Origin of the sequence: Streptomyces sp. NPDC056600, from assembly GCF_042792855.1 — a bacterium.
GTDB lineage: Bacteria > Actinomycetota > Actinomycetes > Streptomycetales > Streptomycetaceae > Streptomyces.
In genome coordinates this window covers 1-56659 of record NZ_JBHTVQ010000016.1, presented here as the reverse complement: position 1 = coordinate 56659, position 56659 = coordinate 1, and the positions used below count along the sequence as shown (strand labels likewise).

General features: G+C 74.0%; 50 protein-coding genes, 1 tRNA gene and 1 riboswitch (1 of these 52 cut by a window edge). Of the genes, 23 read left to right on the top strand and 28 right to left on the bottom strand.

Annotated elements, in window-relative coordinates:
• Positions 1-631, top strand: partial view of a DoxX family membrane protein gene (locus ACFRAV_RS11100; protein ID WP_382553766.1) — the end only. The gene continues 1487 nt to the left of window position 1, outside the view; the window shows 631 of its 2118 coding nt (coding positions 1488-2118); its start codon lies off the left edge, out of view; its stop codon occupies positions 629-631.
• Positions 632-1323: 692 nt separating this feature from the next.
• On the opposite strand, the gene ACFRAV_RS11095 is transcribed toward ACFRAV_RS11100, so the two are convergent.
• From ACFRAV_RS11095 to ACFRAV_RS11085, 3 genes are all read right to left on the bottom strand, one after another.
• The gene (locus ACFRAV_RS11095; protein ID WP_382553764.1) at positions 1324-2055 is read right to left on the bottom strand and encodes an NDP-sugar synthase; all 732 of its coding nucleotides are present in this window, start codon (positions 2053-2055) and stop codon (positions 1324-1326) included.
• 130 nt (positions 2056-2185) lie between these two features.
• Positions 2186-2641 carry a hypothetical protein gene (locus ACFRAV_RS11090; RefSeq protein WP_351112959.1) on the bottom strand — a complete coding sequence of 152 codons (456 nt, stop codon included), beginning with the start codon at positions 2639-2641 and terminating at the stop codon, positions 2186-2188.
• Positions 2642-2845: 204 nt separating this feature from the next.
• On the bottom strand, positions 2846-3958 hold the full coding sequence (locus tag ACFRAV_RS11085; RefSeq protein ID WP_382553762.1) for an ABC transporter ATP-binding protein: 1113 nt from the start codon (positions 3956-3958) through the stop codon (positions 2846-2848).
• A gap of 190 nt (positions 3959-4148) precedes the next feature.
• On the opposite strand from ACFRAV_RS11085, the gene ACFRAV_RS11080 reads away from it, so the two are divergent.
• From ACFRAV_RS11080 to ACFRAV_RS11070, 3 genes are all read left to right on the top strand, one after another.
• A tRNA-Thr gene (locus ACFRAV_RS11080) sits at positions 4149-4225 on the top strand.
• A 111-nt stretch (positions 4226-4336) separates the two neighbouring features.
• A complete protein-coding gene (locus ACFRAV_RS11075; protein ID WP_382553760.1) occupies positions 4337-4714 on the top strand; it encodes a hypothetical protein in 378 nt (125 codons plus the stop codon).
• A 288-nt stretch (positions 4715-5002) separates the two neighbouring features.
• Complete coding sequence (locus ACFRAV_RS11070; RefSeq protein ID WP_382553758.1) at positions 5003-5356, top strand: DUF1330 domain-containing protein; 354 nt, start codon at positions 5003-5005, stop codon at positions 5354-5356.
• A 145-nt stretch (positions 5357-5501) separates the two neighbouring features.
• On the opposite strand, the gene ACFRAV_RS11065 is transcribed toward ACFRAV_RS11070, so the two are convergent.
• Entirely contained in the window at positions 5502-5834 is a 333-nt protein-coding gene (locus tag ACFRAV_RS11065) for a DUF952 domain-containing protein (protein WP_382553757.1), read from the bottom strand.
• 454 nt (positions 5835-6288) lie between these two features.
• On the opposite strand from ACFRAV_RS11065, the gene ACFRAV_RS11060 reads away from it, so the two are divergent.
• Entirely contained in the window at positions 6289-7059 is a 771-nt protein-coding gene (locus tag ACFRAV_RS11060; RefSeq protein WP_382553754.1) for a hypothetical protein, read from the top strand.
• A 1375-nt stretch (positions 7060-8434) separates the two neighbouring features.
• On the opposite strand, the gene ACFRAV_RS11055 is transcribed toward ACFRAV_RS11060, so the two are convergent.
• Positions 8435-9772 (bottom strand): mucin-2, encoded by a 1338-nt coding sequence (locus ACFRAV_RS11055; RefSeq protein WP_382553752.1) that lies wholly within the window; start codon positions 9770-9772, stop codon positions 8435-8437.
• A 1011-nt stretch (positions 9773-10783) separates the two neighbouring features.
• Here ACFRAV_RS11055 and ACFRAV_RS11050 point away from each other — a divergent pair.
• On the top strand, positions 10784-11242 hold the full coding sequence (locus ACFRAV_RS11050; RefSeq protein ID WP_382553750.1) for a GNAT family N-acetyltransferase: 459 nt from the start codon (positions 10784-10786) through the stop codon (positions 11240-11242).
• 43 nt (positions 11243-11285) lie between these two features.
• Entirely contained in the window at positions 11286-11759 is a 474-nt protein-coding gene (locus tag ACFRAV_RS11045) for a GNAT family N-acetyltransferase (protein WP_382553748.1), read from the top strand.
• Here ACFRAV_RS11045 and ACFRAV_RS11040 read toward each other — a convergent pair.
• The 4 genes from ACFRAV_RS11040 to ACFRAV_RS11025 all read right to left on the bottom strand — a co-directional run bounded on the left by ACFRAV_RS11040 (position 11740) and on the right by ACFRAV_RS11025 (position 15907).
• Positions 11740-12954: an FAD-dependent oxidoreductase gene (locus tag ACFRAV_RS11040; protein ID WP_382553746.1), complete on the bottom strand. Its 1215-nt coding sequence runs from the start codon at positions 12952-12954 to the stop codon at positions 11740-11742. The two genes, ACFRAV_RS11045 and ACFRAV_RS11040, sit on opposite strands and share 20 nt — an antisense overlap.
• Positions 12955-13275: 321 nt before the next feature.
• Positions 13276-13776 (bottom strand): hypothetical protein, encoded by a 501-nt coding sequence (locus ACFRAV_RS11035; protein WP_351112983.1) that lies wholly within the window; start codon positions 13774-13776, stop codon positions 13276-13278.
• Between the two features lie 369 nt (positions 13777-14145).
• The gene (locus ACFRAV_RS11030; protein WP_382553742.1) at positions 14146-15135 is read right to left on the bottom strand and encodes a GNAT family N-acetyltransferase; all 990 of its coding nucleotides are present in this window, start codon (positions 15133-15135) and stop codon (positions 14146-14148) included.
• 196 nt (positions 15136-15331) lie between these two features.
• A complete protein-coding gene (locus ACFRAV_RS11025) occupies positions 15332-15907 on the bottom strand; it encodes a TerD family protein (protein ID WP_351112988.1) in 576 nt (191 codons plus the stop codon).
• Positions 15908-16094: 187 nt separating this feature from the next.
• On the opposite strand from ACFRAV_RS11025, the gene arfB reads away from it, so the two are divergent.
• The gene (gene arfB / locus ACFRAV_RS11020; RefSeq protein WP_382553740.1) at positions 16095-16529 is read left to right on the top strand and encodes an alternative ribosome rescue aminoacyl-tRNA hydrolase ArfB; all 435 of its coding nucleotides are present in this window, start codon (positions 16095-16097) and stop codon (positions 16527-16529) included.
• A 110-nt stretch (positions 16530-16639) separates the two neighbouring features.
• Here the strand turns inward: arfB and ACFRAV_RS11015 are convergent, their stop codons facing one another.
• Positions 16640-17149: a flavin reductase family protein gene (locus ACFRAV_RS11015; protein ID WP_382553737.1), complete on the bottom strand. Its 510-nt coding sequence runs from the start codon at positions 17147-17149 to the stop codon at positions 16640-16642.
• Between the two features lie 422 nt (positions 17150-17571).
• Here ACFRAV_RS11015 and cdgB point away from each other — a divergent pair, with 422 nt between their 5' ends.
• Both cdgB and ACFRAV_RS11005 read left to right on the top strand, forming a co-directional pair.
• Positions 17572-19386, top strand: a complete 1815-nt coding sequence (gene cdgB / locus ACFRAV_RS11010; protein WP_382553735.1) for a diguanylate cyclase CdgB — start codon at positions 17572-17574, stop codon at positions 19384-19386.
• Positions 19387-19514: 128 nt separating this feature from the next.
• The gene (locus ACFRAV_RS11005; protein WP_382553733.1) at positions 19515-20492 is read left to right on the top strand and encodes a carbohydrate-binding protein; all 978 of its coding nucleotides are present in this window, start codon (positions 19515-19517) and stop codon (positions 20490-20492) included.
• 22 nt (positions 20493-20514) lie between these two features.
• On the opposite strand, the gene ACFRAV_RS11000 is transcribed toward ACFRAV_RS11005, so the two are convergent.
• The 3 genes from ACFRAV_RS11000 to ACFRAV_RS10990 all read right to left on the bottom strand — a co-directional run bounded on the left by ACFRAV_RS11000 (position 20515) and on the right by ACFRAV_RS10990 (position 23868).
• On the bottom strand, positions 20515-21447 hold the full coding sequence (locus ACFRAV_RS11000) for a 1-phosphofructokinase family hexose kinase (protein ID WP_382553870.1): 933 nt from the start codon (positions 21445-21447) through the stop codon (positions 20515-20517).
• 169 nt (positions 21448-21616) lie between these two features.
• On the bottom strand, positions 21617-22891 hold the full coding sequence (nagA, locus tag ACFRAV_RS10995; RefSeq protein ID WP_382553730.1) for an N-acetylglucosamine-6-phosphate deacetylase: 1275 nt from the start codon (positions 22889-22891) through the stop codon (positions 21617-21619).
• Positions 22888-23868: an ROK family protein gene (locus ACFRAV_RS10990; protein ID WP_382553729.1), complete on the bottom strand. Its 981-nt coding sequence runs from the start codon at positions 23866-23868 to the stop codon at positions 22888-22890. Before ACFRAV_RS10990 ends, nagA begins: the two co-directional genes overlap by 4 nt.
• Before the next feature lie 141 nt (positions 23869-24009).
• Here ACFRAV_RS10990 and ACFRAV_RS10985 point away from each other — a divergent pair, with 141 nt between their 5' ends.
• On the top strand, positions 24010-24237 hold the full coding sequence (locus ACFRAV_RS10985) for a DUF3263 domain-containing protein (protein ID WP_382553726.1): 228 nt from the start codon (positions 24010-24012) through the stop codon (positions 24235-24237).
• A gap of 39 nt (positions 24238-24276) precedes the next feature.
• Positions 24277-25152: a trehalose-phosphatase gene (gene otsB / locus ACFRAV_RS10980; RefSeq protein ID WP_382553723.1), complete on the top strand. Its 876-nt coding sequence runs from the start codon at positions 24277-24279 to the stop codon at positions 25150-25152.
• Between the two features lie 431 nt (positions 25153-25583).
• Here the strand turns inward: otsB and ACFRAV_RS10975 are convergent, their stop codons facing one another.
• Positions 25584-26996, bottom strand: coding sequence for a trehalose-6-phosphate synthase (locus ACFRAV_RS10975; RefSeq protein WP_382553720.1), 1413 nt, complete (start codon positions 26994-26996; stop codon positions 25584-25586).
• Between the two features lie 105 nt (positions 26997-27101).
• Positions 27102-28046, bottom strand: a complete 945-nt coding sequence (locus ACFRAV_RS10970) for a glucosyl-3-phosphoglycerate synthase (RefSeq protein WP_382553717.1) — start codon at positions 28044-28046, stop codon at positions 27102-27104.
• Positions 28047-28267: 221 nt separating this feature from the next.
• Positions 28268-28405, top strand: a riboswitch (SAM riboswitch).
• Positions 28406-28423: 18 nt separating this feature from the next.
• Between ACFRAV_RS10970 and thrC the strand changes: the two genes are divergently transcribed.
• From thrC to groL, 4 genes are all read left to right on the top strand, one after another.
• Positions 28424-29725: a threonine synthase gene (thrC, locus tag ACFRAV_RS10965; RefSeq protein ID WP_382553716.1), complete on the top strand. Its 1302-nt coding sequence runs from the start codon at positions 28424-28426 to the stop codon at positions 29723-29725.
• 79 nt (positions 29726-29804) lie between these two features.
• A complete protein-coding gene (locus tag ACFRAV_RS10960) occupies positions 29805-30083 on the top strand; it encodes a MoaD/ThiS family protein (protein ID WP_351113016.1) in 279 nt (92 codons plus the stop codon).
• Between the two features lie 557 nt (positions 30084-30640).
• Complete coding sequence (locus ACFRAV_RS10955; RefSeq protein WP_005486335.1) at positions 30641-30847, top strand: cold-shock protein; 207 nt, start codon at positions 30641-30643, stop codon at positions 30845-30847.
• Between the two features lie 382 nt (positions 30848-31229).
• Positions 31230-32852 (top strand): chaperonin GroEL, encoded by a 1623-nt coding sequence (gene groL, locus ACFRAV_RS10950; protein WP_382553712.1) that lies wholly within the window; start codon positions 31230-31232, stop codon positions 32850-32852.
• Positions 32853-32948: 96 nt separating this feature from the next.
• On the opposite strand, the gene ACFRAV_RS10945 is transcribed toward groL, so the two are convergent.
• The 7 genes from ACFRAV_RS10945 to ACFRAV_RS10915 all read right to left on the bottom strand — a co-directional run bounded on the left by ACFRAV_RS10945 (position 32949) and on the right by ACFRAV_RS10915 (position 44499).
• Positions 32949-34691 (bottom strand): aKG-HExxH-type peptide beta-hydroxylase, encoded by a 1743-nt coding sequence (locus ACFRAV_RS10945; RefSeq protein ID WP_382553709.1) that lies wholly within the window; start codon positions 34689-34691, stop codon positions 32949-32951.
• Positions 34692-34901, bottom strand: a complete 210-nt coding sequence (locus tag ACFRAV_RS10940) for a hypothetical protein (protein ID WP_382553708.1) — start codon at positions 34899-34901, stop codon at positions 34692-34694. It lies immediately after the preceding gene.
• A gap of 120 nt (positions 34902-35021) precedes the next feature.
• Positions 35022-36152, bottom strand: coding sequence for a caspase family protein (locus ACFRAV_RS10935; RefSeq protein WP_382553705.1), 1131 nt, complete (start codon positions 36150-36152; stop codon positions 35022-35024).
• Positions 36149-37324, bottom strand: a complete 1176-nt coding sequence (locus tag ACFRAV_RS10930) for an alpha/beta fold hydrolase (protein WP_382553703.1) — start codon at positions 37322-37324, stop codon at positions 36149-36151. The genes ACFRAV_RS10935 and ACFRAV_RS10930 overlap by 4 nt, the downstream gene beginning before the upstream one ends.
• A 150-nt stretch (positions 37325-37474) precedes the next feature.
• Positions 37475-41797, bottom strand: a complete 4323-nt coding sequence (fxsT, locus tag ACFRAV_RS10925) for an FxSxx-COOH system tetratricopeptide repeat protein (RefSeq protein WP_382553702.1) — start codon at positions 41795-41797, stop codon at positions 37475-37477.
• Between the two features lie 2 nt (positions 41798-41799).
• A complete protein-coding gene (locus tag ACFRAV_RS10920) occupies positions 41800-42900 on the bottom strand; it encodes an AAA family ATPase (protein WP_382553700.1) in 1101 nt (366 codons plus the stop codon).
• Positions 42901-42915: 15 nt separating this feature from the next.
• Positions 42916-44499, bottom strand: a complete 1584-nt coding sequence (locus ACFRAV_RS10915; protein ID WP_382553867.1) for a hypothetical protein — start codon at positions 44497-44499, stop codon at positions 42916-42918.
• A 389-nt stretch (positions 44500-44888) separates the two neighbouring features.
• On the opposite strand from ACFRAV_RS10915, the gene ACFRAV_RS10910 reads away from it, so the two are divergent.
• Positions 44889-46025, top strand: coding sequence for an NADH:flavin oxidoreductase (locus ACFRAV_RS10910; RefSeq protein WP_382553699.1), 1137 nt, complete (start codon positions 44889-44891; stop codon positions 46023-46025).
• 138 nt (positions 46026-46163) lie between these two features.
• Here the strand turns inward: ACFRAV_RS10910 and ACFRAV_RS10905 are convergent, their stop codons facing one another.
• A complete protein-coding gene (locus tag ACFRAV_RS10905) occupies positions 46164-46727 on the bottom strand; it encodes a hypothetical protein (protein WP_382553697.1) in 564 nt (187 codons plus the stop codon).
• 215 nt (positions 46728-46942) lie between these two features.
• On the opposite strand from ACFRAV_RS10905, the gene ACFRAV_RS10900 reads away from it, so the two are divergent.
• Together ACFRAV_RS10900 and ACFRAV_RS10895 are read left to right on the top strand one after the other, a co-directional pair.
• Positions 46943-47608 carry a hypothetical protein gene (locus tag ACFRAV_RS10900; RefSeq protein ID WP_382553696.1) on the top strand — a complete coding sequence of 222 codons (666 nt, stop codon included), beginning with the start codon at positions 46943-46945 and terminating at the stop codon, positions 47606-47608.
• 20 nt (positions 47609-47628) lie between these two features.
• Positions 47629-48732, top strand: a complete 1104-nt coding sequence (locus tag ACFRAV_RS10895) for a GNAT family N-acetyltransferase (RefSeq protein ID WP_382553694.1) — start codon at positions 47629-47631, stop codon at positions 48730-48732.
• Between the two features lie 36 nt (positions 48733-48768).
• Here the strand turns inward: ACFRAV_RS10895 and ACFRAV_RS10890 are convergent, their stop codons facing one another.
• The 3 genes from ACFRAV_RS10890 to ACFRAV_RS10880 all read right to left on the bottom strand — a co-directional run bounded on the left by ACFRAV_RS10890 (position 48769) and on the right by ACFRAV_RS10880 (position 51474).
• Entirely contained in the window at positions 48769-50691 is a 1923-nt protein-coding gene (locus ACFRAV_RS10890; RefSeq protein ID WP_382553693.1) for a DUF4328 domain-containing protein, read from the bottom strand.
• Between the two features lie 119 nt (positions 50692-50810).
• Positions 50811-51092, bottom strand: coding sequence for a DUF4031 domain-containing protein (locus tag ACFRAV_RS10885; RefSeq protein ID WP_382553691.1), 282 nt, complete (start codon positions 51090-51092; stop codon positions 50811-50813).
• Positions 51093-51096: 4 nt separating this feature from the next.
• Entirely contained in the window at positions 51097-51474 is a 378-nt protein-coding gene (locus ACFRAV_RS10880) for a hypothetical protein (RefSeq protein ID WP_382553688.1), read from the bottom strand.
• A gap of 68 nt (positions 51475-51542) precedes the next feature.
• Here ACFRAV_RS10880 and ACFRAV_RS10875 point away from each other — a divergent pair, with 68 nt between their 5' ends.
• Together ACFRAV_RS10875 and murQ are read left to right on the top strand one after the other, a co-directional pair.
• Positions 51543-52508 (top strand): MurR/RpiR family transcriptional regulator, encoded by a 966-nt coding sequence (locus ACFRAV_RS10875; RefSeq protein WP_382553685.1) that lies wholly within the window; start codon positions 51543-51545, stop codon positions 52506-52508.
• Positions 52509-52742: 234 nt separating this feature from the next.
• Positions 52743-53666 (top strand): N-acetylmuramic acid 6-phosphate etherase, encoded by a 924-nt coding sequence (gene murQ, locus ACFRAV_RS10870; protein WP_382553864.1) that lies wholly within the window; start codon positions 52743-52745, stop codon positions 53664-53666.
• Between the two features lie 9 nt (positions 53667-53675).
• Here murQ and ACFRAV_RS10865 read toward each other — a convergent pair whose 3' ends face one another.
• On the bottom strand, positions 53676-54239 hold the full coding sequence (locus ACFRAV_RS10865; protein ID WP_382553682.1) for a GNAT family N-acetyltransferase: 564 nt from the start codon (positions 54237-54239) through the stop codon (positions 53676-53678).
• 2 nt (positions 54240-54241) lie between these two features.
• The gene (locus ACFRAV_RS10860; RefSeq protein WP_382553681.1) at positions 54242-54730 is read right to left on the bottom strand and encodes a GNAT family N-acetyltransferase; all 489 of its coding nucleotides are present in this window, start codon (positions 54728-54730) and stop codon (positions 54242-54244) included.
• A gap of 117 nt (positions 54731-54847) precedes the next feature.
• Between ACFRAV_RS10860 and ACFRAV_RS10855 the strand changes: the two genes are divergently transcribed.
• Both ACFRAV_RS10855 and ACFRAV_RS10850 read left to right on the top strand, forming a co-directional pair.
• The gene (locus ACFRAV_RS10855; protein ID WP_382553679.1) at positions 54848-55525 is read left to right on the top strand and encodes a maleylpyruvate isomerase family mycothiol-dependent enzyme; all 678 of its coding nucleotides are present in this window, start codon (positions 54848-54850) and stop codon (positions 55523-55525) included.
• Positions 55526-55588: 63 nt separating this feature from the next.
• Positions 55589-56308 carry a copper homeostasis protein CutC gene (locus ACFRAV_RS10850; protein WP_382553677.1) on the top strand — a complete coding sequence of 240 codons (720 nt, stop codon included), beginning with the start codon at positions 55589-55591 and terminating at the stop codon, positions 56306-56308.
• The last annotated feature ends 351 nt before the right edge of the window (positions 56309-56659 follow it).

The window sequence follows — 56659 nt, the reverse complement described above, 5'->3', positions numbered from 1 at the left end:
GACGCCGCTGCTGGTCGCGGGCGCGCCGGTCTACTCGGCGGACGGGGCGCTGGCCGGGCGGGCCTGGCGGCGGCTGGGTCCGCGGGCCGCGATCTGGGACCTGCGGCGCTACGTGCTCAAGCGGGGCGCGCTGGCGACGGGCGTCGTCGCCGGCCTCACCCTGCTGGTCGGCTCCCTGCTGGGCGCGGCGGTGCGGGACGCGGACCGGGTGGTCGTGCCGCGCCCCGGCGAGGCCCCGCGCAACGCGCTGCCGGGCACGCCGCTGCCGGGCGACACGGCGCCGGGGAGCGAGTCCCCGTCCGAGTCGGCCTCGGACGGCCCCACGGCGGGCTCCGAGGGCACCGCGGGCGCGGAGGAGACGGCCGGCACGGCCGGGTCCGAGGAGCGGAACGCGGGCGCGGAGCCCGAGGCGGACGTCGCCGGGACGGACACCGGGACGACCGGTGACCTCACGGGCGGGCGGCCGAGCGAGTCCGGGCAGGCTCCGCCGGTCGAGCCGGCCCCCGAGGAGGCGCCGGGCGGCTCCGGCTCCTCCGTCGACGCCCCCTCCGGCGGCTCCCCCTCCACCGGCGGCGGCTCCCCCGCCGAAACCCCCCGCAAGCCGGGCCTCGTCGGCGGCCTCCTGGGCTGACCGCCCCGGCCGCCCGGCCCCTGGCCCCCGCCGCGCCCCGGTGCGGCGGGGGCCTTCGCGGTGCCCCGGGCCTTCGCGGTGACCCGGGACGGGGGAGTGCCGTGCAGTTGCTGGTGCTGCACGTGCTGCACCCCTGCGGGCAATCGTGCCGCTGGGGCGGTGGGGGTCCCCCCGGACGAAGTCTGGGGGAGGGTGGACGCAGGACCTCACGTCCTCGCGGGACGGGCTCGCACCGCGCCGCGTAAGCCCTCCGGGAAGGGGGCGGGGCGGGGGATCAAACGGTCCTGCCAGCGAGGGCTCGACCCTATTGCCGCGCTGCTGTGCGGGTCACGTGCTCGCGGTGCAGTCGGCTTGGGCAGGGCGGGAAAGCCGCTCGCCGGGGAGGCCAGGGGCGGCGCCGCCCACGCCGCACTCCCGGCGGCACTCAGCCGTCCGCAGACGGTGCAGGAGACCGCACGACGGCGGCCATGGGCCGAGCGGCAGGCACGGCAGAGGAGCGGCGGGGGCACGGCAGCCAGGGCAGGCACGGCAGGCACGGCAGGCACGGCTGTGCGCCGGAGAGAGCGAAGGCGGCGTGGCCGGCCCGAGGAGCCCGGGCCCTGCCGAGGGCCCGAGGAGCCCGGGCCCTCGGCAGGGCGGCGGCCGGGGCCGGGGCCGGGAAGAGACACACGCCGCGCCCCCGACGAACCCCGTCAGCCGTTGAGCGCGGCCAGCTCCTTCGCCGCCTCCGTGAGGTCCTTCGCCGTGTCGATGGCCCGCCAGTACGCCCCCTGCGGAATGGAGTACCCCGCCAGCCGCCGCTCCCGCGCGAGCTGCGGGAACGTGCTCCGCTCGTGGTCCCCCCGCTCCGGGAGCTGCTCGGCGAACTCCGGCGAGAACACGTACACACCCGCGTTGATCTCGAACGTCGACGGCGGCGCCTCGATGAAGTCGCTGATGTACCCGAACCCGTCGGTCCGCACCGCCCCCCACGGCAGCCGCGGCCGCGCCAGCGCCAGCGTCGCCGTGGCGCCGCGCCCGGTGTGGAAGTCCGCCATGTCCCGCAGCGAGAACCGCGTCCAGATGTCGCCGTTGGTGGCGTACCAGGACCGGTCGGGGTGCGGCAGGTGCGCCGCCGCGTACTTGAGACCGCCGCCCCGCCCCAGCGGCTCCGGCTCCACGACGGTGGTGACCCGCGCCGGCAGGTCGGCGCCCTCCAGCCACTTCTCCAGCACCTCGGCGAGGTGCCCGCAGCTGACGACCACGTCGGTCACGCCCTCCGCGGCGAGCCAGGCGATCTGGTGGCCGATGATCGGCGTACCGGTGCCGGGGATCTCCACCATCGGCTTGGGCCGGTCGTCGGTGTACGGGCGCAGGCGGGAGCCCTGGCCACCGGCCAGGATGACGGCCTGGACGGGGCGCGCGGCGGCGTTCGGATCGGTCATGGACCGCACTGTACGTGCGCCCCGCGCGCCACAGGACGAGGAGGGTGGAAAAGGGAGCGGGCCCCAGACCCCGCCCGGCCCTCCGACGGGCCGCGGCAAGGCGTGGCGGCGGTCATGGCCCGGCCGGCGGTCAGAGCCCCGCCGCGGCCACCCCCGTGGCGAACGCGGTGTCGCACACCGGCCGTGAGAAGGACTGCGCCTTCACCGGCCCGTAGGTGCGGACCGCCGCCTTCCCGAGCGCACGGGCGATCGAGGCGCAGTGACGGGCCAGCGACGGCCGCTCGTCGACCGCCTTCTGGAGGTGGGTGAGGGCGACGCCCGGGTCCTTCTCCCGCATCTCGGTCAGGAGCCGGTCGCGCAGCACGTCCTGCGGGGCGGGACGGTGGCGGCCGGACACGCCCGCCGGGGCCTCGGCGTTCGCAGCGGCCAGCACCGGGTCGGCGGGCTCGCCCGACCAGTTCACCCGGGTGACCGCGAGCGTGCCGGAGAGGACCAGGACGACGGGGAGGACGAGGGCGAGCGTGCGGCCGATCCCGCGGGCGGGACCACGGCCGGTGCGCGTCTGCTGGTTCGTGGTGTGCTTCACGCGAGTGAGGGTAGCGGGCGGTAGTCGTCCGGCGACATTTGGTAACCCTGATGGGTGACGTTTCGGTGGAGCATTCGAGTCACCGTGTTGACGCCGCGCCCGGCAGCCCGGCATGCCCTCTTCCTCTCCGGCGCACACGGCATGGAACACGCGAGGGCCCCGCGGCGCGAACGCCGCGGGGCCCTGCGTACCGCTCTGCCGAGATCAGTCGGAGAGACGCTCGCCCGTGGAGGTCGAGAACACGTGGGTCTCGCCGGCCTTCGGGACGATGCTCAGCTTGGAGCCCTTCTCCGGGACCTGACGGCCGTTGACGCGGACGACCAGGTCCTTGTCCTCGCCGCCGACCCGCGCGGTGCCGTAGACGTAACCGTCGGCGCCGAGCTCCTCGACCACGTTGACCGAGACCTCGAGGCCGCTCTCCTTGGAGAGACCGCCGGCGCCGACCGGCACCACGTCGAAGTGCTCGGGGCGGACGCCCACGGTCACCGTGGAGTCGCCGCGGCTGGTGGCGGCGGTGATGGCCTCACGGCTGACCGGCACGACGGTGTTGCCGAACATCACGCCGCCGTCGGTGATCGGGACCTCGACCAGGTTCATCGCGGGCGAGCCGATGAAGCCGGCCACGAAGAGGTTGGCGGGACGGTCGTACATGTTGCGCGGGGTGTCGATCTGCTGCAGCAGACCGTCCTTCAGCACGGCCACCCGGTCACCCATCGTCATGGCCTCGACCTGGTCGTGGGTGACGTAGACGGTGGTGATGCCGAGACGGCGCTGGAGCGACGCGATCTGCGTACGGGTGGAGACACGGAGCTTGGCGTCCAGGTTGGACAGCGGCTCGTCCATGAGGAACACCTGCGGCTCACGCACGATGGCGCGGCCCATCGCCACACGCTGACGCTGACCACCGGAGAGCGCCTTGGGCTTGCGGTCCAGGTACTCGGTGAGGTCGAGGATGCGCGCGGCCTCCTCCACCTTCTGGCGGATGACGTCCTTCGGCACACCGGCGATCTTGAGCGCGAAGCCCATGTTCGCGGCGACCGTCATGTGCGGGTACAGCGCGTAGTTCTGGAACACCATGGCGATGTCCCGGTCCTTCGGCGGCAGGTGCGTGACGTCGCGGTCACCGATGCGGATCGCGCCGCCGTTGACGTCCTCGAGACCCGCGAGCATGCGCAGGGAGGTGGACTTGCCACAGCCGGACGGGCCGACCAGAACCAGGAACTCGCCGTCCTGGATCTCGATGTCGAGCGCGTCGACGGCGGGCTTGGTGCCGCCCGGGTAGATCCGGGTCGCCTTGTCGAACGTAACAGTGGCCATGGTGAGGGCCCCCTTCACCGGCAGGAACGTGCCGGACGATCCGTAGTGGAAGGTGGATGTCGAGTCCGGCGGACCGGACTGCAGGGACGTTAACCCGCGGGACCGCCGAAAGTCAGCAGTTGCCGGAGGAGAACTTCGCAACAATTGCCGACGGGGCCACCCGGCCCGGTGGGTACACTGCTCGGGCAGCGCCTCCTTAGCTCAGCTGGCCAGAGCACCGCTCTTGTAAAGCGGGGGTCGTCGGTTCGAACCCGACAGGGGGCTCCAGGCAGGACACGGCGAAGGCCCCGGACCGATCATGGTCCGGGGCCTTCGACATCCACGTCCGACATCAACGAAGGCGTTCACTACAGCTCCTCACCTGGTAGGAACGCTGAGGTGCCGGCACTTGGTGCGTCCGGACGTGCTCCGAAGCACGCGAGCGAGCTGCACGACGTCCACGAACTGCTCGACGAAATGCGCCTGCGCCCAGGGACGTGGGTGCGTGGCGGCTCCCTGCCACACCTCGAATCGGTGCTGATGGGCTACCGCATCGCCCTGACCCGCACGGGGTCGACGAAGACTGGCCCTTCTGGAGCCCCCGGCAACCCGGGCCCGTTCACCGACTGGCTGTGGGAACGGCTTGGACAGCACAGTTCGCTGGGCTGGGCCGCAGAGATCGAGCGTGCGGCCGAGGCCGCCGATCAGTCAGCCCTGGAGCCGTTCTTCAGCCTGTTCGACGAGTACCGAGCCGAGCAGAGCCGGACAGCGCGGTAAGAGTTTCCCTGCTTCGTTCAAGCCCGGCTGCGCTCCGCTCCGCGAGGAGAGTCGAGCACCGCACGACCGCGGGCCGCGGTGAAAGACATGCCTCCGGCGGGGCGCTCGGGCTCCAGGATGGCGAGGGCGCCGCGGGCGGGTGCCGGCCGAAGGTGGCTGAGGCGGGGAGCTGGGGAGGGCGGTGGCGGAGGACCCGACCCAAGCGCGCTTACCACAGCGGTAATTGTGGTGTGCGATGCCCTTGGCTACGTTTGCACCGTCCTAGCGGAACGAACGAAGGAGCCGGGCGTGCCCGCATACGGTTTCGCGCACTTACGTGATCGTCGACCCCACGCAGATGTCCTCGAGTACCTCAGACGCATCCAGGGCACACTCGACCCATTTCATGGCCGCTTCCTGATCCACGGCCCGCCAACGGCAGTGGTGGAAGGCAGCTGGCCCGGCAGCATGGTGCTGATTGAGTTCCCTGGCATGGCCGAGGCCCGCGCTTGGTATGGGTCCCCCGAGTATCAGAAGATCCTGCGGCTGCGGGCCGACCACATCGACGGAGACCTCGTGCTGGTAGAGGGCGTCGGGCCCGGGTATGACCCGCGTGAACGTGCGGAGAAACTCCAGGCAGAGGCGTCTGGAGAGCACGCCTAGCACGCGGCAGGCCCCGTGCACCGTGCCTGCTTCAGGCATACCCTGCCGGTGGTGAGGTCGTCCGCACGGTAAAGGCCGCGACCCGGGGTGCGACAAGGGTCGGCTGCCTCACCACCCACCGCAGAACCAGGGCACCATTAATCGCTCATTGCCAAGGCTCGACCGCCACCACGGCCGCGACCGGCACCGCCCCGTACACGTGCGGGAATTCCTCGCCGTGCGGTGGCATGGCCTCGTATCTCAGCGGGACGTCGAGCTGTTCCGGGTCGACGACCAGCACCACCAACTCGTCGGGGCCCTCGTGGTCGCCGTAGAGGAGAGCGGCGATACGCGGGAGCTGGTCGCGGGTGGAGAAGTGGACGAAGCCCTCCTGCTGGAGCGTGCGGCCACGGGTGGACACCTCGAAGGAGCCGGACTCACGGGCCGTCTCCCAGAGAGAGCGCTCGGTGATGTGCACGATGTGCTGGGGTTTCGGCATGCGGTCACGCTACGGGTCCGGCTCCGCCGAGCGCACCTGCGGACCTGCGGACCTGGCGCACCCGAGGGGAGCGGACCTCGATTCTGCTGTGGTTCGATCCCCCGTCCGGCCTGCTGACAGGTGGCAGCGATCACCCTGACTGGCAGCAGATGCTGATTCGGGCACTGCTGTTCAGGCTCGTCGCGCACAGCGAGAGCGTGGGTCCGTCGGGGCGGGCCCAGTGTGGTGAGCGGGAGCGGTATGTCAGGGCGACCGACACCGTGGCGAAGAGGTTGGCGGCGCGTCAGAAGGACGCGGTCGAGGCTCGTTCGACCTCACCGCCTCGCGGGAGGCGGGACGGGCTGGTGCCCGTTTGTGAGGCGTGGGCGTACAACCTTGGCGGGGTGCCGGCTGTCTGTAGGGCGCTGGAGGGACGCGCCTTCGGGAGCGGTTCCGTACGGAGATTGGGGATCAGGTGGGGAAGCAGGTCTGGAGAGTCGCCGTGGCCGGTGGCGCGGCGGTGGCTTTCACGGCGTTGGCCGCGGTGCCGGCCGGGGCGGCCGAGGGTGGGGTCTCGTTCACCCGGGTCCAGGTGAACGGCGGGAAGCCGATCGTGATCGGGGTGTCGAAGGAGGTCGCGGTGCCCGCCTCCTTCCGGATGGCGACCACGGAGGCGTGGGAGTACCCCAGGGTGTTCCTGTACCGCGGTGCCGTGAACGGCGGTGACCAGCTGTGGCACGTCATCGACGGGAGCGACTGCGTCAAGGTGAGCGCGGGCGTCTGCGACTTCAACGAGACGATCTACTTCGACCCGAGCGAATACGACATGCGCAACAGCGAGGCCGGGGCCTGGAAGGTCGGTGCCCAGGTGTTCTTCAAGGGCGACGGCGGCGACGCCGACGACGAGGGGCAGACGGCGTACGTCAAGCGCAACTCCCGCCTGACCGTCAACGCCGCGCCCGAACCGGTGGCCAAGGACAAGACCATTACCGTGACCGGAAAGGTCACGCGGGCCAACTGGGAGACCAGGAAGTACGCCTCCTACGGAGGACGTCTCGTGAGCCTGCAGTTCAAGCCTGCCGGCACCAGCTCCTACACCACGGTGAAGAAGGTGTACGCGAACAGCTCGGGCGATCTCCGGACGACCGTGAAGGCGTCCACGACCGGTACCTGGCGCTGGGTGTACTACGGCAACACCACCACCGGGCCGTCCACGTCGTCCGGGGACAGCGTCGTGGTGCAGTGACGTCCGCGGCGCCGGCGGCCCGGTGGGGGCCGGGCCGTCGGCGCCGGGCACGGGACCCGGCGCGCCGCGGACCGTGCGCGTCGAGTGCGCGGACCTCACGGCGGACTGGGCGCCGGTCGTGGACTGGCGAGGGGTGCCGAGCGAGCCCTCGGGGGCGGTGGAGGGCCGACGGGTCAGGAGCGCGCCGGCAAAGGCCAGGACGACGGCGAGACCTGCCAGCAGGTGGACGAGCACATTGACCGACGGGGAGACGTGCTCCACCGTCGCACCGTCGGAGTAGACGCAGGCGCTGCGAAGAGGCCAGTACTCCTGCACCACGCCCCCGAGTGCGGCGCCGGAGGCGTTCCGGTCCTCGCACAGCTCGGGGAACGGCCCTCCCAGGGCGACGGCCATCGAGGCGCAGCAGTACACAGCCGTCCCGGAAGAGGCGAAGAGCAGGGCGAGAAGTGCGGAGAACCTGGATGGGGAGACGGGTGGGTTCTTCAGCATCAGGACAGCGGTCACGATGCTTGCCGCCGCAGTGGCGAGGCCGACGAGCAGCAACACGCCCACCAAGGGCAAGGGCAGCAGCACGGTGTTCTCTTCTCGTACCTCGACCGGTGTGACAGCGGGCGGGCATCATGGACGCCATGGACACGTCCAGTGTGGAGTGGATCCGCGTCGCGGGCTACGAGAACCTGCCGGGCAGCCCCCGGCCGGTGGCTGCCGTCCGCGCTTGACTGCGTGAGCGGGGGATCGACTGGATGCCGTTCGGGCCGGAGGAGATCCGGTTCGACCTTGCCTGTGGACCTGGCCCTGACGGGCGGTGGCGTGGTTTCTTCCAGGTCTACGTCCAGGGGGAAGGCCTGCGGAGGCTGGGGCTGCATCCGGGTCAGCCCAGCTCCGTCGTCACCGGTGCGTCGCCGCCCGGGTGGTGGCACGCCGCTGCGGAGCGCGCTGCTCACCAGCGCCGCCTCTGCGTGACTGGCTGAAGGCGGAGGGCCTTTCGGTGCGGGTGCGGGTGCCCGGGGTCCGGAGGGACACCTTTTCGCCTAGTTGCATGTTGCTTGCAGGAGCGAGTGTGTTGCATCAGCATGGTTGGTGGCGGCGAGGTCGGCCCGTCGGCTTTCGGTGGGGCGGCACCTGAACGCGGGTGCGGTTCTGCGGGAAGGTGATCGTCTTCTCTTCCGGCGTCCGCCGGATCCGGTCGGCCTCGCTCCCCGCCTCGGTGGGGAGCGCCCGGTGCGGTGGTGATGACAGCGGTGAGCGTCCCGGGGGACGCTCACCGCTGTGAGCCGGATGCCCCACCGGGGCGCGCGGCTGCGGACCGGAGGGGGAGCGTGCCACGTGGGCCGTCCTTCGCCCGGCGGGAGCGGCTGGGCCCTTCCCGGTCCGGTCAGACGTTGCCGAGGGTGAACGACTCGGAGACGCCGATGGTGGAGCGGCTTGCGACCAGCGGGCTCGTTCCGCCGTTCCCGGCGGTGACGTACAGGTTGTTGACCTGCGCCCGCAGACTGATGGAGCCGTCGGAGTTGTTCACGCGCTGGAAGGTTTCCCAGGGCCCGACGCTGGTGCGGTTGGCGACGAGCGATCCGCTGCCGGCGTTCTCCGCGCAGACGTACCGGCTGTTGACGCGGGCGCGCAGGGCGACGGCTCCCCCGCCGAGGTCGACCAGGTCGAAGCGTTCCCAGTCGCCGACGGTGGCGCGGTTGGCGACGAGTGGGTTGGCTCCCGCGTTCTCCGCGCAGACGTACTGGTTGTTGGCCCGGGAGCGGAGGCTGACCACCGACCCCGTGGGGGGTGACGACGGAGTGAGGACGGCTTCCCAGCTCGTGGTGGTGGTGCCGGAGGTGGCGTCGGTGGAGAGGCGGTCGCGGGCGGCGGTGTCGGCGTAGAGACTCCAGCGCATCCAGTCCACGTAGGTGGCCACGGTCTGGGTGTGGTTGTAGCCGCTCCAGATGTACTCGTCGTGGCGCGCGCCGCGGTGGGTGAGGAACGCCTTGGGCGCGGGCAGTTCCGCGTACGCCTGGCGGGCGGAGGAGTACTGGCAGGTGGGGTCCTGGTCGCCGTGGACGAACAGGACCTTGGCGGCGACCGTGCTGCCGGGGTTGCCCATGTCGACGCAGGCGAAGGGGACGGCGGCGGCTATCCGACTGTCCGGCCAGGCGGTCAGCAGGCCGTGGGTGGTCATGCCGCCCAGCGAGTGGCCCGCGACACCGACGCCGGACCGGGTGTCGAGGTGCCCGGCGAGCGGATCGCCGGCCGTGGTGTTCAGGGCGAGCGTGTTGGTGATCACCTGGGAGACGTCCATGGACTGGTTCCCGTTGTAGACGTCCTGGATGTTGCCCGAGGTGCCGCTGGACGTGGTCGGGAAGACGGGGGCCGGGACGACGAACCCGGCCTCGGCCAGGGGGCGGATCAGCGGTGCGTAGCTCTCGGGGTTGCCGCCGAGGCCGTGGCTGAACTCGACGATCGGGAAGACGCCGTCGGCTACGGGGGCGTTGACGACCGGGTCCCCGCCCGGCGTTCCCGTCGCGGGGTAGAAGATCCGAGTGGTCAGCCGGCGGCTTCCGCGTGACCAGGCGTACTCCCGCACCCCGATGGCGAAGCGCTGGGTCGGCGCGGCTGCCGAGGCGGACGGGGAGGCGGTGGCGGTGGTGGCGCCGTGCAGGTGGGCGGCGGCCACGGCTCCGGCCGCGCCCAGTCGTAAGAGGGTGCGTCTCTTCATGGCCATGGTGTGCTCCTTGTCGGGGGCGGGGGTGAGGCGACGGGGGGAGTAAAGGGGAAGACGGGCGGGGGCGTCGGCGGCCTCCACCCGGCGGAGCGCGGGCTGCCGGACCGGACCCGCACCGGACACGGAGCTTCCAGGGCCGGCCCGGCAGCGCAGGGGGCCCGCGCCTGCCGGGGTGGACAGTCGGGGTGGGCCCGGGTGGCGAGGGCCGGAAGACGGTTCCGCCGCCCGCGACTCGGACGTCGGCCGGGAAGCAGACGACGGCCGGGAAGCGGACGACGGCCGGCAGGCAGGGGCCGGCGACCGGCGGCCGTCGTCAGAGGGACGAGGACGGCGCGGAACCGGACTCAGGTGCCGACGGCCGACGCGGTGGGGGCGCCATGGCATGCCGTGACGGCTGCGTGCCCGGCGTGGGTGGCGGCGACGTCGTAGGCGGGCAGGTGGGGCTGCGCATGGGATGGCCTCTTCGGTGTCCGTTGTGGGGGTGGACGACGGTCTGAGGTGCGGCGGTGCCGGGGACGACTCGCGTCGGCACGGGGCCCGAGGCGGGCGACCGGCTTGCGGGAGGTTCCGTCGGCCCTCCGTGGGAGGGCGCCGAGCAGTCCCGAACCGCTCCGAGCAGTACCGATCGGTGCCGGTGGGTGCCGATTGCTCGCCGCGTCGTCCGGTGTTCGCCCGGATGAAGGGACACTAATTTTTCGCTGATGGAGTGTCAATCAAGGGATGCGGTCGGTTGAGGACACCTTTGCGCGGTCCCGAGCAGGCATATGAAGAGGGTGCCTTTCAGGTGAGCGGAGGGCGCTGCGAAATATCGACGAAATGCGAAGCGGTACTCGCGACGTGAGGGACAGTCACCGGTTTTTCTGCGTTTCCGCGGGAGAAGCGCTTCCGAAACTCAACGAAACCGAACCGTGCGCGCGTTGGCCGAAACGGCACGTCGGCGTCGGGCACCGCGCGGGGCGGACAGGGGGAAAGGCGTTGACGTCCACGCGCGGGATCCGGTGTGCTGCCGTCATGAGCGACCTACGTATGGAGCGGCCGGAGGACGAGGCGTCCCTGGCGGACTGGCGGTTCGTCCACAACGCGATCATCCCGACGCACCAGTTGTCCCTGGAGGACGTGCGGGAGCGGGCCAAGCGGAACCACCTGGAGGTCGCGTACCTCGGGGACACGCTGGTCGGGTGCTCGACGGTGCGGCCGCCGACGGAAGGGACGGCGACCGCCACGGTGATCGCGCGGGTGCTGCCCGCGCACCGGAGGCGGGGGCTGGGCGCGGAGCTGTACGCGCGGGGGCTGCGGCGGGCGCGGGAGCTGGGGGCCGAGGTGATCGAGACGGTGGTGCTGTCGTCCAACAAGAACGGCCTGCGGTTCGCCTACCGGAACGGGTTCCAGGAGATCGAGCGGTACCTGCTGGACGGGGACACGATTCCGTGGGTCGACCTGCGCCTGGCGCGGCCGGCGGCCGAGGGCTGAGACGGGACCGTCCGCGCTCGGGGCGGCGTGTGAGGATGGCGGCATGATCCGACCCGCCGCACCCGCCGACGTTCCCGTCATCCACGGTCTGATCCGTGAGCTCGCCGAGTACGAGAAGGCGCCCGACGAGGCCGTGGCCACGGAGGAGCAGTTGCGGGAGGCGCTGTTCGGCGAGCGGCCCGCCGTGTACGCGCACATGGCGGTGGACGAGACGACCGGGGAGCCGGTCGGCTTCGCGATGTGGTTCCTGAACTTCTCCACCTGGCGTGGGGTGCACGGGATCTACCTGGAGGACCTGTACGTGCGGCCCGAGGCGCGCGGCGGCGGGCACGGGCGGGCGCTGCTCACCGAGCTGGCGCGCATCTGCGTGGAGCGCGGCTACCAGCGCCTGGAGTGGTCGGTGCTGGACTGGAACGAGCCCGCCATCGGCTTCTACCGGGCGCTGGGCGCCCGCCCGCAGGACGAGTGGACGGTGTTCCGGCTGACGGACGAGGCGCTCACCGCGCTCGGGAGCTGACGGCCGCGCGCGGGGCCGGGGGCCTGAAGCCGGGGACCGCCCGGTAGGGGCCCAGGGCCAGGCCCACCGCGGTGAGGGCGCTGCTGAAGGCGACGGCGGAGAGCACGCCCGGTGCGGCGACCTGGTCGCCGGCCAGGAACACGCCGTCGCCGCGGTCCACCGCGGGACGGTCGCGCCAGGTCGTGCCGGGCGGGTCGACCGCGCCGGTGCGTCCCTCGGCCAGTGCCTCGCGACGGTAGGTGATCCGCTCCCGCCAGTCAGGCAGCCCGAGGTCGAGCAGGGTCCCGCCGCGGGCGAGCGCGTCCTCGCGGGGCGCGCCGGGGGCCAGGGGGAACTGGGCCTGCAGCAGCTGCTCGCCCTCCGGGGCGAGGGTGGGGTCCGTCCCCGAGAAGCGCTCCATGTATCCGGGGCCGTCCAGGTCGATGAGGGCGAAGGCGTCGCGCGGGTCCTCGCGCAGCGCCAGGTCCACCAGGACGGTGCGGCCGCTCGGCCAGGTCAGCGACGGGTCGTCGAGGAGCGCGCGGGCGGCGGGCAGCGCGGTCGCGACGATCACGGGACCTCCGTCCGGCCGGGCGTCGGCGAGGTCGGTGATCCGCGAGCCGCTCTCCACGCGCACGCCGAGGTTGCGGACGCGGGCGGCCATCCGGGCGATGAAGGACTGCCAGCCGCCGCGGGGGTAGCGGACCTCCGGCGGGACGTGGGTCATCCGCCGCAGCCGCTCCTGGACGAAGCGGGCGGACAGCGAGCCCGGGTCGTGGTGGAAGAGGATCGTGACGGTGGCGTAGGCGGTGGCGCGGGCGGCCTCCTCGCCGACCTGCCAGGACGCCCAGCTGAGGAAGTCGACGTCGGCGGGCACGTCCTCGGGGTCGAAGCGCAGCAGCCGGGCCGTGCCGAACGGCGGCGTGCGGCGCAGGACGCCGTCCCGGCGGAAGCGGAGCCGGGTCAGCTCGCGCAGCGGAGTCGGTGCGACGGGTCCGATCAGGCCGCGGTCGTTCAGCCACCGCCACTGGGGGCTGAGGCTCAGGAAGGCGTGGGGGCCGTCGTTGGTGCGGTAGGGGCCGGCGGTGGTGCGGGCTCGGCCGCCGAGGTCGTGGTGGGCCTCGTGCAGGGTGACGTCGGCGCCGCGTTCCGCGGCGGCGATGGCGGCGGTGAGTCCGGCGAGGCCGCCACCGACGACGGTGACGGTGCGGGGCATGGTTGCCTCCCGGTTCTCTCCCTCGGACGCGGGCGGGGCGATCCGCCGCCGTGTGCGGTGCCGTCGGCCGGTGCGTCGGATGCGTCGGATGCGTCCGGTGCGCCTGTGCGTCGGGTGCGGCAGGTGCCCTCGGGGCGCCTGCGCGGCGCGACGGTGCCGTGCGGTGCGGTGCGGTGCGCTGCGGTGCGCTGCGGTTCGCTTCCGCCGGTACGTGGTACGAGTCCCCGTTCGCGGGACATCGACGCGGTGGCGCGGGCCCGGGTCTTCGAGGCGGCCAGGAGGAGACGGTCGGGCCTCGGCCCCGGGGTGGGGGAGGGAGGGCTAGGGGAGGCGGGGGAAGCGGGCCTGGAGGGTCCAGAGGGCCGGGTTCTCGCCGAGGTCCTCGTGCATGTCGACCAGGTCGGCGATCACGTCGTGCAGGAAGTCCCGCGCCTCGCGTCGCAGCTCGGCGTGGGAGAACCGCAGGGGCGGCTCGTCGGTGGTCATCCAGTCGGCGTCGATCTCGACCCAGCCGAAGCGCCGCTCGAAGTAGAGCCGGTCGGTGGACTCGGTGAAGTCCAGTTCCGCGCGCTGCGGGCGGGAGGCGCGGGAGCCGGCCGGGTCGCGGTCGATCTGCTCGGCGATGTCGCACAGCGCCCAGGCGAAGTCGAGCACCGGCACCCATCCCCAGGCTGTGGAGATCTCCTCGTCCTTCTCGGTGTCGGCGAGGTAGACGTCACCGCAGAAGAGATCGTGGCGCAGGGCGCGGACGTCCGCGCGCCGGTAGTCCGTCTGCGGCGGGTCCGGGAAGCGGTTGGAGAGGGCGTAGCCGATGTCGAGCACACGCCGATGGTGTCATGCCGCGGAGGTGCGGCCGGGCGCGTGCGACCGGGGCCGTGGGCGGTCCCTGGAGTGAGCCCCAGGGCCTGGTTCCCGGCCTGCGCCCAGGACCGGGTCCAGGACAGGGTCCAGGATCAGAGCGCCAGGACCAGGGCGCCAGGATCAGGGCGCCAGGATCAGAACGCCAGAGCCAGAGCGCCTGGGGCAGAGCGCTTGGTGGCCTGGGACAGAGCGCCAGGACCGGTGCGACGCCACGGTGCCGGGACGAGGGGTTCGGAGCGGGTGCCCCGCTGGGCCGTCCGTGCGGACCGGCGGGAGACGGCGCGACCCGCCCGCGCGGGCAGCCGGACGCGCGGGCGCCCGGACGGGCGGTCACGCCATCTCCGCGTCCGCGGCGGTCGCCGCTGCCACGAGATGGGCCAGGCGGGGCGGCCAGATCGTCTCCCCGGTGGCGGCGAGCTCCTCCAGGGTCCACCAGCGCCAGGCGAGGATCCCGTCCGCGCCGTGGGCGTCCCGCAGGTCGCCGGACAGGTCGCGGCGCGCGCCCCGTGCCAGGTACACGTGCTCGTGCTGGCGGACCGGGACGCCGTGGTAGGTGAAGTCGTGCTCCCAGACGCACAGCAGCGGCCCGGGGGTGACGTCGCTCCAGCCGGTCTCCTCGCGGACCTCGCGGGTGGCGCCCTGGAGGGGATGCTCACCGGGCTCGAGACCGCCTCCCGGCAGCGCCCAGTACACGCCGTCGTCGGGGTTCTCGTAGCGCAGCAGGAGGACGGGACGGTCGGGGCCGGGGCCGACCACGGCGACCCGGGCCGCGGCGCGGGGCATGCGCGGCGTGGCCGGGTCCTGCAGCGGCTTGCGCAGCACGGAGCAGGGGCGCTGGTACCGGCGGTCCGGCCGGTGGCCGATCACCTGGTAGCCGAGTGAGGTCCAGAAGGCGAGCGAGCCGGGGGTGCTGTCCAGGACGGCGAGCCGGACGGCGGTGCGGCCGGCGGCGAAGAGACGGGCCTCCACGGCGGCGGCGAGCCGGCGGCCGAAGCCCTGGCGGTGGACGGTCGCGTCGATCATCAGCAGGCCGATCCACGGGTCCGGGTCCACCGGGTCCGGGTGGTGGGCCAGGGTGACGGCCAGGCCGATCAGGCGGCCCGCGCTGCGGGCGAGGAGGATCTCGATGTCCGGGTCGGCGATCTCCTCCGCGAGGGCGGCGGCGACCTGCTCGGGCCGGATGTCGTCCGGGTCGGGGAACTCGTCGTCCCCGGCGAGCGCGTGGAACTCGCGGTTCGACGCGTAGAGGGCGGTGAGCTCGGTGAGCACGGGGCCCGGGATGTCGCGGTCCGGGGTGAGGGGGAGCGGCTCCAGGATCATGGGCGCACGCTAATCGACCGAGCGGCGCGGGGAATCCCCCTTACCGGTCGGACAGCGATCCGTGGCCGCGGCCGGACGGTGTTCCGCGGCTTCCGGCCGGATGGTCCCCGCGTCGGGCCGGGGCGGGGCGTCGGGCCGGGGCGACCGGGCCCGGCCCGCCCCGACCGGGGGCGGGCCGGGACATGGCCGGGAGGACTCAGACGTTGACGCCGAAGTCCTGGGCGATGCCGGTGAGGCCGGAGGCGTAGCCCTGGCCGACCGCGCGGAACTTCCACTCGGCGCCGTGGCGGTAGAGCTCGCCGAAGACCATGGCGGTCTCGGTCGCGGCGTCCTCGGAGAGGTCGTAGCGGGCGATCTCCGCGCCACCGGCCTGGTTGACCACGCGGATGTACGCGTTGCGGACCTGGCCGAAGTTCTGCGAGCGGTTCTCCGCGTCGTAGATCGAGACCGGGAAGACGACCTTGTCGACCTCGGCGGGCAGACCGGCCAGGTTGACGTTGATGGCCTCGTCGTCGCCGGCGCCCTCACCCGTGCGGTTGTCACCGGTGTGGACGATGGACTGGTCCGGCGTCGCCTTGTTGTTGAAGAAGACGAAGAACGCGTCCGAGTGCACCCGGCCGGCGGCCGTGACGGCGATGGCGGACGCGTCGAGGTCGAAGTCCGTTCCCGTGGTGGTGCGGACGTCCCAGCCGAGGCCCACGGTGACGGCGGTCAGGCCCGGGGCCTCCTTGGAAAGCGAGACGTTGCCGCCCTTGGACAGGCTTACAGCCATGGTGGGAGTCCTTCCTTCGGTGTGTGACTGACGGGCTTCGCACTGGGGGCGAACCTACCGTCGCTTCGTTGAACGCCGGGAGAGGTCCGAGAGGTTCCGCCGGGCTTTACCTTTTTTACCCCTTCACCCGGACGGCCTGACGAAAACCGGGATGACTGCGGCGCCCCGGGCGGGGGACCATGGGGGCATGTCCGGTCGCCCTCTTCTCATCCGCGGCTCCGTGCCTCTGCCCGAGGCGGAGCTCAGCTGGCGTTTCTCCCGTTCCGGCGGGCCGGGCGGACAGCACGTCAACACCAGCGACACGCAGGTCGAGTTGCGGTTCGACCTGGCGGCGACCGAGGCGCTGCCGCCGGTCTGGAAGGCCCGCGCGCTCGAGCGGCTGGGGTCGCGGCTGGTGGACGGGGGCGTCGTGGTGGTGCGGGCCTCCGAGTACCGCTCGCAGTGGCGCAACCGCGAGGCGGCGATGGAGCGGCTGACGGCCCTGCTGGGCGAGGCGGTCGCGCCGCCGCCGAAGGTCCGGCGGCCCACCCGCATCCCGCGGGGCATCAACGAGCGCCGCCTGGAGAACAAGAAGAAGCGGGCGGACACCAAACGGGGACGCAGCCCGCGCAACTGGGACTGACCGGCCGGGACGGGACCGCGCCCCGGGGGAGATCCCGGGGATCCAGGAGACCCTGGCGGACCCAGGAGACCCCGGGAGACCCGCGCCGCCGGCGGGCGGAGGCGGACGGATCAGCCCAGGTGCCGGTACCGGCTGCGGAAGTGCAGCAGCGGCCCCGCGTCGCCCGGCGCCGTCGACGCGGTCAGCACGCGGCCGACGAGGAGCGTGTGGTCGCCCGCCTCGACGCGCTGCTCGGTGCGGCACTCCACGGTGGCGAGCGCACCGGTGACCAGCGGGGCGCCGCTGGCCTCGCCGCGGGTGTGCGGAACGTCGGCGAACAGGAGCCGGTCGCTGATCCGCCCCTTCATGGCGAACCGCCCCGCGATGTGCCGCTGGTCCTCCGCGAGCACCGAGACCGCCCACAGCGGCTGCTCGGCGAGCAGGTCGTCCATTCGGGAACCGGTGCGCAGGCTGATCATCGCCAGCGGCGGGTCGAGCGAGACCGACATGAAGGCCGTCGCCGTCATCCCCGCGTCCTCGCCGGCCGGGCCGTCGGGGTCGGGCTGGGGCTCGTGCGCGGTCACCAGGACCACACCCGATGCCAGCCGGGACATGGCTGCGCGGAATTCTTCGTCGTTCACCCCTTCAGCATGCCCCGGGGCATGGTCGCCAAGGGCGGCAGGTGCCGGGGAGGCCGCCGAGGTGTGAGATGCGGGAGGGAAGGAAAGGGTCGCCACATGAACGACGCTAGGCGCCGCCACGCCTGCCCCGCCTCGGCCCCGGGCCGCATCCCGGGTGCGCTGGGAGACCTAGGTCCCCCGCCCGGCGCCCGGGCCCGCCCCCTCCGCGGGCCCCGTGGCACGGGGTTCTCGACGGTCTCCGCTGCAAAGTCCCCACGTTGTCCCTGTTTCCCGTGATACATGTGACTTGACTCACAGCGACAGAAATTTGCTGACCCTGCGTACCGGTGAAGCAGCGCGCTGTGATTCAGTGACGTTGAAGCTGCACGAGTACGCCGAACACAACCCTTGATTCGCTACGAGGTCTCGGGGGGAGGGCGAGCATGGAGACCGAGTCGGAACCGTATGTCCGCCTTGCGACTCTGCGGCAGTTGCACCAGCTGATGGCGCGGATGAACACCGCCCGCAGCCTGGCCGACACCCTGCAGACGGTCGCCGACGGCCTGGTCGAAGGGCTGGGCTGGGAGCTCGCCGCCGTCAATCTGGTCCGCCCCGAGAAGAACGATCTGGTCGTCGCCGCCATGGCGGGCAACACGGCCGCCGAGGCACTGCTCACCGGCCGGTCCGGCTCCCGCGAGTCCTGGGACCGCCGGCTCACCATGGGGGAGACCTGGGGGTCGCTGCGGTTCATCCCGCACACCGAGGCGTGGATGCTCAACGAGGACGACGTCCCGACCTGGCTCACCGGCGGCCCGCTGCCCCGCTTCGAGGACGAGTGGCACCCCGACGACCGGCTGTTCGCGCCGATGTACGCCCCCGGCACGCTGGACCGCAACGTCGAGCCGGAGCTGATCGGCGTCATATCGGTGGACCGCCCGCGCAACGGCCGCCGGCCCGGGGCGTGGGGGCGCGAAGCGCTGGAGACGTACGCCTTCCACGCCTCGATCGCCATAGCCAACGCCCGGCTGCGCTCCAACATGCAGCGCGCCCTGGTCCGCCTGGAGCGGGAGCAGCAGGCGCTGCGGGCCAGCGAGGAGAGCTTCCGGCAGGCCTTCGAGTACGCCCCGTCCGGCATGGCCATCGCGGACATGGGCGGCGGCGACCAGCACGGCCGGATACTCCGCACGAACGACGCCCTGTGCCGGCTGCTGGGCCGCCCGGCCACCATGCTGTGCAAGCAGTCCTTCGAGGCGCTGGTCCACCCCGAGGACGCCGCCACGCTGCGCCGGACCTCCGCGGAGGGCGGCCGGGCCGAGCTGCGCCTGGCGCGCCGGGACGGCAGCTACGTCTGGGTGTCGCTGCGCAACTCGGTGGTGGCGGACACCGCCGACGGGCCGCGGTTCCTGCTCACCCACGTCGAGGACATCGAGGAGCGCAAGCGGCATGAACTGGCGCTCGCCCACCGCGCCTCGCACGACTCGCTGACCGGCCTGCCGAACTCCGCGGAACTGCGGGCCCGGCTGAGCGCCCGGCTCTGCGACCGGCCGTACGCGCCGGACACCACCGACAACCGCCTGGCCGGGGTCGTCGAGTCGCTCGACGCGGCCTACGGGGACGAGCCCGCCGAGCTGGGCCTGTACGAGCCGGGCGCCTACGACACCGGGGTGTACCACGACCTGGCCGTCGAGCCCTTCCGCGGCGAGGGCGGGGGGTACGAGACGGACCCGTTCGAAGGGCTGGGCCACAGCCGCGCGCCGGTGCCGGTGGACGGCTACGACGGGTTCGACGGGTACGGCGGCATCGTCCGCGAGCCCCGGCACGTGCACACCGTGGCCCCGCGCGAGCGGCGTGACGACGGCGGCAAGGGGCTCGCGGTCCTCTTCTGCGACCTGGACGGATTCAAGGGCATCAACGACCGCTTCGGTCACAACGCCGGCGACGCGGTGCTGATCGAGGTGGCCCGCCGCCTCAGCGAGTGCGTCCGCGACGGCGACACGGTGGCCCGGCTGGGCGGCGACGAGTTCGTGGTGCTCGCCGACGGCCTCTGCCGCTCCGACGCCGAGGACCTGGCCGCGCGGCTGCGCAGCCGAATCGTTCAGCCGATCGCGGTGGAGGGCCGGGACGTGAAGGTCGGCGCGAGCTTCGGCATCGGCTGGGCGCACTGCGGGATGACCGCGGAGGAAGTGCTCAAGTCCGCCGACGAGCGTATGTACGTTCAGAAACGATCACGTCCGAAAACTCACAGACGCGCGGGTTAGACCGCAGGTCAGAGCGCCGTCACCGGCCCGTGGGATCTGTGTCACCCACTCGGGCTACAAACAACGGGTACGCTCGCAAGACATCACCTGTCGCACCTGACCCCGCATCTGTTGAGGAGTACCAAGGGATGACGTCCGGTAACAACGGCGCCAGCACGCCCGAGGACGACGACCCGTTCGGCTACCTCTACGCCGACGGGCAGGCCAACGGCGCCCAGCCGCCCAGTGGCGGCGGTTACGGCTACCCGAACTCCGTCAACCGTGTGCGGGCCGTCGGCGAGCGCCGGTACGGCGCGCAGCAGACGGCGCAGCAGCCCGCGCCGCCCGCCGGTGCGGGCTACGGCCGTCCGAACCCCCACTACCAGGCCCCCGAGGTCGCCATGGGCTCCGTCGGGGTTCCCGGCGGTCCCGCGGACGGCGGCCACCGCTCCCACGGGGGCGGCGGCCGTGGCCGTGGCCCCAACACCAAGGGCCTGCTGATCGGCGCGGTGGCCGTGGTGGCCGCCGTGGTCATCGGCATCGGCGTCGCCATGGCCGGTGGCGACGACGACCCGGGCAAGGAAGCCGGAAGCTCCCCGACGCCCTCGCTGACCGCCATGGACAAGCCGGCCGGTTCGGACGACAAGGGCAAGAACGAGAAGCCGGCGACCTTCGACCCGAGCAAGGTCGACGCGGCCTCGCTCACCGGAGGCCTGGCCGGCGGCGCGGTCGTCCGCAGCGATGTGCCGGGTTCCCGGGCCGAGGGCGGCGCCTACGTGGCCGGACTCGACACCCCCAACTCCTCGGTGACCTGGCAGGTCGACGGCGTGCCGAAGGACGGGGAGTACACCCTGTTCACCTACTACTCCGTCCCGGGCGAGGACACCAAGGCGACGCTGACCGTCAACGGCGGGACGTCGACCGAGGTCGGGCTGAAGAACCACGGAAACGCCGGCAAGGGCGAGTGGGACAAGGGCTGGACCTACACGTACAACTATGTGCAGCTGAAGAAGGGCACCAACAAGGTCACCCTGAGCTGCCCCGGCGGCTGCAACGCCGCGGTGGACCAGTTCGGCCTGGTGCAGGGCGAGGTGGGCACGGAGCCCGCGGAGTTCAAGAACTCGTGAACCACGGGCGCCCCGGGCCCGGTCAGGCCGTGGGCGCCGCCTCGGTGACCCGGACGCGGCCGAGCAGCTCCTCGTAGCGCGCCCGGTCGAACTCCCCGGCGACGGGCGAGAGCACGGTGGCCGCCGAGAGGGCGGCCGCCCGGGCCAGCCGCTGGGGCCAGGGCAGGTTCTCCACCAGCCCGGACAGCAGCCCGGCGACCACAGAGTCGCCGGCCCCGGCCGGGTTGCCCCGCAGCGGACGGGGCGGCGCGGCCCGCCAGTGCCCCTCCGGTCCGGCGGCCAGCAGGCCCTCGGCGCCCAGCGATGCCACCACGGTCCGCGCCCCGCGCCGCCGGGCGTCGCGCGCCGCCTGCAGCGGGTCGTGCGAGCCGGTCAGCTCGGCGAGCTCCTCCGCGTTCGGCTTGAGCAGGTCGGGACGGGCGGCGACGCCGCGGCGCAGCGGCTCGCCGGAGGTGTCGAGCAGCACGGTGACCCCCGCCGCCCGGGCCTCGCGGACCAGCAGCGCGTACGCGCCGACCGGCACGCCCGGCGGCAGGCTGCCGCACAGGGCGACCGCCCGGGCGGAGGGCAGCAGGTCCCGGTAGGCGTCGCGCAGCGCGTCCCACTCCGCGGCCGAGACCGTGGGACCGGGCTCGTTGAAGAGGGTGGCGTCCTCGGCGGCCGGGTCGACCACCGAGACGGTGCGGCGGGTGGAGCCCGCCACGGGTATCAGCGCGTCGGCAACCGGCACCGGCCCGCACGCCAGCAGCTCCCGCACGGTGCGCCCGGTCGCGCCCCCGGCGAAGCCGGTCACCGTGACCCGGTGCCCGAGGGCCGCCAGCACCCGGGCGACGTTGATGCCCTTGCCGCCCGGTCGTTCCACGACCTCCGACACCCGGTGGCCGGTCTGCGGACGCAGGGCCCGCACCCGGTAGGTGATGTCGAGTGCGGCGTTCAGCGTGACCGTCAGGATCACCCGGTCCGCCTCCCCCCGATGATGCGCCAGATCCGGAAGCGGCCGGTTCACGGCCGCCAGTTTATGGCTCGATCATGCCAAACGCGGGCCCGGTGGCCCAGAGGCCGGACGAGCCGGGGGACGGCGGAGGGAGGAGGGGGAAAAGAGGCGGCGGGTCGGTCGCGACGGGTCAGTCGCCTCGGGGGTCGACCACCCAGTCACCCTTGCGCATCACCCCGCGCAGGGTGAACTCCTCGTCCAGCACCACCAGATCGGCGTCCTTGCCGGGTTCCAGCGAGCCGATCCGGTCGTCCAGGCCGAGCAGCCGGGCGGGCGTCGCCGAGATGGCCGCGACCACGTCCTCCACCGGCAGGCCGTCGAGGGTGACGGCCCGTCGGAAGGCGCGGTCCAGAGTCAGCGTGGAACCGGCGATGGTGCCGTCCCCGGCCAGCCGGGCCACGCCGTCGACCACGTCGACCTCCAGCGGCCCCAGGTGGTAGCGGCCGTCGCCGAATCCGGCGGCGTCCATGGCGTCGGTGATCAACGCGACCCGCGCGCCCCCCGCGTGACGGAACGCCAGCCCCAGGGCGCCCGGGTGCAGGTGGACGCCGTCGTCGATGAGTTCGACGGTGACCCGCTCGTCCTCCAGCAGCGCGGTGACCGGACCGGGGGCGCGGTGGGCCAGCGGCGGCATGGCGTTGAACAGGTGGGTGGCCACGGTGGCGCCCGCCTCGATCGCCTCGACGGTCTGCTCGTAGGTGGCGTCGGTGTGCCCGACCGCGGCGATGACGCCCATCTCCTTCAGCATCCGCACCGACTCGACGCCGCCGGGCAGTTCGGCGGCGAGGGTGACCATCCGGGCCTGCCCGCGCGCCGCCTCCACCAGCTTGCGGACCTCCGCCGGGTCCGGCTCCCGCAGCAGCTCCTCGGAGTGCGCGCCCTTGCGGCAGGGGGAGATGAACGGGCCCTCGAAGTGGACGCCGGCGATCTCGCCGTCCTCGGCCAGCTCGGAGAGCATCCCGGCGCGTACGGCCAGGGTGGCCAGGTCGCCGGTGACGGTGGAGGCGACCAGGGTGGTGGTGCCGTGGAGACGGTGGGTGCGCACCCCGCGCAGGACGTCCTCGACGGTCCCGGAGCTGAACGAGGCGCCGCCGCCGCCGTGGTTGTGGAGGTCCACGAAGCCGGGGACGACCCAGCAGCCGGACAGGTCGACGACGGTGGCGGGGGCGTCCGCGGGGACGGCGGCCGGGTCGGCGAGGCGGGCGCCCTCGACGACCACCCGGCCGTCGGGGACGACGCCGCCCGGCAGGACCACCCGGGCGCCGGTGAGCACGGTGCGTGCGGCGTCGGCGGCGCGTGCGGGAGACGGGGCGGCAGCGGCGGGGGACGCGGCGGTGGGGGAGCCGGCGGCGGGGGATGCGGCGGCGGAGGCTGCCGGAGCGCTGCCGGGGTCGGTGGCCGTCATGGAGCGGGGACCTCCAGGGTGGGGGCGTCGGGGGAGGGGCCGGCGGCGGCGCCGGCCGGTGCGTCGAGCAGGTCCCAGGCGAGGAGGCCGGCGCCCAGGCAGCCCGCCGTGTCGCCGAGGGCGGCGGGGACGATCTCGGGCGGCCGCTGGAAGGTGATCCGGGCGGCCACCGCCTCACGCAGCGGGGTGAACAGCGTCTCGCCGGCCTCGGCGAGACCGCCGCCGACGATCAGGCGCTGCGGATCCAGCAGGGTCAGGCCGGTGATCAGGCCGTCGGCCAGGGCGTCCACCGCCTCCTGCCAGACCTCCCGCGCCCGCGCGTCGCCGCGGTCCGCCGCCGCGGCGCAGTCCGCGGCGTCCGCGTCCGGGTCGCCGCAGGCGCGGGCCCAGGCGTCGCCGACCGCGGAGGCGGAGGCGTACCGCTCCAGGCAGCCGTGCTGCCCGCAGGGGCAGGGCCGGCCGCCGGGCCGCACGACGACGTGGCCGATCTCGCCCGCGTTGCCGTGCGCGCCCTCCTCGACCCGGCCGGCGATGCCGATGGCGCCCGCGATGCCGGTGCCCAGGGCCACGAAGAGGAACCGGTCCGCGCCGCGGCCCGCCCCGGCGCGGCCCTCGGCGAGGCCGCCGGAGCGCACGTCGTGGCCCACCGCGACCGGGACGCCGCCCAGCCGCTCCCCGATCAGGGTGCGCAGCGGGACGTCCTTCCAGCCGAGGTTCGCCGCGTAGACGGCGACCCCGTGCTCGGCGTCGACCAGGCCGGGGACGGCGATGCCGACCGCGGCGGCGCCCCGGCCGAGACGGGTCACGCCCTCGGCGTGCAGGTCGGCGGCGAAGTCGAGGATGCCGTCCACGACGGCCTCGGGGCCCCGGTGCCGGCCGGTGGCCCGGCGGTCCTGGTGCAGCAGGGTGCCGTCGGGGCCGACCAGGGCGGCCTTCATGCCCGTGCCGCCGACATCGAGGGCGATGACGTGATTCACGTCGATCAGTCTGGCGGGTGCGTCGCGAAAGGTCTAGTCCACTTGCGGGGGCTTGGTCATGCCTTGACGGTCCGCAGATGCGGGCGGCACGGCCCGGGCCCGGTCCGGCGGGGTGTCCGCGGCAGCGGTTACCGTGCAGGGATGGAGGAGCTCACTGGCAGGGAACGGGACGTGCTCGAGCTGGAGCGGCGGGGGTTCGCGGGGCCCGGCGCCAAGGAGCGGGCCATCCGCGAGGAGCTCGGCCTCGCCCCCGTGCGGTACTACCAGCTGCTCAACGCTCTGCTGGATGACCCACGGGCGCTGGCCCACGACCCGGTGACGGTGAACCGGCTGCGCCGCGTCCGGGACAGCCGCCGCGCGGAACGCTGATCGGGGGTTGGCGGCGCTCTGCGCGGTTATGGTCCCGATATGGGCAGCGACCAGAACCAGACCTCTGCGAACTCTTCCTCCGGCGGCGGCCTTCCGGAGCCGGTGACGGCGGCCGGACGGGACGGGCTCGACGCGATCCTCGCGGCGCCGGAGCGGGCCGTGATCGCGTTGGACTTCGACGGCACGCTGGCGCCGATCGTGCCGGACCCGGACCGGGCCCGCGCGCACCCCGACGCGGTGCCCGCGCTGGCCGCGCTGGCGCCCAAGGTGGCGGCGGTGGCCGTGGTCACCGGGCGGCCGGCCGAGGTCGCGGTGCGCAACGGCGGTTTCGCCGGGGTGGCCGGCCTCGACCACCTCGTGGTGCTCGGGCACTACGGGGCCGAGCGGTGGGAGGCCGCCACCGGCAAGGTCACCGCGCCGGACCCGCACCCGGGGGTGGAAGCGGTGCGGCGGGAGTTCCCCGAGGTGCTGGCGTCGGTGCCGCGGTCGCGCGGCACCTGGATCGAGGACAAGGGCCGCGCGCTGGCCGCGCACACCCGGCGGGCCGAGGACCCCGAGGCGGCCTTCGAGGCCCTGCGGGAGCCGCTGGACGCGCTGGCGGAGCGGCACGGGCTGATCGTCGAGCCGGGCCGGATGGTGCTGGAGCTGCGGCCGCCGGGCATGGACAAGGGGGTCGCGCTGCGCGCCTACCTGCGGGACGTGGGCGCCGGGGCGGTGCTGTACGCCGGGGACGACCTCGGGGACATCCCCGCCTTCGACGCGGTGGAGGCGCTGCGCGGCGAGGGGCTGCCGGGGGTGCTGGTCTGCAGCGCGAACGAGGAGGTCCGCGAGCTCGCCTCCCGCGCCGACGTCGTGGTCCCCGACCCCGAGGGTGTCGTCCGCCTCCTCTCGGCCCTCGCCGCCCGCCTGAGCTGACCCCGGCCCGCACGCGGGCACGGGTCCGAGGCGGCACCGGCCCCGGCTCCGCCGGCGACCGCCCCCTCCCCCTCCGCCGCCTGTGCCGGCGGGCCGCCCCCGCCGCCCCCGCAACCCCTGCCGCTCGCGCCGCCCCGGTGGGCGGCCGCGGCCCGGGGGCGCCAGGGAGGCGCGCGGGCCGGAGAGGTCCGCCGCGGCGGGCGGTTACGTCCGAGACCTGGTGCTCCACACCGTCCCCGCCTGCCGCCTGCCGCCTGCCGCCTGCCGCCTGCCGCCCGCCGTCTGCCGCCCGCCGCCCCCGGCCACCGCGCCGCCAGGCGCCCCCGGCCCCCGCCCGCCTGGGCCGAGCGCGCGGCAAGGGCCCCGCCCTCCTGGGAGAGCGGGGCCCCGGTGCAGGCGGCGCGGCGCGGCGGCCGGCGCGGCGTGGGTCGTCAGTGCGCCGTGGCGGTCAGCGCGTCGAGCTGGTCGAGGAACCACTTGGCCGGCGGCGTGGCGGTGGCCGCCGCGACGAGCCGCTTGGTGCGGTCGGCGCGCTCGCCCGGGGGCATCGTCAGGCCCTCGTGCAGCGCCCGCGCGGTGGCGTTCACGTCGTAGGGGTGGACGGTGATCGCGTCGTCGCCCATCTCCTCGTGCGCCCCGGCCTCGCGGGAGAGCACCAGCGCGCAGCCGTTCTCGGCGAGCACCGGCACCTCCTTGGCGACCAGGTTCATGCCGTCGCGGATGGGGTTGACCAGCGCCACGTCGGCCAGCCGGTACGCGGCCAGCGAGCGGGCGAAGTCGTCCTTGAGGTTGAGCACCACCGGCGTCCAGTACGGCGTGCCGTACTCCGCGTTGATCTCCTCGGCGACCCGCGCGACCTCCGCGGTGTAGTCCCGGTAGACGGCGAGGTCCTGCCGCGAGGGGTAGGCGAAGGCCACGTGCACGACGCGGTCGCACCACTCGGGGTGGTCGTCGAGCAGCTGCCGGAAGGCGTGCAGGCCGCGGACGATGTTCTTGGAGAGCTCGGTGCGGTCCACCCGCACGATCGTCTTCCGCGGGTTCCCGTCGGTGTCCTGGCCGATCTCGGTGCGCAGCTCCGCCACGCGCTGGTCGACGTCGGCCTGACCGGCCCGCTCGCGCAGGAAGTCGGCGTCGGCGCCGAGGCCGTGCACACCGATCCTGGTGTCGCCGAGGCCGCCGACGAGGGTGTCGCAGCAGGCGGTGAAGGCGTCGGCCCAGCGCTGGGTGAGGAAGCCCAGGCGGTCGGCGCCCAGCATGCCGCGCAGCACGGACTCCGCGACGTCGTCGGGCAGCAGCCGGAAGTACTCCGGCGGGGCCCAGGGCGTGTGCGAGAAGTGCCCGATGCGCAGGTCGGGGCGGAGCTCGCGGAGCATGCCGGGGGCCAGCGTCAGGTGGTAGTCCTGGATCAGCACCGCCGCGCCCTCGGCGGCCTCCTCGGCCAGCGCCTCGGCGAACGCCCGGTTGTACTCCTGGTAGGCGGCCCACTGCACCCGGAACTCGGTGTCGAACACGGGTTCGAGAGGGGTCTGGTAGAGCATGTGGTGCACGAACCAGAGCACCGAGTTGGCGATGCCGTTGTACGCCGCGTGATGGGTCTCGGCGGAGATGTCGAGCATCTTCACGCCCGGCTCGCCCACCCCGCGCCGGACGGCCTCGCGGTCCCCTTCGCCCAGCGCCGAGCAGACCCACAGGGCGCCGGCGTCCGGGCCGATCGCGGAGAGTCCGGAGACCATCCCGCCACCGCCCCGCCGGGAGACCAGCGAGCCGTCCCCGGCGACCGAGTAGGAGACCGGGCCGCGGTTGGAGGCGACCAATACCTGTGCAGATCTTTCGGCGGAACCCATACGCGTCACCTAGCCCGGAGGAGAAAAATCCAAACGTGCGCCGGTCACCCCGCGACGACGGCAGCGCCCCGCGCGAGGGCGGGACGCTGCGCCGAACGAGTGGGATCAGGCCACTTCGCGTGAGCGGTACTCGACGATCTCCGCCATCGGGGGCCGCTCCAGGGTGTCCACCGCGTGGGTCCGCGGCGTGAAGCCCCTGTCGGTCCGGTCGAACTGCGTGATCAGCGGCCGGACCATCTGCCCGCGGGCCAGCCGCAGCTGGGCGGTGCGGTAGATCGTGGCGGCCATCCGGCCCAGGGCCTGGCTGTCCTGGTTGCGGTGCTTGCGGACGCCCACGTCGACCTGGGCGAGCGCGTCCAGGCCCACCGTGTGCAGCGAGTCGATGAGCATGGCCAGCTCGATCCCGTAGCCCACGGGGAACGGCAGCCGCTCGAGCAGGGACCGGCGGGCCGCGTACTCGCCGCCCAGCGGCTGCACGAATCCGGCCAGCTGCGGCCAGTGCAGGTTGATCAGCGGGCGGGCCATGAGCTCGGTGACCCGGCCGCCCTGGCCGGGCTCGGCGCCCAGCGGGCGGTCGTACATGGCCTTGACCAGCGAGATGCCCGGATCGGTGAGCAGCGGGCCCACCGTGCCCGTGACGAAGTCGGAGGAGAAGTCGCGCAGGTCGGCGTCGACGAAGCAGACGATGTCGCCGCTGGTGGCCAGCAGCGAGCGCCACAGCACCTCGCCCTTGCCGCGGACGGCGGGGACCCGGGGCAGGATGCTGTCGCGGTGGACCACCTTGGCGCCCGCCGCGGCGGCCACCTCGGAGGTGCGGTCGGTGGAGGCGGAGTCGACGACCACCAGCTCGTCGACGAGCGGGACCTCCTCGACCAGCTCCCTGCGGATGGTGGAGACGATGTCACCGACGGTCGCCTCCTCGTTGAGCGCCGGCAGGACGACGGAGACGGACGAGCCGCTCTGACGCTTGGCGGCGAGTATCTGGTGCAGCGGGCGATCGGTCACATGCCAGGAGCGTGTGCCCAGCCAGCCTTCGACTTCTTCCAGCACAGTCACCGGCTCCTTCACTGTCCCCGCCTGCCTTGCGGCGGGCGGTCCGTCTCGCGTTCCGGACGATCCTCTCAACTGTCCTGGCCTTCGGTTACAGTCTTGAACATCACCAGTGACCACCGCATGTCGGGGTCGGCGTCACTCGACTGGTAGATGCGAGTCCCCCTTGCGGGAGTGGCTCAAAACGCGTGACGCGAAACAACCGAACAACAACAGAAGAACGCTCATCCAGAGGGGCAGAGGGATACGGCCCGATGAAGCCCCGGCAACCCTCCAGCCGCGCCCGCTCACGCGAGGCCCCGGCTAGGGAAGGTGCCAAATCCGTCTCACGGCGAAGACGCCGCTGAGGAAGATGAGGAGAAAGGGCCTCGCCTCTCATGGCTGTACAGACTGTCACGACCGATTCCGCGTCCGCGACGACCTCCGCCGCCTCCGTCGATCTCGGTCCGGCCACCGCGCTCTCCTGTCGCGAATGCGGCCACCGCGTCCCGCTCGGCCCCGTCTTCGCCTGCGAAGAGTGTTTCGGGCCCCTCGAGATCGCCTACGACTTCTCCTCCTACGAGGCCGGGGAACTGCGCCGTCGCATCGAGGCCGGTCCCGCCAACATCTGGCGCTACGCCCCGCTGCTGCCCGTCCCGGCCGACGTCGCCGACAAGCCCAACCTGAACCCGGGCTGGACCAAGCTGGTCAAGGCCGACAACCTGGCCCGCGAGCTCGGCGTCACCGGCGGCCTGTACGTCAAGGACGACTCCGGCAACCCGACGCACTCCTTCAAGGACCGCGTGGTCGCCCAGGCCCTCGAGGCCGCCCGTGCCTTCGGCTTCACCACCCTCTCCTGCTCCTCCACCGGCAACCTGGCGGGCGCGGTCGGCGCCGCCGCCGCCCGGGCCGGCTTCCGCTCGTGCGTGTTCATCCCGCACGACCTGGAGCAGGGCAAGGTCGTCATGGCCGCGGTCTACGGCGGCGAGCTGGTCGGCATCGACGGCAACTACGACGACGTGAACCGCTTCTGCTCCGAGCTGATCGGCGACCCGGCCGGCGAGGGCTGGGGCTTCGTCAACGTCAACCTGCGCCCGTACTACGGCGAGGGCTCCAAGACGCTGGCGTACGAGATCTGCGAGCAGCTCGGCTGGCGGCTGCCGGACCAGCTGGTGATCCCGATCGCCTCCGGCTCGCAGTTCACCAAGATCGACAAGGGCCTCAAGGAGCTCATCGCGCTCGGCCTGGTCGAGGACAAGCCGTACCGGCTCTTCGGCGCCCAGGCGAACGGCTGCTCGCCGGTCTCCGTCGCCTACAAGGCCGGCCACGACGTGGTCCGCCCGCAGAAGCCGGACACCATCGCCAAGTCGCTGGCCATCGGCAACCCGGCCGACGGCCCGTACGTCCTGGACATCGCCCGCCGCACCGGCGGCGCGGTGGAGGACGTCACGGACGAGGAGGTCGTGGCGGGCATCCGGCTGCTGGCCCGCACCGAGGGCATCTTCGCCGAGACGGCGGGCGGCGTGACGGTCGGCGTCACCCGCAAGCTGATCGAGAACGGTCTGCTGGACCCCACGCTCACCACGGTCGTCCTCAACACCGGCGACGGCCTCAAGACGCTGGACGCGGTGGCCGACCAGGGCCTCACCGCGACCATCCGCCCGAGCCTGGAGTCCTTCCGCGAGGCCGGCCTCGCCTGACGGCCGCCGCCGTCGCCACCCCGGGCCGCGCGGTCCGTCCGTCCCGTCACCCGCTCACCGTCATCGGAGGTCACCCCGCATGAGCGTCACCGTCCGCATCCCCACCATCCTCCGCACCTACACCGGCGGACAGGCCGAGGTGGACGCCGAGGGCGCCACCCTGGGCGAGGTCATCGCCGACCTGGAGAAGAACCACACGGGCATCGCCGCGCGCGTGCTCGACGACCAGGGCAAGCTGCGGCGCTTCGTCAACGTCTACGTGAACGACGACGACGTGCGGTTCGAGCAGGGTCTGGAGACCGCGACGCCCGCGGGCGGCAACGTCTCGATCATTCCCGCGGTGGCCGGCGGCGCCTGACGGCCGCGTATTTCCCGCCCGCCTTTCCGGTGCCGCGTTTCCGGTGCCGCTGACTGGTGCCACCCCCGTGTGCCGCCTTTCCGATACCGGAAAGGCGGCACCGGCGTTTCCACGCACCGCCGCTTTCGCGCGCCGCCCTCTCCCGTTCATAGCGGCTCCATGCCGGCGTCACATCCCGCCGACAAGCGGAAGGGGCGATTCTGCATGATTGGGCGCGGTACAGTTGGGGTACCCCGCGCCGAACTCGGGCCGGGCGCCGACGGGTTCCTGCCTCCCGCACGACAAGAAGCAGCCAAACTGCGCGGGTCGTTTGCGTGGTTCGCTCCTTCTGTCCGCCCCGACTTGCCCTGAATTCCGGCGAAATCTCAGCATATTCCTGGCTGCCCGCCTCCAGAATTGTCGTCGGAATGACCTGTTGCAGAGGGCAGTTGGACAGATACATTCGGCCGCGGTCGACGCGTTCCGGCGCACGCCCGTCGCTCTCGGCGGCGGGTGAGGTCTGACCCGGATCCGCGAAGTGCGGATCTGTGCAAGGGCCAGTAATAGGGGAGTTAGGCATGGCTCAGGGCACCGTCAAGTGGTTCAACGCGGAGAAGGGGTACGGCTTCATCGCGGTCGACGGTGGTGCGGACGTCTTCGTGCACTACAGCGCGATTCAGATGGACGGCTACCGCACCCTCGAGGAAGGCCAGCGGGTCGAGTTCGAGATCTCGCAGGGCCAGAAGGGGCCGCAGGCGGACATGGTCCGACTGGCTGCCGGCTGAACGTCTCGACCGAACATCCTGACGTGACATCGGGCCCGCGGCCCCCTCGGGGGGCCGCGGGCCCCTTGCGTTCCCGGCGACCCTCCCGCGTCGCCCCTCCGCCCCTTGTGCGCCCGGGCCGTCCGGCGCCCAGACGAGGGCTCGCGAGGGTGTCCAGGGGGCGGGAAACGGGAGTGGGATCGGGGGAGTGTCTTGCACTCGCAGGGGGCGAGTGCTAATTATTGCGTTAGCACTCTGAAGGTGAGAGTGACAACGATGGACCGGGTCGGTGAGGTCCGCGTTGCCGTTGGCGGGGAAGGAACCGTCCGGCACGCAGGCCGTCCGTCGCGGGCGCGGGCGCGGTCCGAAGGAATCACCCCCAGTCCTGGGAGGACCACTTCACATGGCCAAGATCATCGCGTTCGACGAGGAGGCGCGGCGCGGCCTCGAGCGCGGCATGAACCAGCTCGCGGACGCCGTCAAGGTGACGCTCGGCCCCAAGGGCCGCAACGTCGTCCTCGAGAAGAAGTGGGGCGCCCCCACGATCACCAACGATGGTGTTTCCATCGCCAAGGAGATCGAGCTCGAGGACCCGTACGAGAAGATCGGCGCCGAGCTGGTCAAGGAAGTCGCCAAGAAGACGGACGACGTCGCCGGCGACGGTACGACCACCGCGACCGTTCTCGCCCAGGCGCTGGTCCGCGAGGGCCTGCGCAACGTGGCGGCCGGCGCCAACCCGATGGCCCTCAAGCGCGGCATCGAGAAGGCCGTCGAGGCCGTCTCCGGCGCCCTGCTCGAGCAGGCCAAGGAGATCGAGACCAAGGAGCAGATCGCCTCCACCGCCTCCATCTCCGCCGCCGACACCCAGATCGGCGAGCTCATCGCCGAGGCGATGGACAAGGTCGGCAAGGAAGGCGTCATCACGGTCGAGGAGTCCCAGACCTTCGGTCTGGAGCTCGAGCTCACCGAGGGCATGCGCTTCGACAAGGGCTACATCTCGGCGTACTTCGCGACCGACATGGAGCGCATGGAGGCGTCGCTCGAGGACCCGTACATCCTCATCGCCAACTCCAAGATCTCCTCGGTCAAGGACCTGCTCCCGCTCCTCGAGAAGGTCATGCAGTCGGGCAAGCCCCTGCTGATCATCGCCGAGGACGTCGAGGGCGAGGCCCTGTCGACCCTGGTCGTCAACAAGATCCGCGGCACCTTCAAGTCCGTCGCGGTCAAGGCCCCGGGCTTCGGCGACCGCCGCAAGGCCATGCTCGGCGACATCGCCATCCTCACGGGCGGCGAGGTCATCTCCGAGGAGGTCGGCCTCAAGCTGGAGAACGCGTCCCTGGACCTCCTGGGCCGCGCCCGCAAGGTCGTCATCACCAAGGACGAGACCACCATCGTCGACGGTGCCGGCTCCGCCGACCAGGTCCAGGGCCGGGTCAACCAGATCCGCGCCGAGATCGAGAACAGCGACTCGGACTACGACCGCGAGAAGCTGCAGGAGCGCCTGGCGAAGCTCGCCGGCGGTGTCGCGGTCATCAAGGCCGGCGCCGCCACCGAGGTGGAGCTCAAGGAGCGCAAGCACCGCATCGAGGACGCCGTCCGCAACGCGAAGGCCGCCGTCGAGGAGGGCATCGTCGCCGGTGGTGGCGTGGCCCTGCTCCAGGCATCCCAGGTCTTCGAGAAGCTGGAGCTCGAGGGTGACGAGGCGACCGGCGCACAGGCCGTGAAGCTCGCGCTCGAGGCCCCGCTGAAGCAGATCGCCGTCAACGCCGGCCTCGAGGGCGGCGTCGTGGTGGAGAAGGTCCGCAACCTCACCCCGGGTCACGGCCTCAACGCCGCGACCGGCGAGTACGTCGACCTGATCGCCGAGGGCATCATCGACCCGGCGAAGGTGACCCGTTCCGCGCTGCAGAACGCCGCCTCCATCGCCGCGCTGTTCCTCACCACCGAGGCCGTCATCGCCGACAAGCCGGAGAAGGCCGCCGCGGCCGCTCCGGGCGGCATGCCGGGCGGTGACATGGACTTCTGAGCCTGACGGCTCGAAGCCCTGACGCACGCGTCACGCAGGAGGGCGGCACCCACCACGGGTGCCGCCCTTCGGCGTTCTCGCGGACCGGCCGGGAGCTCAGCCGCCCGGGCCCGAGGAGAGCCAGGTGGCCGCCGCCGCGAGCTCCGCCGGGTCTTGGGGCTCCAGGGCGTGCAGCCGCTCCGGGCGGCGCAGCAGGCGCCGGTACGCCGGGTCGCCGGCCGCGGAGGCGAGCAGCCAGCCGGTCAGCGCGTGCGGGTCCCGCGGATCGCCTCGCAGCACGTCCTCGTAGCGGGCGCGCGCCGTTCCGTGGGCGCCGAGGACCAGGTGGGTGTCGGGGTCCTCGGCGGGCTCCGCGGGCGGCGTGCGGTACAGCGGGAGCAGGGCGTCGGTCCAGAACGGCCCCGGGGCGAGGTGCGCCCGCCAAGGGCCCGGTGACGGTGCCGGGCGGCCGGCCCGCCGCTCACATCGCAGCAGCGACCGTTCCTCGTCCCCGCACCGCAGGTTGCGCAGCCGCCACTCGACCAGGTTGGCCCGCGCCGCGGCCCCGGCGCGGCGGGCGGCGTCGGGGGCGACGGGCTCGCGCAGCCAGCCGTCCAGCGTGCCGGCCAGCCCGTGCGTCAGCAGCCGTCCGACGTCGGTGAGCCGCGCCTCGGTGCGCAGCGTCCGCAGCGCCAGCCGGCACTGCAGCCGCAGCAGGGCGAAGGTGAACGCGGCGAGCGCGGGGTCCGCCCCGCCGTCGTGGAGCCGCTCCCGCCAGAAGCCCGCCACGCCGGTGAAGGCGTAGACGCCGTGCAGGAGGCCGGTGAGGTGGCGGGGGTCGGGCCGCCAGGGGGCGTACCAGGCCTCGCCCCGGTCGTCGTCGAGCAGGTGGAACAGGTGGAGCAGGGCGCCGAGTTTGCTGTGCTGGAACTCGTGGACCATCGCCTCGGCCAGGGTGAGGCCGTCGTCCGGGAGCCCGACGATCATCGAGGCGAAGGCGTCGCTGGTGGTCGCGCTGAAGACCGGTCCGCTCCGTGCGGTCCGCGGGAGGGCCGGCCCCGTCTGCGGGACGACCCGCCGGACGTCGGCGACCCGCAGCCCGCCGGGGCGGGAGGTCGGCGGCTCCAGGACGGCGGCGGCCTCGGCGAACACCTTCTGCCAGCGGGCCGCCGTCTCCTCGTCCAGCGGCTCGGGCGGTATCGGCTCGCTGAGGTCGCGGTAGGGGTCCACGTCGTCCAGCGGCACGGACGCGCCGTGGAGGGTGCGCAGCGGCAGCCAGTGCCCGGTGCGTCCGGCCCGGTCCGGCCGCACCGTCACCGAGCCTCCGGCCCAGTCGAGGGTCAGCCGCGGCCCGGTGAGCGTGGCGGTGGCGACGGTCACCTCCGGCGGGGCGTCCAGGCGCACCAGGCCGAGACCGGGCAGCACCACGCCGCCGTCGCGGACCGGGACCTCGAGCCGCCCGTCGAGGCCGGCCCGCACCATGGCGGTCAGACACAGGCAGAAGAGGTGGGCGACGTCGGTCCCCAGGGGCGGCCCTCCCGCGGTGCCCTGGAGGCGGCGCAGCAGGTGGGAGAGCCAGCTGCCCAGCTGCGGGCTCATCAGCAGGTCCTCGGCGACGTCGGGGTGTCCGCGGGACACCTCGGTGAGCAGGTGCCAGGCGTGGTCGAAGGCCGCCCGACGCTCCCGGACCTCCGGCCGCTGCTCCAGCAGGTCCAGGGTCTCCCGCAGCAGCAGCAGACGCCGGCTGCGTTCCGCCCGGTCGAGGAAGGCGACGGCCTCGGGGGACCCGCCGCCGGAGGCCAGTTCGTCGAACAGCTCGCGGGGCAGACGGAAGCGCCGGCCGGGTGTCCGGGAGGTCATCTACTCGGCCACGCCGGGTGGGTTGCCCCCGCCGATCATCGCGTTGCCGCGTGGCCGGGAAGCCCGGTCGATCAGCCGCTGGTTGCGCAGGTCGCGGGGCAGTTCGAGGACCGATTCCAGTCCTGTCCCGGACAGGTCGGCGAGATCCGACTCGAGGACGTCCGGTGGTCCGGGCGAGCCCGGATGGCCGAGGCCGTTCGGCTCGTGCACGGCACTTCCCCCATTTCATGTGCTCACTCGTGTCCGCCCGGCCGGTTGCGGCTCGGTGGGTGGTGTCGGTGGTGTTCTTCCATCATGGCGAGCGGCTGTCACCTGGAACAGCCGCGTGATCTAGCCAGTCGGGCCGTGGCTGTCCGGGGAACGCGGTCGGGCGAAGGCGTCGATGGCGGCGGCCAGTTCGGCCGCGCGCGTCTCGTCGGGGTCCAGGGTGATCACCGCCTCGTGCAGCAGCCACAGCTCGCTCGGGGGCTCGGCGAGGGTCAGCACGATGTTGCTGAGGTCGCCGCGCGGGTTGTCGCCGCGCGGCATCCGCTCCACCCGCCGGGTCTCCAGCAGGGACACCAGGGTCTGGCGCGCCTCGCGTCCGAGCAGGACGGAGTAGCCGAGGAGCACGTTGATCAGCCTCTGCCGCGCAGAGACCGGGGGGACGACGGCCGGTGCGGGGGAGGCACGCCGGGGCGCGGGCGGCCGCAGCGTCTCGCGTCCCCGGCCGGTCCGCTCGCGCAGGACGTAGGGGTGCTGGCCGGTCTTCCCGGTCACCTCGGTGAAGCGGCGCAGCGCGCTGTCGAAGACGGGGTCGGCGTCGGGCGCCGCGTCCGGGAAGGTCTCCAGGACGCGCAGCACACAGTCCGAGAAGAGGCCCGTCCCGCGCACCGGGTCGTTCCCCGCGCGTTGTCCCCGGCTCGCGGAGAGCAGCACCGCCTGGTCGTGGACCTGGTTCCGCTGCCCGGCGGGCAGCAGGTCGGTGGGCAGGGTGTCGTGGAAGTCGTACTCCTCCTCGAAGATCTGGCAGGCGTCGACGACCATGATCTGCCGGGAGAAGCCCGGCAGTGCGTCGCCGGCCAGCCGGCGCAGCAGCGAGGGCAGGTGCAGGTTGCGTTTGTCGTCGGTGCCGGCGTCCGCGGTGAGCAGCCGCAGGGACTCGTCCTTGTCGAGGACGCCGTGTCCGCCCCACCAGACCCAGAGCAGGTCGCCGTCGACGGCCGACAGCCGCTGGACGGCGAGGTCGCGCACGGTGGCGTAGTCGGCGGGCAGGTGGGGCACGGCGGCGCTGGGACCGGGGAGGGCGCCGAGGCAGAGCAGGACGTTGTCCTCGGGGACGCCCCGGGCCAGCAGCCAGTCGCGGAAGCGCAGGGCGTCCTGGGCGGGGCCGGGGAGGTCCCAGAGGTGGCCCGCCCGGTACCGCTCGACGCCGACGACCAGGGCGTGGATCCGCTCGGGCGCAACGTCGGGCCCGTTCACGGCAGCCTCTCGGCCAGGGCCCGGTAGACGGCGGGGTTGCTCCAGTAGGCGCTGTGCGAGGCGGGGAACGGCTGCCGGTTGTCGACCTCGACGTCGGTGGCGCGGCCGGGGAACAGCGGGGCGGCGAGGTAGGACAACAGGTCCCGGCGGTCGTACACGTTGAGCCACCTGGGCATGTGCGCGGGCAGCGGGTCGGGGTGCGCCAGGGCGGGCAGGGCGCCGCTCTCGTAGAGGAAGGGGCCCTGCGACCCCACCGTGACCAGCAGTTCCACCTGCGGGAGCGGGGTGCGTATCAGGGTGTCGAGGGCGATGATGCCGCCGAGGCTGTGGCCGACGACGACCACCGGCGGTTCCAGACCCGCCACCAGCTCCCGCAGTCGCCGCCGCAGCGGCTCGCCGCGGGCCAGGAAGAGCATGACGTCGGCGGCGGCCGGGTGGGCGGCCCCGGTGAGCGCGCGGCGGCGGCGCACGGCCTGCCAGGAGGCGAGCCGCACGACGGGCCGGGCGGCGAGGCGGGCGAGGGGGCCGCGGTCGGAGCCGGGCGGCTTCGCGGCCATGGCGGTGACCAGGGCGGCGACGGCCGTGTCCCGGGCGGCGCCGTCGGGCAGGACGGGGCTGTCCTCGGCGAGCGCGGCGGCCACGGCGGAGGCCACCAGGCAGCGGGCGAGCAGCAGGGCGAGCTCCGCGTCGTCGGGGGCGGCCGCGGCGGCCCGCGCGGGCAGGCGTCCGCGGGTGAGTTCGTCGAGGGCGTCCCGCAGGGGGCCGACCGGGACGCCGAGGTCCCGGGCGACGGCGTCCAGGCGGGCCGGCAGGCCGGCCAGCAGCCGCCGCGGCCGCTCGGAGGGGAGCGGGGCGCCGGGTGGGAGTTCGCCCCCGCCGCCGCCCGCGGCGGCGAGCGCGAGTTCGGCGTGGGGGTCGGCGTAGAGCAGGGACCAGTCCGCGGTCCCGTCGTCGTCCGCCGCGGACACGGTCCCTCCGCGGCTGTCCCCGCCGTCCGGCGGGAGGGAGAGGCCGCCCGCGGCCAGCCGGGAGCCGAGCTCGGCGCCCCAGTGGTACGGGGTGGTCCGCACCGAGGGGGCGTGGTCGCGGAGGGTGTCCGTGAAGCGGGTGAAGAGCTCCGTGAAACGCGGCTCCCGCACTCCCGTGCCGTGGACGAACAGCACCTCGGTCACGCGCGCCCCCTGCAGACGTCGGATCGCGTGCGCCCGCGCACGCTCGCCGTGGTTCTTCCCGGGCGGGGACGCGTCGAAAGATGCAGGGAGCGCCCAACTTGCCGCGAGCCGTGCCGAGTTGCCTGCGGAACGGCTCGCGGCGGGCGGCGGTTACAGGGGAGTGGGGGCGAGGTCGCACTCGATGCGCTGGTGGAGCCGGGCCTGGGTGAGCCACGGGTGGTCCGCGCCGACCACCTGCATCAACCCTTCCACCGCCTCGGCGTTCAGCCGGTCCGCCTCCCGCACCTCGCCGAGACCGCGCAGGTCCAGGGCGAGGTTGGCGCGGCAGGACAGCGTCACGGGGTGCTGAGGGCCCGACGCCTCGACGAGCAGGTCGAGGGTGCGGGCGTCGATCTCCCGCGCCTTGCGGAAGTCCAGCTGGGCGTAGTGGCTGTTCGCCAGGCCCATGCACGCGGTGAGGGTGAAGAGGTGACTGCCGCCCAGGGTCTCGGTGAAGCCCTTGGCCGCCTCGCTGTCGAGGATCTCGGCGGCCTCCAGGTCACCCAGCGCGCGCTGGGTCGCCGCGTGGTTGGTCATGGTGACGAGGGTGTAGGCGTGCAGCGGGCCCAGGGTGCTGCGGAAGCGGGCCAGGGTCTGCTCGCCCAGCTCCCGGGAGGCGCCGAAGTCGCCCAGCAGGCGGCGGTCCACCGCGGCGTTGGCGGCGGCGGCCAGGGTGTCCGGCAGGTCGGGGCCGTAGCGGAGGGTGAAGCGCTCCAGGGTGTCCTCGGAGAGCTGGGCGGCCTCCTGCAACGAGCCGTCCTTGCGCAGGCACACGGCGAGGTTCCGGGCGGCCCGGATGGTCGCCGCGTTGTCCTGGCCGAAGACCGAGCTGAGGAGGCGGTAGGTCTCCTCCTGCATGACCCGGGCCGCCGGGTAGTCGCCGGCCTCACGGATGTCGATGGCCAGGCCGTTGAGCGTGTTCAGGGTGAGGCTGTTGGTGGGCCCGTAGACGCTGTCCCACAGCCGCGCCGTCTCGGTGTCCAGGTCCCTGGCGCGGACGAACTCCCCACAGCTGCGCAGGGAGACGCCCAGGGAGTGGGCGGCCTCCAGGGTGGCCGGCTCCTCGGGGCCGAAGAGGTCACGGGCCCGGTTGTCCGCCTCCTCGTCGAGGGCGAGCGCGGCGCGGAAGTCGCCCATGTAGCGCAGGGAGCCGGCCATCTGGGTCATCGAGTCGATGAGGTCCTCCTCGGAGACGGCCGCCCGGCGGGACAGGTCGAGGATGGACTGGTTGATCTCGTGCGCCTCCGGGTGCCGGCCCACCTGGCGCAGCATGAAGGCCAGGAGTTTGCCCGCCCTCAGCACCTGCGGATCGTCCTCGCCGGACTGTGCCGTCCAGGCGGTATAGGCATCGCCCGCCATGGTCGCGCCGGTGTCGTGCGCCCCCCAGTAGTAGAGGTAGAGCACGGTCTCGTTGACGAGTTCGCGCACCCAGCGGTCGGGGCTGTGGACCGCTCCGCTGGCGAGGATGTGCGGCAGGAGCTGCTGGTAGGCGGGCCACTGGTCGGAGCTGCTCGGCGAGCCCGGTTTGGCGTTGGCCAGCAGGACGTGCGCGGCGTTGCGCAGCAGGGTGCGCGTCTCGTCGTCCAGGTTGCCGCCGACCACCGTCTGCATCAGGCGGTGCATCTGCAGGGTGCCGCTCTTGTGGTCGATCTTGACCAGGGACAGCTTGCTGAGTTCCCGGGTGGCGCGGGCGAGCAGCACCGGGTCGCGCAGGACGGGGTCGAGTTCGGGGGTGATCTCGATGTTGCGCGAGGTGCGGAGCATCGAGATGGAGATGGGCTCCGGCGCCATGCAGGCGCAGATCTCCAGGAGTTGCCGGGCGGCGGGGTGGTCCTGGGAGAGGCGGTCCAGGGAGATGTTCCAGGCGGCGGCGACGGAGACGGGATAGTCCGCGGTGGGCGCGAGGTCCAGGATCCCCGGGGTGCGCTCCACCAGCAGCGTCAGGTACTCCGAGACGGGCATCCCGGTGGCCGCGTGCCAGGCTCCGGCCTGCTCGACGGCGAGCGGCAGGTCGCCGAGGGCCTCCGCCAGTCGGCCCGCGTCCTCGGTGCTCAGACCGCGTGCGCGCCGCTGAAGCAGCGCGATGCTCTCCTCGCGCTCGAAGACGTCCACGGTCAGCGGGTGGGCGACCCGTTCCCATTCACGGTTCCGCGAGGTGACGATGATCTTCCCCGGTCCGCCGACGGGGAAGTAGGACCGGACCGCCTCGATGTCCTCGGCGTTGTCGAAGACCAGCAGCCAGTTGCCGTACGGCTCGCCCGTGCGCAGCGCCTCGCGGACGGCGGGGACCGCCACGTTCGCCTGGCGCGGGACGTCCAGCTTCAGCGCCACGGCCAGGTCCACCAGGGCCCCCAGGACGAGGCTCTCGCGCTCCGAGGGGATCCACCAGACCACGTTGTACTCGTGGCTGTGCCGGTAGACGTACTCGACAGCGAGCTGCGACTTGCCGACACCGCCCATGCCGTGCAGCGTGTGCGGCAGCACGGCCGTGGTCTCCTCGTCGCGCAGTTGCGCCTCCACCGCGGCCAGCAGGGCTTCCCGGCCGATGAAGTTGGGGTTCTTCGGCGGGACGTTGCCGAGCACCTTCGGCTGCGAGGAACGGCTGTACGGAGGCGGGGCGACTCTGGTTTCCATGGGCGGTACCTTCTGGGACTCGGTCGCAGGGGGTTGGGTGGTGTCGGTGGTCACGAACGCTCCGCCTCTGGGCGTGGGTGTGTCAGAACTCTCATGATTTTCGTGGGCGGGGTCATCCGTGTCCCCGTGCCGCGCCGTGACACCGGCCAGGACGCGTACCGCCCGGCGGGCGTAGGGCCCCGAGAGCGCCTTGAGGAGCGCGACCTCGAGCCGCACGAAGGAGGGGTCCGCGGAGCGGAAGGCGGCTCCGGCCGGGTCCCTCAGCGCCTCCCGCAGGGCCTCGCCGTGCGCCCCGGAACCCGGCAGCGAGGCGTACAGGTTGATCATGCGGGCCACCTGGCTGCGGGTGCCGGTGGCCAGGAGCGCCTCACGGACGCCCTCGGCGAAGTCGGGGGTGCCGCTGCCGTCGGGTCCGTCCCAGTCGACCAGCCCGCCCATCAGGACCTCGGCCATGTGCTCGGGCCCGGCCTGGTGCAACTCCGGCACCCGGTGGCGGACCTCGTCGATCAGGTCGAAGTCGAGGGGCAGGGCGGCCGCGTGCTGGGCCAGGCGGCGGGCCAGGGGCGAGGCGAGCGAGAGGAAGCGGCGCACCGCCGCCTCGGCGGCGCCGCCCTCCCGCCGGGGCGGGTGCAGCCCGCGGGTGGGCTTCCCGGCGGCGAGGGAGCCCGCGACGACGAACGGCAGCCGCCGCTCCAGCCCCGGCTCCCCGCTGACCACCTCGGCCCAGGTGGTGAACGACTCGGCCTTCAGGCTCAGCACCGGGACCGGGACGCCCTGCGGGGCGGGTTCCAGTTCGGTCGCCCCGGCGACGCCGGAGGCGGGCGGGCGCACCAGGTGGTCGTTGGGGACGGCGAAGCCTCCGGAGCCGAGGTCGCCGCGCCAGGGGTGCACCGAGGTGCGGTGCCAGAGGTAGGTGGGCAGCAGGTGGGCCACGGCGGTGGGGCCGCTGCGCGCCAGCCGGTCGAGGAGGCGGTCGGCGTCGGGGGTGGTCCAGCCGTGCGAGAGGCCGTCGGTGACGAGGAGGTGGACGCGGGTGCCGCGCCCGTCGAGCAGTTCGCCGGGGGCGCCCCTGCGGCCGCCCGGCCAGCGCAGGCTCAGTCCGTCCTTCGGGGTCAGTTCCAGGCCCACCACGCGCACGTCGCGGAAGGCGCCGCTGCGGGCGGCCTCCACCGCCACGGCGGCGGCGTGGTCCTTCCACAGACGCATGCTGGGGGAGGCGTCGACGAGCAGCGCGATGTCGAGCGCCTTCTCCTGGGCGGGCCGCAGGTGGGGGATCCACAGGTTGTCCGCCAGCCCGTGTTCCGCCGTGAGGTCCTCGTCGAGCACGGCCCGGTTGCGCGTCGGCACCCTGCGGCTGAGCAGGTGCAGGGCCCGGGCCAGCTGTAAGCGGGTGGCGGACTGCCGGGCCGTGGCGCCCTCGCCGCGGCCGCGGTCGCCGGCGGGCGTACCGGGGACGGCCGCCGTGGAGCCGGGCCCGTCCGCCCGGCCGGGCGCCTCGGCGAGCAGGAGCAGGCCGGGGTCACCCGCGGGCAGGTCGCGGTACTCCGGGACCGGCTGGCGGCGCTCGTCGTCCTCGGACGGGCCGGCGCCGGACCTCGCCTCCTCCGGTTCCCCGTCCCCGGCGTCCTCGCCGGCGCCCGGTGGGGCGGGCGGCGCCGCGGGGGCGGGCGGGACCGACGCGCGGGCGCGCGCGGCCGCCAGGTACACGGCGTCGGCGATCTCCGTCCAGTGCGCGGTGGCGCCGGGCTCCCTGTCGGCGCCCGCGTCGTCGGGCGCGCGTTTGCGCGGAATGCCGTTCACCTCTAGCGGCCCTTCGCCAGGTCGCGCAGCAGCATCTCCAGGAGCCTATGCCCGCCGTCCTGGGCCTGGAAAACGCCCGTGCTGGTCAGATACGCCGCGTTCAGCAGTTGGTCGACCGAATGCGTGCCTCCGCCCTGGAGCCGGGTCACGAAGTCGTCCAGCAGGGTGTCCAGCCCCTCCGGGCGGTGCCGCAGGTGGCTGGCCACGATGGACATCAACTGCTCACGGGTGGGCGCCTGGAGGTCGAGGGGCAGACAGCGCCGGCGGAACGCGGCGGGGAACTCCCGTTCACCGTTGCTGGTGATGATCACCACGGGGAACTCCCGGCACTCCACACGGCCGCCGTGGACGACCGCCTGACCTCCCGGATCGTCGGTGAGGACCTCGACGGACGGCTGCTTGGTGCGGACGAGTTCGGGAATGGGATAGCTCCCGTCCTCCATGACGTGCAGCAGGTCGTTGGGCAGGTCGATGTCGCTCTTGTCGAGCTCGTCGATGAGCAGGACACGCGGCCGATTGTAGGCCAGCAGGGCCGTGCCGAGAGGCCCCAGCGTGATGAAGTCCCCCAGATACGGGGGGCGTTCGGGGCGCTCGTCACCCTGCTGGGCGGCGCCCGGGTCCACCGGGTCGGCGCCCGCGCGCCAGGCGGCGATGGCCTGCGCGCGCCCGATCGCGTCGTACTCGTACAGGCCGTCGCGCAGTGTGGTCCTGCTGACGATGTTCCAGGACAGCACCCGGCCCAGCCGCAGCTCACGGGCGATCAGGTAGGCGAGCGTGCTCTTCCCGACCCCGGGCGGTCCTGTCACCAGAAGGGGGCGGCGCAGCAGCAGCGCCGCGTTGACGACCTCGATCTCCTCGTCCCGCAGGTGGACGCGGGAGTCGGCCAGCCCGAGCCGGCGGGTGTCGGGACTGCTCGGCTCCGGCGGCGGGTCCTGCACCGGGGCGCCGGAGAACTGCCGCCAGTACGGGGCGGGCGGTATCGCGGGCGGGGCGTCGGGGCCGGAGCCCTCGGGGGGCACGCCCGTCGCGCGGAAGAACCACCAGCCTCCCGTGGAGCCGTCGCCGTCGTCCTCGATCACGTCGTCGTGCGGGCGGTCGGACACCTGGGCACCTCATCCTCATTCGCAGTCGACCAGTCGGAAGGGGTCGTCGAACATCAGGCCAATGCCGGTGACGCCCGCGGCTGCCCGCCGTGCCTCCGCGTCACCGCCCGTCGCGTCACCGCCGGTCGCGCCGCCGCCCGCCGCGCCACGGCCCGCCGAGCCACCGGCGGTCGCCGCCGCCACGCGCAGCGCCTTCACGGCGGCGGGCAGCTGGGAGGCGGGGCGGCCGATGGTCATCAGGAGCTGGCTGGCGACGTGCTCGGGCGGATCGGGGTCGCTGTGCCACAGGGCCACGGCGACGCCCTGGCCGACGGCGAGCTTCAGCGGCTCCAGGCCGTGCCCCGGAAGCGCGGGACCGTTCACGGCGACGGCGCAGATCCGGTCGTCGGCGGCGAGCCGGGTGTGCCACTCGTCGACCGTGCAGGGCTCCTTGTCGCAGCGCCAGTTGTGGCTGCGCACCGCGGGGCTGCTGCGGTGGGCCTGCCAGCGGCGGCGCCACAGCCGCCACTGCTCGCTGTCGCGCAGCCGCATGCGCTCCAGGGAACGCAGGTGCACGAAGTAGCGCATGCTGATCGGCTTGCCGGGGTTGCCGCCCACCGAGGTGCGGATGCCCGCGAAGTCGTGGCCCCAGAGCCGGTGCGGCACGACGAACTCCACGTGCACCGCGCCGGTGTCCTCGGCGTCCGGGTCGGCGTCCATCCACAGGTCGCCCGCCCGGCCCAGGGCGCGGTGGACGGCCGAGCTCAGCTCCCGCTCGGTGGTCCGCTCCGGCTGGCCGGGCCGCGGGTCCCAGTAGCCGCTCACCGGGTTGACCCAGTGGCGCACGAAGACCTCGTCGGAACCGTCGTCGGCCGGATCGACCATGACGGTGAGGCAGCGCGGCGTGTCCGCCTTGGACGGGCGGCGTTCCGTGATGGCCCGCCGCCGGATCTCGAGGGCGTCGAGCAGAGCGGGGTCGTGGCCCCTGGCCCAGCGGGTGCTCCAGTCCCTCAGCCGGGAGCCGGCGTTGGGGGAGGCGACGGTGGCGGCGAGGAACTCCATCAGGACCACCGCGGGCGGCAGGCCGTCGGGCTGCGCGTTGAACTCCAGCAGGTAGAGGAACAGCTCGTCCGGGGGGATGCGCGGCAGGTCCAGGTTGAGCTCCCGCAGGAGCTGGTCCCGCAGGTGGGGGTGGGCGCGCGGTCCCAGGTCCTGTAACAGCAGCAGCGCCGCGTCGCGGTGCTCGCGGGCGATGCCGTCGATCACCGGAGTGGGCGGCGCGGGGGCGTCGGTGGGCGCGGTGAAGGCCGCCTCGATGCGCTGGTCCAGCAGCTGGGCGTCGTCGTCGCCGATGTAGACGCGCACCGTGCGGATCAGGGCGACGCGTCCGCGCTCCACCAGGGCGGGGTCGTCGTCGGGGAGGAGGGCGTCGGTGAGGAACACGAGGTCCGCGCGGGGGGAACGGGTGACGCCGGGGGGTTCGACCCGCGCCAGGCGGGCCGCCATGTCGACGAAGGGGGCCCGGATCCGGTCGTTGCGCAGCTCCTCGAACTTGCACAACTCGTCGACGAACGCCAGCCGCAGTCGCTCCAGCGGCGTCGATGGCCACCGATTGTCCATCTGCACCGACCATCCCCCATGAGTCGGCGGGGCGATTCCCCGGCCCGGGAAATTACCATGCCCTTTCCGGGCTCGCCAGACACACCGGACGCCGCTGTACACGGGGATCACGAGGGTCCCGGACCGTCCGCACCGGGTGGGGCCGGACGGGGCCGGCTGGGGCCGGGGGGAGTTCCGCGGCCCGGCCGCGGCGCGCACGCGGAACGGCCGTGTCCCGGACGAGGCGCTGTGCGGCCCTGGTGTGCCGATCGTCACCGGCGGCGGGGAATGCCCCGGCATACCGACTGGTTCGCACAAGTACGCGGACGCGCGCGTCGTCGAACGGCGCCCGCGCCCGCGCAGTGTGACCGAAGACTGCCCGCTGACTGTCCCTCCCTTAGGAGCCCCACGTGACCGTCGCCACCGGTGCCGAGATCGCCGACCGCGCCTCCCAGGTCCTGGCCCGCCCGCTCACCATCAACGGCATGACGCTGCGCAACCGTCTGGTGATGCCGCCCATGACCCGCAAGTTCTCCCCGGGCGGAGTGCCGGGCGAGGACGTCGTCGCCTACTACCGGCGGCGCGCCGCGGCCGAGGTCGGGCTGATCGTGACCGAGGGCACGTACGTCGACCGTCCGGCCGCCGGTGACAGCCGCCGGGTGCCGCGCTTCCACGGCGAGGACGCGCTGGCCGGCTGGCGCGAGGTCGTCGAGGCGGTGCACGCCGAGGGCGGGAAGATCGTCCCGCAGCTGTGGCACGTCGGCATGACCCGCCCGGAGGGCCGCGGCCCGTCCCCGGACGCCCCGTCCGAGGGCCCGTCGGGCCTGCTGCTGAACGGTGAGGCGGCCCCGAACGGCCGCGCGATGACCCAGGAGGACATCGACGCCACCGTCGCCGCCTTCGCCCGGGCCGCCGCCGACGCCGAGCGCGTCGGCTTCGACGGCGTCGAGCTGCACGGCGCCCACGGTTACCTCATCGACCAGTTCCTGTGGGAGCGCACCAACCGCCGCACCGACGGGTACGGCGGCGACGCGGTGGCCCGCACCCGCTTCGCGGTGGAGATCGTCAAGGCGGTCCGCGCCGCGGTCTCGCCCGACTTCCCGGTCATCTTCCGCTTCTCCCAGTGGAAGTCCGACGCCTACGACGCCAAGCTGGCGACCACCCCGGAGGAGCTGGAGGCGGTGCTGCGGCCGATCTCCGAGGCCGGCGTCGACGCCTTCCACGCCTCCACCCGCCGCTACTGGCTGCCCGAGTTCGAGGGCTCCGACCTCAACCTGGCCGCCTGGACGAAGAAGCTGCTCGGCAAGCCGGTGATCACCGTCGGCTCGGTGGGCCTGGACGGCAACTTCACCGACGCCTTCGCCGGCAAGGGCGCCCCGGTGCGCGCCGTCGACGACCTGCTGGACAGCGTGGAGCGCGAGGAGGTCGACCTGGTGGCGGTGGGCCGCGCGCTGCTCCAGGACCCCGAGTGGGGCGCCAAGCTGCTCGGCGGGCGCACGGACGAGCTGACGCCTTACGACGCCGCCTCGCTGATGAACCTGCACTGATCCCCGGCCCACACCACCGCCGGGACGCGAACGGGCCCGGGGCGCGGACCGCCTCCGCGCCCCGGGCCCTTCCCGTCGCCGTCGCCGCGGGCTCCTGCCGTCGCCGTCGCCGTCCGGCGGGGCCGCCGCGCGTCCCGGTCAGCCCATCGGTTCGACGGGCACGACCCGGGGCTCGCCCCAGACGCGCAGCACCTCGTAGTCGGTGAACTCGTGCACCAGCCGGTACGCCATGGCGGGGCGCGGGGAGCGGCGCTCGGCGGCCAGGAACAGCTCGGCCTCCCGGCGGTCCCGGCGCGGCGTGCCGCACAGCTCCCAGGCGCGGCCGTTCCACGCCTCCGGCAGCCAGCGCTGCTGCGGCTGCGGACGGTCGCCGTGCATCCCGTACCGCGACGGCACCGGGTCCACCGGACGGTCCGGGACCGGCCCGCCGCTGAGCCGGGCCCGGCGGGCCGAGCGGCGGCGGGTCTCGCAGAGCAGGCACAGGTCCGGCGCGCTCGCGTCCACGGGCCCGCCCGGGTGTTCCGGGCAGCGGGTGGCCGGGGCGGCCGTGGTGACGGTGTCCTCCAGCAGCTCCATCGCGCGCCGCAGGTCGCCCTTCAGCTCGTGCAGCCGCGAGTCGGGGGTGTCGGCGCCCAGGGCCTCCCCGTGCTCGCCGAGCACGCGCAGGGCGCGGCCCAGGGCGTTGAGCTGTGCGTGGTTCACGGCGGTGCGGTCCTTTCCGGGAGGTGACGAGACCGGCGCGACGGTGCGGGAGCGGGACCGGCGGAAGCCGGAGCCGGGCGCCTCGCGGTGACGTCGCGGCGGGCCGCGGCGGGTCGACGTGCGTCGGAGTGCGTCGGAGTGCGGCTTCCAGCGTCGCACACGCCGGGCCGGCCCCCCGAGCGCGCGCGGCGGGCGCGGCGGCGCACAATGCGGGCATGACCGCATCCCACGCCGACCCCGCCGACCTCGACGCGCTGCGCGCCCGCTGGGCGCGGACCCTGACCGCCGCCCGCGGCGGGGCCGCGGAGCCGGATCCGGCGCCGTACGCGGAGAACCTGCTGGCCCGCTGGGCGGAGCCGCAGCGGCACTACCACACGCTCACCCACCTGACCGCGGTGCTGGACCGGGTGGACGAGCTGGAGCGGCACGCGGCCGACGCGGACGTGGTGCGCCTGGCGGCCTGGTTCCACGACGCCGTGTACCGGCCGGACCGTTCCGAGAACGAGGAGCGGTCCGCCCGCATCGCCGAGACCGCGCTCCCCGAGGCGGGCGTCGACGCGGCGAGGACGACCGAGGTCGCGCGCCTGGTCCGGCTCACCGTCACCCACGACCCGGCCGAGGACGACCGTGACGGCCAGGTGCTGTGCGACGCCGACCTGGCGGTCCTCGCCTCGCCGCCCGAGGCGTACGCCGCGTACACGGCGGCGGTCCGCCAGGAGTACCACTTCGTCCCGCCCGAGCTGTTCCGCGAGGGCCGGGCCGCGGTGCTGCGCCAGCTCCTGGAACTGCCCCGGCTGTACCGCACCCCCCACGGCGCGGAGCGCTGGGAGGCGACCGCCCGCTACAACCTGCGGGCCGAAATGGACCTGCTCACCGGCTGATCGCCGCCTAGGCTCCGTACATGACAATTCTGGGGGCCCTCGGGGGCGACGCGGCGGCGCGAGCGGTGACGGACACGGTGGCGGAGGCGGTGGCGGCGCTGCGGCCGGCCGCGGGACGCGACTGGTCCGGCGTCCGGGCGGGCCAGGTCGAGTGGGACTGCCTGCACACCGCCGAGCACATGGTCAGCGACCTCTTCGCGTACGCCACGCAGCTGGCGACGCGCGCGCCGGCCGCCTACCGGCCGGTCGAGTACACCCTGGACCCGCCGGGCACCGGTGCCGAGGGGGCCCTGGAAGCGATCGAGGCGGGCGGCGTGATGCTCGCCCTGGCCTGCCGCACGGCGCCCCGCGCGGCCCGCGGCTTCCACCCGTACCCCTTCCGCAGCGCGGGCCGGGAGGGCTTCGCCGCGATGGGCATGGCGGAGGTCCTGCTCCACACCCACGACATGGCGCAGGGTCTGGACGTCGCATTCCGGCCGTCCGCCGAGCTGTGCGGCTACGTGCTCGCGCGGCTCTTCCCCCACGTGCGCCAGGGCGACGACCCGTGGCGGACGCTGCTGTGGGCCACCGGGCGCGGGGAGCTGCCCGGCGAGGAGCCGGTGGACGGGTGGCGCTGGTACAACAACCCGCTCGTCGAGGCGGAGCGGCTGACGCTGGAGGCGCTGACCGTGCCGGCCGCGGCGGACCTCGCGCTCGGCGGCGACGGCGGCTTCGACTGGGTCTCCGGCGGGCCGTTCGAAGGCACCCGGGAGGGCGCCTCCCTCATCACCGCGGCCTACGAGAAGGGCGCGTTCCGGCCCGAGTGGGGTTCCTACGTCCTGGTGCGCCGTGAGGACGACCGCGCGGTCGGCTCGATGGGCTTCCACGGCCCGCCGGACGAGGAGGGCCGGGTGGAGATCGGCTACGACCTCGCGGTCGCGGCCCGCGGCAAGGGCTACGCCACGGAGGCCCTGCGCGCGCTCGCCGGGTGGGCCCTCGCACGGGACGGGGTGAGCGTGGTGACCGCCAGGGTGGACCCCGCCAACGCGGCCTCGCGGCACGTGCTGGAGCGGGGCGGCTTCCGGCAGGCCGGCCACGTGGACGGGGCGGGCGGGGTACTGGTCTTCGAGCGGCGGGGGGACTGACCGCGCCCGGTCGCTGAGGCCGGGGCCCGCCGCCGGTCAGCCGGCGGCGAGCCGCGCCCTCTGCAGGGCGTTCAGCCGGGCGACGTAGAGGGCGGTCGCCACGGCGGTGGGCACGATCAGGAGGCGCAGGACCAGCCCGAGCAGGGCTGGGCCTTCCAGGCTGTAGGTGTACCAGCTGTCGTAGTCCGGGTCGGAGCAGCACTCGCCGACGGAGTGGTAGTCGAGGGTGCCCGAGTCGGCCCACTCGTAGGCGCCCCAGTACCAGAAGGCCGGGGCGGTCAGGGCGCCGACCACCCAGAAGCCCCACCAGACGTGCAGCCGGGCCGCGGGGGCCATGGCGCCGCCGGGGGGGCTGGAGGCGTGCCAGACGTCGTCGGCGATCTGCTTGGGCAGGAAGAGATTGCCGAACGGGACGAACCAGGACCACAGGGCCGTCGCCCTGCCGTACCGCAGCCGACCGGGGGCGAAGTCCTCGGCGACGGCGCGCACCCGGGCGCACCAGAACAGCCACGCCACGATCAGGGCGACGGCGGTGCCGGTCTGGATGCCGCCCCAGACGTAGGCGATGTCGTCGGTGATCTCGGAGGAGTACTCGACCGAGGTGCCGTCCAGGTTCAGCTGGGTGATGGTCGCCCCCACCGCCACCAGCGCGTGCAGCGTCAGCGTGATGTGGACCGCGACCGTGGACGGATGGGCGCCGTCGTGCCCGTGGCGTTCCTCGGCCAGGGTGCGGAGCGGCGAGGAGGTCCCGCCCCGGGGGGCCGGGGCCGCAGGGGTTCCGCCGGGGGGTGTCGCGCTCCCCGGCGTCGCGCCTGCGGGTGCGGTGCCGGGCGCGGGTGCGTCCGGAGGCGGCGTGCTTCCCGGCGGCACGCTGGGTGGCGCCGCGTCCACAGGCCACGACGGCGGGGCGTCGGGGACGGTGAGGGGTGCGGTCGCCGGGGCGGCGGGTGCGGCGGCCGGGGCGGGAGGCGGTGTCCCGGCGCGCGGCGGTGAGGCCTGCGGCGGGACGGGCAGGACAGGCGGAACGGTCGGGGCGGATGCGGCGGCCAGGCCAGTGCGGGGGTCCTCGTGTTCCAGGAGCTGTGCCGCGTCCTGCCCGAGCCGGGCCAGCACCGGGGCGGGCAGCCACGGGCCGAGGTGGCGGAACTGGGTCTCGTCCCGCCCCCTGAGGGCGGCCAGCGAGGGCCGCGCGGCCGGGTCCTTGGCGAGACAGTCCCGCACCAGCGGCAGCAGGGACTCCGGGACGCCGGTGAGGTCCGCCTCCTCGTGCACCACCCGGTACATGAGCGCGTGCGGGCCGCCCTCCGACACGTCGAAGGGCAGGCGTCCGCAGGCGGCGAAGGCGAGGACCGAGCCCAGCGAGAAGACATCGCAGGCGGCGGTGAGGCGCTCGCCGCGCACCTGTTCGGGGGCCATGAAGCCCGGGGAGCCGACGATCACCCCGGTGGAGGTCAGGCCCCCGTGGGTCGGGCCGTCCAGCGCCCGGACGATGCCGAAGTCGATCACCTTGGGACCATTGATGGTGATCATGATGTTGGAGGGCTTCAGGTCACGGTGGACGAGCCCCGCGCTGTGGATGTCGGCCAGCGCGTCGCACAGGCCGGACGCCAGGCCGCGCACCGAGCGCTCGGGCAGCGGACCGTGACGGGTCACCACCTCGCCCAGGGTCGGACCGGGGACGTAGGCGGTGGCGACCCAGGGCCGGTCGGCCCGCGGGTCGGCGTCCAGGACCTCCGCCGTCCAGTCCCCGCCGACCCGCTGGGCGATGGAGACCTCCTCGGCGAAGCGGAGGCGGAAGTCGGGAAGGGCGGCCAGCTCGGAGCGGATGGACTTCACCGCCACCATGCGGCCGCGGGGGGAGCGGGCGAGGTACACCACTCCCATCCCGCCCTCGCCCAGACGGCCCAGCAGCCGGTAGTCCGCCACACGTACGGGATCGTCCTCACGCAGGGCCAGCACAGCGCGGAGCCTCCTTCACCACGGGCGCCGACGGCGCGCGAACACCGCAGGAGCGTAGTGGAGGGAGGCGCCCCGCCGGGTGGTTTCACCGAGTACGCACGGGTTCCTCGTTCCTCGCCCTAGGCTGCGGCTCCGGGCCCGCCCCCGCGCTTGCGGCGGCGCAGGCCGGCGGCGTGCAGGAGGCGGACGATCTCGCGGCTGCGGACCGGGAGCGCGCCGGCCGCCACCGCGTCGGCGTAACGGTCGGCGGGGATGTCGTAGTGGTCGCCGTCGAAGGCGCGCCGGGGCGCGCCCAGCAGCGCCGCGAAGGCGTGCAGCTCGTCGAAGGAGACGTCGCTGATCAGGTGGGACCACAGCCGGCCGTGTCCGGGCCAGTCGGGCGGGTCGATGTAGGCGGCCACCGGATCAGGAGGCCCCCGGCAGGGCGGAGGCGAGCCCGCCGACCGCCGCCACCCGTACGCCCGCCTGGTGGCACACCCAGTGCGGATCCGGCCCCAGCTCCGGCTCGACCTCCAGCGCGTGCGGCTCGCCGTGCGCGCAGACCGGGCACAGCGGCCACCGCCCGTACCTGTCGAGCAGCGCGTCCTGGACGTCCTGCGCGACCAGGCCGGGCAGGAAGCCCGCGCCCTCCGGCCACTGTTCCACCCACCAGCGCCGCTGCACCACCGAGTCCTCGACCAGTGAAACCACGTCGGCCTGGGCGACGTCTCCAGCTACCAGGTCGGCGAGGACCAGGGCGCGTGCCGCGTGCACGGCCTGTTCGAGGGGGCTGATGGCGCTCATGCCCCCATTGTCACGCGCCCTTGACCGCGGCCAGGCGATGAAAATATCTTTCAGGTACCCCTCGTGAGATGAAGGAAATTTTCGTGAGCGCAGCGAGCCAGCCGTCCGCCGCCCGCAGGGCCGCGACCCGCTCCCCGGGCCGGGCCGTGGCGCCCGCGCCCGCCCCGCCCGCTCCGGCCGCCCTGGCGGCGAAGGTGCGGACGCTGGCCCCGTCGATGACGCGGTCCATGCAGCGGGTCGCCGAGGCCGTCGCCGGTGATCCGGCGGGCTGCGCGGCGCTCACCGTCACCGGGCTGGCGCAGCTCACCGGCACCAGCGAGGCCACCGTGGTGCGCACGGCGCGGCTGCTGGGCTACCCCGGCTACCGGGACCTGCGGCTCGCGCTGGCCGGTCTCGCCGCGCAGCAGGAGTCGGGCCGCGGGCCCTCGGTGACCGCCGACATATCCGTGGACGACCCGATCGCCGAGGTCGTCGCCAAGCTGGCCCACGACGAGCGGCAGACCCTGGCCGACACGGCCGCCTCCCTGGACACCGCGCAGCTCGGCGCGGCCGTCGCGGCGATGGCGGCCGGGCGGCGGATCGACGTGTACGGGGTGGCGGCCTCCGGCCTGGTCGCCCAGGACCTGGCGCAGAAGCTGCTGCGGATCGGGATGGTCGCGCACGCGCACAGCGACCCGCACCTGGCCGTCACCAACGCCGTGCAGCTGCGCGGCGGGGACGTGGCGGTGGCGATCACCCACTCCGGCTCCACCGGGGACGTGATCGAGCCGCTGCGGGTGGCCTTCGAGCACGGCGCGACGACGGTGGCCATAACCGGCCGCCCCGGATCACCGGTCACCCAGTACGCGGACCACGTGCTGACCACCTCGACGGCCCGCGAGAGCGAGCTGCGGCCGGCCGCGATGTCCTCGCGCACCGGTCAGCTGCTGGTCGTCGACTGCCTGTTCGTGGGCGTCGCCCAGCGCACCTACGACCGCGCCGCGCCCGCCCTGTCCGCCTCCTACGAGGCGCTCGCGCACCGCCACCGACGCTGACCCGACCGCACCTCCCGCCGCGCCCACCCGTCGGCCGTCCCGATTCCGTTCCCCGATCCCGCCGTCGTCCCGACCGGCTCGCCCGCCCGCCGCCCCGACTCCGCCCGCCCATCCCGCCGTCGTCACGACCGGCCGCGCCCGCCAGCCGTCTCGGCTTCGCCCGCCGGTGCCGCCGTCCTCATCACCGACTTCGTCCGCCGATCCCGCCCCACGATCCCGGGAGTGCCCGCCGCCATGTCCGGTGCCGAACTGAGAGTCCAGCTCGAAAGCCTCGCCACCGAGGCAGCCCGCCCCGACCTCGCCGAGCTCGACCGGCTGCCCACCGAGCGGATCGCGGAGCTGATGAACGAGGGGGACGCCGCCGTGCCCGCCGCGGTCCGCGGACAGGTGCCGCGGATCGCCGCCGCCGTGGACGCGATCGCCGCGCGGATGGCGCGCGGCGGCCGCCTGATCTACGCGGGCGCAGGGACGGCGGGCCGGCTGGGCGTGCTGGACGCCTCCGAGTGCCCGCCCACCTTCGGCACCGCCCCCGGGCAGGTCACCGGCCTGATCGCGGGCGGCCCCGAGGCGCTGGTGACGTCGATCGAGGGCGCCGAGGACGACGCGGACGCCGCGCGGGCCGACCTCGACGCGCTCGGCCTGACCTCCGGCGACTGCGTGGTCGGAGTCTCCGCCTCGGGGCGGACGCCGTACGCCGTGGCCGCGGTGCGGCACGCCCGCGCCGCCGGGGCCCTCACCGTGGGGGTGGCGTGCAATCCGGGCAGCCCGCTGGCCGCGGCGGCGGAACACCCCGTCGAGGTCGTGCCCGGTCCCGAGATCGTCGCGGGCTCCACGCGGCTGAAGGCCGGCACGGCGCAGAAACTCGTCCTCAACATGCTCTCGACCATCACCATGGTCCGCCTCGGCAAGACCTACGGGAACCTGATGGTCGACGTCCGGGCCACCAACGAGAAGCTGCGGGCGCGCGCCCACCGGATCGTCGCCCTGGCCACGGGCGCGCCGGACGAGGAGGTGGCCGCGGCGCTGCGGGCCACCGGCGGCGAGGTCAAGCCCGCGGTGCTGGTGGTGGCCGCCGGGGTGGACGCGCAGACGGCGGCGCGGCTGCTGGAGAAGTCCGGAGGTCACCTCAGGGCCGCGCTCGGCGGGGCGGCGGACTGACGCGGGACCTCAGGTGCCGGCGGCGTCCGGCGGCGCCTCGTTCCCCTCGTTCCCCTCGTTCAGCAGGTGGAACAGCAAGTGGTCCTGCCACCGCCCCGCTATGCGCAGGTACCGCGGGGCGACGCCGAACGGGGTGAAGCCGTTGCGGCGCAGGACGCGCTGCGAGGCGGCGTTGTGGAACAGCGTGCACGCCTCCAGGCGGTGCAGCCCCAGCTCGCCGAAGGCCAGGCGCACCGCGTCGGCGACCGCGGCGGTGGCCAGGCCCCGGCCGCCGGCCTCCCGCGCCACCCAGTAGCCCAGCGACGCGGACAGGAACGCGCCGCGGACGACGTTGTTCACGCTCAGCCGGCCGGCCAGGCGACCGTCCTCGTCCAGGACCGCCAGCGGGACCATCACGCCGCGGGAGTGCAGTTCGAGGCATTCGGCGAGCACCGCGCGCTGCCCGGAGGCGGTGAACCAGGAGTCCGGGCGCGCGGGTTCCCAGGGGTCCAGGAACTCCCGGTTGCGGCGGAGGCAGGCGGCGAGCTCCTCGGCGTCGTCGAGTGTGACGAGGCGGGTGACGGGCGGCTGCATGGTCAGTTCCCTTCCAGCGCGCGGTGATGGCCGACCACCGGGCGGCCGTCGAGGAGGAAGTGGCCGGTCACGGTGAAGCCGCAGCGTTCCAGGACGCGGCGGGAGGCCAGGTTGTCCTCGTCGGCCGTCGCGGTGAGCGCGCGCAGGCCGTACAGCTCGGCGGCGGTCCGGCACAGCTCCCGCACGGAGGCGGTGGCCAGGCCCCGGCCCGCGTACCGCTCGGCGACCCGGTAGCCCAGCTCGGCGGAGCCGTCGGTCACGTCGACCAGATTGACGCGGGCCGCGATCTCCCCGCCGTCGCCGCGCACCACGTGGAAGTGGCAGACGCCCGCCTCCTGTTCGGCCAGCAGGGCGCCAAGACGGTCCGCGAAGTGGGCGAAGTACGCGTCGCCCCGGTCCGCGACGGTGCGGGCGAACCAGGCGCGGTTCTCCTGCTCGAAGGCCAGCAGGGCCTCCGCGTGGCAGGCGCGCAGGCGTTCGAGGGTGGGCATGGCGCGAGGGTACGCGCGGTGGCGCCGACGCGCCCCGCCCTTCCGGAAGATCACGACGCCTGCCGCGTCCGGCCGCCGTCCGCTGTGCGCGGGCGGGGACCGCGTTAGCGTGACGGCATGACTACTCCCGCGGACGTACGACGAGTTGACCGTGACCCCGAGCTGCCCGGGCGGCTGCTCACCGCCGAACGCGACGCGCTGGTCCCGCTGCTGCGGTCCCGGCCCGACGCCGACTTCGACCTGCCGGTGCCCGCCTGTCCCGGCTGGAGCGTGCGGGACGCGCTGTCCCACTGCGGGGCGGTGCTCACCCGTCTGGTGGAGGACCGGTGGGAGCGGGGGACCGGCGGCCCCGAGGCCAACGCCCGGGACATCGCGGAGCGGGCCGGCTGGCCGGTGGCGCGGATCGTGGACGAACTGGACCGGGGGATGGCCGAGGCCGGCGCCGCGATCGCCCGGAACGAGCGCGGGTCGCGGGACGGGGTGGCGTTCGGCGAGTGGGTGCACGCCGGGGACGTGCGCGAGGCGTGGGGCCTGCCCGGGGCCTACGCGGGACCCGGGCAGGCGGACGCGCTGCGGCTGCTGGCCTGGGTGACCGCGCACTACGGCCTGGCCACCGTCCACGCCGACCTGGACGGCTACGACGAGCCTCTGCGGCTGGGCGACCCCGCGCGGACCCCGGCGCGGTACATCGGCGACGCGGCGACGCTGGTCCGGCTGTGCACGGGGCGGTCGACGGCGGGAGCGTCCTACGAGCTGGCCGGGGTGAGCGAGGCCGAGCTGAACATCTTCGGCTGACCCGGCGGTGCGGGGCGCGTACCCTGGGGGTCCAATTGGACTAGACCTATGTGGTGGTGGCCCGTGAGTCTCGTGAGTGCGGAGCGTCCGGTGCTGGAGGTGATCGCGCTCGACGCCGAGGACGCGGTCGCGGCGCGGGAGGGCGGGGCGGACCGCCTGGAGCTGGTGACCGACATGGCGGCCGACGGGCTGTCCCCGTCGGCCGCCGTCTTCGCGGCGGTGCGGGCGGCGGTGGACCTGCCGGTGCGCGTGATGCTGCGCCTGTCCGACGGGTTCTCCGCCGGGGGCGACGCGGGGGTGGGCGAACTGGTCCGCCGGGCGGGCGAGCTGCGGGAGGCGGGCGCGACGGAGTTCGTGCTCGGCTTCCTGGACGGGTTCGGGCTGCTCGACCTCGCGGCGACGGAACGGGTGGTGGCGGCGCTGGACGGCTGCGCGTGGACGTTCCACCGGGCGCTGGACCACGCGGCGGACCGGGCCTCGGTCCGCAAGGCCCTGGCGGGGCTGCCGGGGCTCGACCTGTGCCTGACCGCCGGTGCGGCCGGCGGGGTGGGGACCGGCCTGCCCGTGCTGCTGGCCGAGGCCGCGGCCGCGACCCCCGGCGACCCCGGGCTGATGGTCGGCGGCGGCCTGCGGCTGGACCACGTGCCGCCGCTGCGGGCGGGCGGCGTCCAGGCCTTCCACGTCGGCGGCGCGGTCCGCGACGAGGGCGGCTGGGCGGGCAGGGTGTCCCCGGCCGCGGTGCGCGCCTGGCGCACCGCGGTGGACCTCGTACCCGCCGCGTGACCGTCGCGCCGCGTGGCCGCCCGGTGGTCGAGCAGTCCAGCCGCGCCGTCGGGCGGGCAGCGCAGCCTCGTGGCTGCCGGTGGCCGACCAGCCCGGCCGCGTGGCCGTGCCGACGGCCGCCTGGCCGTCGAGCCGTCGAGCCGTCGAGCCCGCGGGGCTGCCGGGCGGTCGAGCGGTCGAGCCCGCGGGGCTGCCGGGCCGCATGGTGCCCGAGCCGCCCAGCCGCGTGGCCGCCGCCCAGCCGCGTGGCCGCCGAGCCCGGTGGCTGCCGGGACGGGTGGCTGCCGTCGAGCCACCGTCCGCGCCGCCCAGCAGCCGGGCTGGGTGGCCGTCGGCCGCTCGGCTGCCGCC

Bases quoted from the DNA above. Each gene is read 5' to 3' on its own strand.
- ACFRAV_RS11095 (WP_382553764.1), bottom strand. From the start codon at position 2,055: ATGACCGATCCGAACGCCGCCGCGCGCCCCGTCCAGGCCGTCATCCTG.
- ACFRAV_RS11085 (WP_382553762.1), bottom strand. From the start codon at position 3,958: ATGGCCACTGTTACGTTCGACAAGGCGACCCGGATCTACCCGGGCGGC.
- ACFRAV_RS11065 (WP_382553757.1), bottom strand. From the start codon at position 5,834: ATGCCGAAACCCCAGCACATCGTGCACATCACCGAGCGCTCTCTCTGG.
- ACFRAV_RS11055 (WP_382553752.1), bottom strand. From the start codon at position 9,772: ATGGCCATGAAGAGACGCACCCTCTTACGACTGGGCGCGGCCGGAGCC.
- ACFRAV_RS11050 (WP_382553750.1), top strand. From the start codon at position 10,784: ATGAGCGACCTACGTATGGAGCGGCCGGAGGACGAGGCGTCCCTGGCG.
- ACFRAV_RS11045 (WP_382553748.1), top strand. From the start codon at position 11,286: ATGATCCGACCCGCCGCACCCGCCGACGTTCCCGTCATCCACGGTCTG.
- ACFRAV_RS11040 (WP_382553746.1), bottom strand. From the start codon at position 12,954: ATGCCCCGCACCGTCACCGTCGTCGGTGGCGGCCTCGCCGGACTCACC.
- ACFRAV_RS11030 (WP_382553742.1), bottom strand. From the start codon at position 15,135: ATGATCCTGGAGCCGCTCCCCCTCACCCCGGACCGCGACATCCCGGGC.
- ACFRAV_RS11025 (WP_351112988.1), bottom strand. From the start codon at position 15,907: ATGGCTGTAAGCCTGTCCAAGGGCGGCAACGTCTCGCTTTCCAAGGAG.
- arfB (WP_382553740.1), top strand. From the start codon at position 16,095: ATGTCCGGTCGCCCTCTTCTCATCCGCGGCTCCGTGCCTCTGCCCGAG.
- cdgB (WP_382553735.1), top strand. From the start codon at position 17,572: ATGGAGACCGAGTCGGAACCGTATGTCCGCCTTGCGACTCTGCGGCAG.
- ACFRAV_RS11005 (WP_382553733.1), top strand. From the start codon at position 19,515: ATGACGTCCGGTAACAACGGCGCCAGCACGCCCGAGGACGACGACCCG.
- nagA (WP_382553730.1), bottom strand. From the start codon at position 22,891: ATGACGGCCACCGACCCCGGCAGCGCTCCGGCAGCCTCCGCCGCCGCA.
- ACFRAV_RS10985 (WP_382553726.1), top strand. From the start codon at position 24,010: ATGGAGGAGCTCACTGGCAGGGAACGGGACGTGCTCGAGCTGGAGCGG.
- otsB (WP_382553723.1), top strand. From the start codon at position 24,277: ATGGGCAGCGACCAGAACCAGACCTCTGCGAACTCTTCCTCCGGCGGC.
- ACFRAV_RS10975 (WP_382553720.1), bottom strand. From the start codon at position 26,996: ATGGGTTCCGCCGAAAGATCTGCACAGGTATTGGTCGCCTCCAACCGC.
- thrC (WP_382553716.1), top strand. From the start codon at position 28,424: ATGGCTGTACAGACTGTCACGACCGATTCCGCGTCCGCGACGACCTCC.
- ACFRAV_RS10960 (WP_351113016.1), top strand. From the start codon at position 29,805: ATGAGCGTCACCGTCCGCATCCCCACCATCCTCCGCACCTACACCGGC.
- ACFRAV_RS10955 (WP_005486335.1), top strand. From the start codon at position 30,641: ATGGCTCAGGGCACCGTCAAGTGGTTCAACGCGGAGAAGGGGTACGGC.
- groL (WP_382553712.1), top strand. From the start codon at position 31,230: ATGGCCAAGATCATCGCGTTCGACGAGGAGGCGCGGCGCGGCCTCGAG.
- ACFRAV_RS10945 (WP_382553709.1), bottom strand. From the start codon at position 34,691: ATGACCTCCCGGACACCCGGCCGGCGCTTCCGTCTGCCCCGCGAGCTG.
- ACFRAV_RS10915 (WP_382553867.1), bottom strand. From the start codon at position 44,499: ATGGACAATCGGTGGCCATCGACGCCGCTGGAGCGACTGCGGCTGGCG.
- ACFRAV_RS10900 (WP_382553696.1), top strand. From the start codon at position 46,943: ATGACCGCATCCCACGCCGACCCCGCCGACCTCGACGCGCTGCGCGCC.
- ACFRAV_RS10895 (WP_382553694.1), top strand. From the start codon at position 47,629: ATGACAATTCTGGGGGCCCTCGGGGGCGACGCGGCGGCGCGAGCGGTG.
- ACFRAV_RS10880 (WP_382553688.1), bottom strand. From the start codon at position 51,474: ATGAGCGCCATCAGCCCCCTCGAACAGGCCGTGCACGCGGCACGCGCC.
- ACFRAV_RS10875 (WP_382553685.1), top strand. From the start codon at position 51,543: ATGAAGGAAATTTTCGTGAGCGCAGCGAGCCAGCCGTCCGCCGCCCGC.
- murQ (WP_382553864.1), top strand. From the start codon at position 52,743: ATGTCCGGTGCCGAACTGAGAGTCCAGCTCGAAAGCCTCGCCACCGAG.
- ACFRAV_RS10865 (WP_382553682.1), bottom strand. From the start codon at position 54,239: ATGCAGCCGCCCGTCACCCGCCTCGTCACACTCGACGACGCCGAGGAG.
- ACFRAV_RS10860 (WP_382553681.1), bottom strand. From the start codon at position 54,730: ATGCCCACCCTCGAACGCCTGCGCGCCTGCCACGCGGAGGCCCTGCTG.
- ACFRAV_RS10855 (WP_382553679.1), top strand. From the start codon at position 54,848: ATGACTACTCCCGCGGACGTACGACGAGTTGACCGTGACCCCGAGCTG.